This is a genomic window from Paenibacillus sp. FSL R7-0345, from assembly GCF_038595055.1.
GTDB lineage: Bacteria > Bacillota > Bacilli > Paenibacillales > Paenibacillaceae > Paenibacillus_AQ.
Genome location: NZ_CP152002.1, coordinates 6,440,172 through 6,497,842 on the forward strand (window position 1 = coordinate 6,440,172; position 57,671 = coordinate 6,497,842).

49 protein-coding genes (2 of these 49 cut by a window edge) are annotated in these 57,671 nt (G+C 49.8%); 5 read left to right on the plus strand and 44 right to left on the minus strand.

What is annotated here, in order from left to right; translation table 11 throughout:
- Together NST84_RS27965 and NST84_RS27970 are read left to right on the plus strand one after the other, a co-directional pair.
- Positions 1-993, plus strand: the 3' portion of a protein-coding gene (locus NST84_RS27965) for a histidine kinase (RefSeq protein ID WP_342566538.1). The gene continues 174 nt to the left of window position 1, outside the view; only the last 993 of its 1,167 coding nucleotides appear in the window; the start codon falls outside the window, past its left edge; its stop codon occupies positions 991-993.
- A gap of 38 nt (positions 994-1,031) precedes the next feature.
- Positions 1,032-1,691, plus strand: a complete 660-nt coding sequence (locus NST84_RS27970) for a response regulator transcription factor (protein ID WP_342563277.1) — start codon at positions 1,032-1,034, stop codon at positions 1,689-1,691.
- Positions 1,692-2,172: 481 nt separating this feature from the next.
- On the opposite strand, the gene NST84_RS27975 is transcribed toward NST84_RS27970, so the two are convergent.
- The 5 genes from NST84_RS27975 to ftsE all read right to left on the minus strand — a co-directional run bounded on the left by NST84_RS27975 (position 2,173) and on the right by ftsE (position 8,195).
- Entirely contained in the window at positions 2,173-3,528 is a 1,356-nt protein-coding gene (locus tag NST84_RS27975) for a PDZ domain-containing protein (RefSeq protein WP_342566539.1), read from the minus strand.
- Positions 3,529-3,629: 101 nt separating this feature from the next.
- The gene (locus tag NST84_RS27980) at positions 3,630-5,099 is read right to left on the minus strand and encodes a S41 family peptidase (RefSeq protein ID WP_342563278.1); all 1,470 of its coding nucleotides are present in this window, start codon (positions 5,097-5,099) and stop codon (positions 3,630-3,632) included.
- Between the two features lie 136 nt (positions 5,100-5,235).
- Positions 5,236-6,543, minus strand: a complete 1,308-nt coding sequence (locus NST84_RS27985; protein ID WP_342563279.1) for a peptidoglycan DD-metalloendopeptidase family protein — start codon at positions 6,541-6,543, stop codon at positions 5,236-5,238.
- Positions 6,544-6,604: 61 nt separating this feature from the next.
- Positions 6,605-7,519, minus strand: a complete 915-nt coding sequence (ftsX, locus tag NST84_RS27990) for a permease-like cell division protein FtsX (RefSeq protein WP_342563280.1) — start codon at positions 7,517-7,519, stop codon at positions 6,605-6,607.
- Positions 7,509-8,195 (minus strand): cell division ATP-binding protein FtsE, encoded by a 687-nt coding sequence (ftsE, locus tag NST84_RS27995; protein ID WP_342566540.1) that lies wholly within the window; start codon positions 8,193-8,195, stop codon positions 7,509-7,511. Before ftsE ends, ftsX begins: the two co-directional genes overlap by 11 nt.
- Positions 8,196-8,542: 347 nt before the next feature.
- Between ftsE and NST84_RS28000 the strand changes: the two genes are divergently transcribed.
- Entirely contained in the window at positions 8,543-9,973 is a 1,431-nt protein-coding gene (locus NST84_RS28000; RefSeq protein WP_342563281.1) for a VanW family protein, read from the plus strand.
- A 258-nt stretch (positions 9,974-10,231) separates the two neighbouring features.
- Here the strand turns inward: NST84_RS28000 and NST84_RS28005 are convergent, their stop codons facing one another.
- The 8 genes from NST84_RS28005 to NST84_RS28040 form a co-directional block, all read right to left on the minus strand.
- Complete coding sequence (locus tag NST84_RS28005) at positions 10,232-10,834, minus strand: DL-endopeptidase inhibitor IseA family protein (protein WP_342563282.1); 603 nt, start codon at positions 10,832-10,834, stop codon at positions 10,232-10,234.
- A 212-nt stretch (positions 10,835-11,046) separates the two neighbouring features.
- On the minus strand, positions 11,047-11,646 hold the full coding sequence (gene pilO / locus NST84_RS28010) for a type 4a pilus biogenesis protein PilO (RefSeq protein ID WP_342563283.1): 600 nt from the start codon (positions 11,644-11,646) through the stop codon (positions 11,047-11,049).
- Complete coding sequence (gene pilM, locus NST84_RS28015; RefSeq protein WP_342563284.1) at positions 11,633-13,279, minus strand: pilus assembly protein PilM; 1,647 nt, start codon at positions 13,277-13,279, stop codon at positions 11,633-11,635. The genes pilO and pilM overlap by 14 nt, the downstream gene beginning before the upstream one ends.
- Before the next feature lie 15 nt (positions 13,280-13,294).
- A complete protein-coding gene (locus tag NST84_RS28020) occupies positions 13,295-14,044 on the minus strand; it encodes a prepilin peptidase (RefSeq protein WP_342563285.1) in 750 nt (249 codons plus the stop codon).
- Between the two features lie 74 nt (positions 14,045-14,118).
- The gene (locus NST84_RS28025) at positions 14,119-14,631 is read right to left on the minus strand and encodes a type II secretion system protein (RefSeq protein ID WP_342563286.1); all 513 of its coding nucleotides are present in this window, start codon (positions 14,629-14,631) and stop codon (positions 14,119-14,121) included.
- A 185-nt stretch (positions 14,632-14,816) separates the two neighbouring features.
- The gene (locus tag NST84_RS28030; protein WP_342563287.1) at positions 14,817-16,022 is read right to left on the minus strand and encodes a type II secretion system F family protein; all 1,206 of its coding nucleotides are present in this window, start codon (positions 16,020-16,022) and stop codon (positions 14,817-14,819) included.
- Positions 16,022-17,071 carry a type IV pilus twitching motility protein PilT gene (locus NST84_RS28035; protein WP_342563288.1) on the minus strand — a complete coding sequence of 350 codons (1,050 nt, stop codon included), beginning with the start codon at positions 17,069-17,071 and terminating at the stop codon, positions 16,022-16,024. The genes NST84_RS28030 and NST84_RS28035 overlap by 1 nt, the downstream gene beginning before the upstream one ends.
- A gap of 19 nt (positions 17,072-17,090) precedes the next feature.
- Positions 17,091-18,755 (minus strand): ATPase, T2SS/T4P/T4SS family, encoded by a 1,665-nt coding sequence (locus NST84_RS28040; RefSeq protein WP_342563289.1) that lies wholly within the window; start codon positions 18,753-18,755, stop codon positions 17,091-17,093.
- Between the two features lie 309 nt (positions 18,756-19,064).
- Here NST84_RS28040 and NST84_RS28045 point away from each other — a divergent pair, with 309 nt between their 5' ends.
- Complete coding sequence (locus NST84_RS28045; protein ID WP_342563290.1) at positions 19,065-23,849, plus strand: DUF5057 domain-containing protein; 4,785 nt, start codon at positions 19,065-19,067, stop codon at positions 23,847-23,849.
- A gap of 84 nt (positions 23,850-23,933) precedes the next feature.
- Here NST84_RS28045 and NST84_RS28050 read toward each other — a convergent pair whose 3' ends face one another.
- Genes NST84_RS28050 through NST84_RS28060 form a run of 3 tightly spaced genes read right to left on the minus strand, consistent with a single transcriptional unit; the run spans position 23,934 to position 26,877 of the window.
- Positions 23,934-25,733 carry a hypothetical protein gene (locus NST84_RS28050; protein WP_342563291.1) on the minus strand — a complete coding sequence of 600 codons (1,800 nt, stop codon included), beginning with the start codon at positions 25,731-25,733 and terminating at the stop codon, positions 23,934-23,936.
- Positions 25,734-25,745: 12 nt separating this feature from the next.
- Entirely contained in the window at positions 25,746-26,327 is a 582-nt protein-coding gene (locus NST84_RS28055) for a prepilin-type N-terminal cleavage/methylation domain-containing protein (RefSeq protein WP_342563292.1), read from the minus strand.
- Positions 26,311-26,877 (minus strand): prepilin-type N-terminal cleavage/methylation domain-containing protein, encoded by a 567-nt coding sequence (locus NST84_RS28060; RefSeq protein ID WP_342566541.1) that lies wholly within the window; start codon positions 26,875-26,877, stop codon positions 26,311-26,313. The genes NST84_RS28055 and NST84_RS28060 overlap by 17 nt, the downstream gene beginning before the upstream one ends.
- Positions 26,878-27,076: 199 nt before the next feature.
- On the opposite strand from NST84_RS28060, the gene NST84_RS28065 reads away from it, so the two are divergent.
- Positions 27,077-27,862 (plus strand): alpha/beta hydrolase family protein, encoded by a 786-nt coding sequence (locus NST84_RS28065; RefSeq protein WP_342563293.1) that lies wholly within the window; start codon positions 27,077-27,079, stop codon positions 27,860-27,862.
- Positions 27,863-28,016: 154 nt separating this feature from the next.
- Here the strand turns inward: NST84_RS28065 and argH are convergent, their stop codons facing one another.
- The 28 genes from argH to NST84_RS28205 form a co-directional block, all read right to left on the minus strand.
- A complete protein-coding gene (gene argH / locus NST84_RS28070) occupies positions 28,017-29,432 on the minus strand; it encodes an argininosuccinate lyase (protein ID WP_342563294.1) in 1,416 nt (471 codons plus the stop codon).
- A 216-nt stretch (positions 29,433-29,648) separates the two neighbouring features.
- A complete protein-coding gene (locus NST84_RS28075; RefSeq protein ID WP_342563295.1) occupies positions 29,649-30,884 on the minus strand; it encodes an argininosuccinate synthase in 1,236 nt (411 codons plus the stop codon).
- A 306-nt stretch (positions 30,885-31,190) separates the two neighbouring features.
- The gene (gene argF, locus NST84_RS28080; protein ID WP_342563296.1) at positions 31,191-32,144 is read right to left on the minus strand and encodes an ornithine carbamoyltransferase; all 954 of its coding nucleotides are present in this window, start codon (positions 32,142-32,144) and stop codon (positions 31,191-31,193) included.
- Positions 32,141-33,427, minus strand: a complete 1,287-nt coding sequence (locus NST84_RS28085; protein WP_342563297.1) for an aspartate aminotransferase family protein — start codon at positions 33,425-33,427, stop codon at positions 32,141-32,143. Before NST84_RS28085 ends, argF begins: the two co-directional genes overlap by 4 nt.
- 103 nt (positions 33,428-33,530) lie before the next feature.
- On the minus strand, positions 33,531-34,334 hold the full coding sequence (gene argB, locus NST84_RS28090) for an acetylglutamate kinase (RefSeq protein WP_342563298.1): 804 nt from the start codon (positions 34,332-34,334) through the stop codon (positions 33,531-33,533).
- Between the two features lie 40 nt (positions 34,335-34,374).
- Positions 34,375-35,607 (minus strand): bifunctional ornithine acetyltransferase/N-acetylglutamate synthase, encoded by a 1,233-nt coding sequence (gene argJ, locus NST84_RS28095; protein ID WP_342563299.1) that lies wholly within the window; start codon positions 35,605-35,607, stop codon positions 34,375-34,377.
- A 21-nt stretch (positions 35,608-35,628) separates the two neighbouring features.
- Entirely contained in the window at positions 35,629-36,678 is a 1,050-nt protein-coding gene (argC, locus tag NST84_RS28100; protein WP_342563300.1) for an N-acetyl-gamma-glutamyl-phosphate reductase, read from the minus strand.
- Positions 36,679-36,836: 158 nt separating this feature from the next.
- Complete coding sequence (locus tag NST84_RS28105; RefSeq protein ID WP_342563301.1) at positions 36,837-37,721, minus strand: YitT family protein; 885 nt, start codon at positions 37,719-37,721, stop codon at positions 36,837-36,839.
- 52 nt (positions 37,722-37,773) lie between these two features.
- Positions 37,774-38,887, minus strand: a protein-coding gene (prfB, locus tag NST84_RS28110; RefSeq protein WP_342563302.1) for a peptide chain release factor 2 whose coding sequence is annotated in 2 segments (ribosomal slippage) — positions 37,774-38,814 and positions 38,816-38,887 — 1,113 coding nt in all. Because the reading frame shifts where the segments join, the coding sequence is not laid out codon by codon here.
- A 458-nt stretch (positions 38,888-39,345) separates the two neighbouring features.
- Positions 39,346-41,853, minus strand: coding sequence for a preprotein translocase subunit SecA (secA, locus tag NST84_RS28115; protein ID WP_342563303.1), 2,508 nt, complete (start codon positions 41,851-41,853; stop codon positions 39,346-39,348).
- A 296-nt stretch (positions 41,854-42,149) separates the two neighbouring features.
- Entirely contained in the window at positions 42,150-42,701 is a 552-nt protein-coding gene (raiA, locus tag NST84_RS28120; protein ID WP_342563304.1) for a ribosome-associated translation inhibitor RaiA, read from the minus strand.
- Positions 42,702-42,959: 258 nt separating this feature from the next.
- Positions 42,960-44,387, minus strand: a complete 1,428-nt coding sequence (locus tag NST84_RS28125) for an S-layer homology domain-containing protein (protein ID WP_342563305.1) — start codon at positions 44,385-44,387, stop codon at positions 42,960-42,962.
- Between the two features lie 510 nt (positions 44,388-44,897).
- Complete coding sequence (locus tag NST84_RS28130; protein ID WP_019915069.1) at positions 44,898-45,095, minus strand: cold shock domain-containing protein; 198 nt, start codon at positions 45,093-45,095, stop codon at positions 44,898-44,900.
- A gap of 222 nt (positions 45,096-45,317) precedes the next feature.
- Complete coding sequence (locus NST84_RS28135; RefSeq protein ID WP_342563306.1) at positions 45,318-45,653, minus strand: hypothetical protein; 336 nt, start codon at positions 45,651-45,653, stop codon at positions 45,318-45,320.
- Positions 45,646-46,038, minus strand: a complete 393-nt coding sequence (gene fliS / locus NST84_RS28140) for a flagellar export chaperone FliS (RefSeq protein ID WP_342563307.1) — start codon at positions 46,036-46,038, stop codon at positions 45,646-45,648. The genes NST84_RS28135 and fliS overlap by 8 nt, the downstream gene beginning before the upstream one ends.
- Positions 46,039-46,073: 35 nt before the next feature.
- On the minus strand, positions 46,074-47,555 hold the full coding sequence (gene fliD, locus NST84_RS28145) for a flagellar filament capping protein FliD (protein WP_342563308.1): 1,482 nt from the start codon (positions 47,553-47,555) through the stop codon (positions 46,074-46,076).
- A 24-nt stretch (positions 47,556-47,579) separates the two neighbouring features.
- On the minus strand, positions 47,580-47,969 hold the full coding sequence (locus NST84_RS28150; RefSeq protein WP_342563309.1) for a flagellar protein FlaG: 390 nt from the start codon (positions 47,967-47,969) through the stop codon (positions 47,580-47,582).
- A 155-nt stretch (positions 47,970-48,124) separates the two neighbouring features.
- Positions 48,125-50,224, minus strand: coding sequence for a flagellin (locus NST84_RS28155; RefSeq protein WP_342563310.1), 2,100 nt, complete (start codon positions 50,222-50,224; stop codon positions 48,125-48,127).
- Positions 50,225-50,368: 144 nt separating this feature from the next.
- Entirely contained in the window at positions 50,369-50,602 is a 234-nt protein-coding gene (gene csrA / locus NST84_RS28160) for a carbon storage regulator CsrA (RefSeq protein ID WP_342563311.1), read from the minus strand.
- Between the two features lie 2 nt (positions 50,603-50,604).
- The gene (locus NST84_RS28165; RefSeq protein ID WP_342563312.1) at positions 50,605-51,051 is read right to left on the minus strand and encodes a flagellar assembly protein FliW; all 447 of its coding nucleotides are present in this window, start codon (positions 51,049-51,051) and stop codon (positions 50,605-50,607) included.
- 85 nt (positions 51,052-51,136) lie between these two features.
- Positions 51,137-51,700 carry a DUF6470 family protein gene (locus NST84_RS28170; protein ID WP_342563313.1) on the minus strand — a complete coding sequence of 188 codons (564 nt, stop codon included), beginning with the start codon at positions 51,698-51,700 and terminating at the stop codon, positions 51,137-51,139.
- Positions 51,701-51,713: 13 nt separating this feature from the next.
- Complete coding sequence (gene flgL / locus NST84_RS28175; protein WP_342563314.1) at positions 51,714-52,664, minus strand: flagellar hook-associated protein FlgL; 951 nt, start codon at positions 52,662-52,664, stop codon at positions 51,714-51,716.
- An 18-nt stretch (positions 52,665-52,682) separates the two neighbouring features.
- Positions 52,683-54,284 (minus strand): flagellar hook-associated protein FlgK, encoded by a 1,602-nt coding sequence (gene flgK, locus NST84_RS28180; protein WP_342563315.1) that lies wholly within the window; start codon positions 54,282-54,284, stop codon positions 52,683-52,685.
- A gap of 54 nt (positions 54,285-54,338) precedes the next feature.
- Positions 54,339-54,839, minus strand: coding sequence for a flagellar protein FlgN (locus NST84_RS28185; protein WP_342563316.1), 501 nt, complete (start codon positions 54,837-54,839; stop codon positions 54,339-54,341).
- A 12-nt stretch (positions 54,840-54,851) separates the two neighbouring features.
- Positions 54,852-55,139, minus strand: coding sequence for a flagellar biosynthesis anti-sigma factor FlgM (gene flgM / locus NST84_RS28190; protein WP_342563317.1), 288 nt, complete (start codon positions 55,137-55,139; stop codon positions 54,852-54,854).
- A gap of 106 nt (positions 55,140-55,245) precedes the next feature.
- Positions 55,246-55,656, minus strand: coding sequence for a TIGR03826 family flagellar region protein (locus NST84_RS28195; RefSeq protein WP_342563318.1), 411 nt, complete (start codon positions 55,654-55,656; stop codon positions 55,246-55,248).
- Between the two features lie 253 nt (positions 55,657-55,909).
- Complete coding sequence (locus NST84_RS28200; protein WP_342563319.1) at positions 55,910-56,470, minus strand: ComF family protein; 561 nt, start codon at positions 56,468-56,470, stop codon at positions 55,910-55,912.
- 257 nt (positions 56,471-56,727) lie between these two features.
- Positions 56,728-57,671, minus strand: partial view of a helicase-related protein gene (locus NST84_RS28205; RefSeq protein WP_342563320.1) — the 3' portion only. 1,099 nt of this gene lie beyond the right edge of the window; the window shows 944 of its 2,043 coding nt (coding positions 1,100-2,043); the start codon falls outside the window, past its right edge; it ends in the stop codon at positions 56,728-56,730.

Sequence of the window (57,671 nt, forward strand, 5' to 3'; positions counted from 1 at the left end):
CTGGCTGCTATTCTTGAACTGCTATACAGTGCCTGGATGTGCCGGGAGTACGGGCTGATGATGATTTTTCCGGCGATCTCTGCGCTGCTCTGCTATTCCCGGCTGCTGCCCGGCTCAATGTCTATCCTGCTGGCCGGACTGCACCTGGGCGCTTTAAATGTTGCCTTCAGCGGGTCAGCCCTTCAGGAGCGGATCTACATGAATCTCACCTTCCTGCTGGCCGCCGGGCTGAACGAGCTGCTATGGCGGACCGGGCGCGGCCGGGAAGATACCCTGTTCCTGTATGACGAGCTGCGTAAAAAGCATTTTGAGCTGGATGAAGCCCGCAACCGGCTGCTGCAGTTCGCCTCCCAGGTGGAGAACGCGGCACAGGCAGAGGAACGTGTGCGGATCTCACGGCAGCTGCATGATGATATCGGCCACCGCCTGATCCGTGTCAAAATGATGGTTGAAGCCGCTATCCATACCCTGCCGGTCTCGCCTGAAGCAGGCCTGGACATGATGGGCCAGATCCGCGACCAGCTGGCCGCCAGTATGGACAATATGCGGACTGCCCTGCGGCAGGTTAACTACGCTCCACAGCTCGAGGGAGCCTACGCCCTGGACCGGCTGCTGGAGGAGACCGGGCGTGATACCGGTATAGAGACCTCTTATCAGGTAGAGGGATATGCTTATCCGCTCTATCCGAGCATACAGGTGGTGCTCTACAAAAATGCCCGGGAGGCATTAACCAATGCCCTGCGGCACGGAAAAGCGACCTCTGTCTGGATCTCTGTAAACTACAGTGAGCGTGAGGTTATTATGGAGGTCGGCAACAACGGCCTGCTGCCCGAAGACGATCAGCTGCGCAGGCTGCAGACGGGCGGCGGCATGGGGCTGAAAGGAATGAGCGAGCGCACCAGCCTTGTTGGCGGAACACTGGAGATGCGTGCGGCAGCGCCCTTTACGGTGGTAACCAAGCTGCCTGTTTACAGGCAGGGTGATTTTAAGTGAGTACATTAACTTAGTTCAATAAGAGAGGAGCTCTCTATATGATTAAAGTTGTAATTGTTGACGATGATCCTTTTATCCGTGAGAGCCTGAAGGTGCTGGTCGGCCTGGATGCGGAGATTGAGGTAGCCGGCTGTGCCGGTGACGGCCGTGAGGCGCTGACGCTGCTGCAGGAGCTGCCCGATGCCGCTGACGTTGTCCTGATGGATATCCGGATGCCCGGCTGCGACGGAGTCGAGGGGACCCGCCGGATTAAGGCGGCTTTTCCGCAGGTATCTGTCCTGATGCTGACCACCTTTGACGATGACGAATATATAATTGAAGCACTGCGGGGCGGAGCCAGCGGGTATCTGCTGAAGAATATTCCGCCTGACCGGATTATTCAGGGGATCAAAACCGTACATCAGGGCAATATGCTGATCCACCCCGACATTGCCCGCAAAATGGCGGGATTTCTCCAGCCTGCTCCAGCCAGGCCGGATGCCGGGGAGATTCCCCCTTTGGATTCCTGCGGTCTGACTAAGGCCGAGCACGGCATCGTCGCCTCCATTGCCGAAGGGCTCACCAATAAAGAGATCGCTGCCAAGCTGTTCCTGAGCGAGGGCACCGTCAAAAACTACATCACCGACATCCTCAGCAAGCTTGGCCTGCGTGACCGCACGCAGATTGCGATTTTTTATTTGAAGAGCTCGCGGGGGTAGCAGTGTAATAACGATTGCTGATACAATCCCCACCATATGAAGGCCTGACAGTCACCGCCATTACCAATGCTATAGCTGTACTCATCGGAGCAGGGAGTAAAAGGAAGGTGCGGCTGTAACTTATGACCAAACACACGGAGCCCCGCCTCCCCCGGCGCTAACGGACCCAGATGCCCTTATTTCCACCTTTATCCAACATCTGTCATGCTAACGGACACCATCGCCTTTATTTACCTGAATTCTTGGTGTAAATGGCTGTTTATTAAGAAATAAGAGCAGTACAGTCCGTTAAAATGGTAAAGTTGCTCCACAGGGCAAAATAACGTCACTCAGGTCCGTTAACTCACCAGTCTCCCGCTATCTACGTGCGAGTACACTATAATAAATAAGGCCAGCTCCCCGCGGTTACAGCGGGAGGCTGGCCTTTTGTTCTATACGAATGGTGGCTGACTGAATACAGCCGATCTGGAATGCCGCCTGATCAGGCATCCAGTGTCTCTGTCTTAACGGGTTCGGCCGGCTGCGGCTTCACACTACTGCTGGCCGGCTGGTTCACTTCGGCTCCGGTCCGTTTCAGACCGGCCGGCGTGATTCCCCTGCGGCGGGTACGGGTGCCCGTCTTCATGCCGATGATGCCAAAGATGCTGGTCGGCTTCGCTGCCGCTGTGACTGCTTCATCCGGTTCCGGCACGAGGATCATGCCAAGCTGGTGATGGTCGCCGTCATAGATCGGGCGCTGCATATATTTGCTCTCCCCGTCACGGTTCTGCACCTCCAGCTTGCAGTATGCCGGGTTCATGCGCAGTGCGTCATGCAGCTGTGCGGCCTCCGTCAACAGAACCCCGTTGACCTTAAGCAGCACTTCGCCCGGCAGGATGCCCATTTCCTCAGCCGGGCTGTCCGGCAGGACGGCCAGCACCTTGCGGCCGACCGGCGGATGCACGAAGCTGGGGCTGGTACTGCGCTCCTCCAGAGCGCTGTACCAGTTCAGGCCTTCGTGCAGGAGAAGCGCGAGCAGCGCCGCAACCAGCGTCAGCGGGCTCCAGGCCGACGCCAGCAGGCTGACGCCCAGGAGGATAACGCTGTACGCCAGCAGCCGGCCTGAGGTGCGGGCGGCCTTGCGCGCCGGCAGCAGGCTCAGGGTCATCTCGCTGAAGCCGATGATGACCGGCAGCGACACCAGCCCAAGCCCGCCGCCCAGCAGCGGCTGCCAGGGCAGATCACCGGTTCCCGCTCCGGAGGGAACCAGCAGGAACAGCGGCAGCGGCCAGAAGGCCTCCAGCTGGTAGCCGCCGATGACCTTGCCGCGCTTGCCTTCCAGGAAGAGCGGCGCCGCCAGGCGCGCGCCCTGCCAGCGCGCAAGCAGTGCTTCGGCCAGATGGAGCATCCCGGCCAGTACGAGCAGCGCCGGGATGTCCATCTCCCGCAGCGCGGTAACCAGCCGCCCTACCGTTCCGTCCTGCAATGCGTCCGGGAAGAAGGAGAAAATGAACTGTATAATACCTAGCAAACCAATAGAGTAGGCAAAGCACAGAAAGCGCACGCGGAAGAGCAGCAGAACCAGGCTGACAATCCAGATACAGATTACAGCATCAGGAGGCAGCGAAATTCCCAGGGCAACAGCCGCCACGGAAACGAGCAGCCCCATCACCAGTCCGCTCCACACCGTCCGCCACGTTTCCAGCCCCCAGCTATGCTGCTTTACATGAATCAGCTTGCGCTCCTGCGCCACCTGCCTGCGGTAATAAAGGACAATAAACAGAAGGGCGATGTAATAATACGGTTGAATCAGCAGATGTATGACCGCTGTGCCCAAGCTTGTAAGCAGTTCTAGCATATCATTCAAACTGTCGTCACACTCCTTATACTCGCTTTATGTATTTTCTTAAAATAATAGGTATGCAGCTTATAAAAAAAAGAAGGCTGAATTCAGCCTTCTTACTTGTTCGACGCGGCTTTCTGGATTTCCTTCCGCACCTCTTCGATTCCCCGGTTGCGCTGGTTGTCATTGGCCGGGTCCTGAATGACCTTGATCAGAGCCAGCTCCAAAGCTTCGGCAGTTTTGGCGTCGATGGCGCCGGTTGCCTGCAGCTTGGATGTACTCTGGAATTTCTTCACTGCCTCTTTCGTCGCAGCGTCAAAATATCCGTCCTTCCGGCCCGGCTTATAGCCAAGGCCATCCAGCATCGTCTGCGCGCTTTTCACATCAGAGCTGTTCATATTGTATTGCAGCGTTACACTCTTGTTAATCGGTGCCACCGAGAAATAATCCGGCTGGGCTACTGCGATATCCGGCTCAATGCCTTTGCCGTGAATCCAGGTGCCGTCCGGGGTCAGCCACTTGGCAATCGTAATCTTCAGCAGGCTGCCGTCGCCCAGCTCTCTTTCGAAGCTGGTCTGCACCGTCCCCTTGCCGAAGGAATGTTCACCAATCAGCTTGGCTCCCGCAGATTGCTGCAGCGCTCCTGCCAGAATCTCCGAAGCGCTGGCGCTTCCCTTGTTCATCAGCACTACAACCGGATAGTCCTTGCTCGAGCCTTTAGAGGTACTGACTTCACGAGTTTTATCCTTACTTTCCACCTGGACAATAGTCTTGCCCGCAGGCACAAACTGCTCTGCCATCTCGATAACCCGCTGCAGCACACCGCCCGGATCATTGCGCACATCAATGACAAGCCCCTTCATGCCCTGCTTCTCCAGATTGTTCAGCTCTTCCTTAAACCGCTCAGCGGTATTCATCGAGAACTGGGTCACTTCAATGACGCCGACTCCGTCCTTCTCCATAGTGGCATAGACGGTCTCCAGCTTCACATCATCGCGGGTAATAACAAATTCCAGCGGCTCCGCCGAACCAGTACGCTGTACCTTAAGCGTTGCCTTACTGCCTTTGGGCCCGCGGATCTTGGCAACAGCGTCATTCAGTTCCAGCCCTTCCAGCGTTTCGCCGTTTACGGACAGAATGACGTCCTTGGCCTGAATCCCGGCCTTTTCGGCCGGAGCTCCCTTAATCGGGGACACAACGACAACCTTGCCGTTATCCGAGGATACCTCTGCGCCAATGCCGGAGAAGGAGCCTTCAATGCTCTCTTCAAACTTCTCTGCTGTTTCCTTGCCCATATAATTGGAATAAGGGTCGCCCAGTGCTTCCATCATACCGTTGACAGCACCGTCGATCAGCTTGTTCCGGTCCACCGTATCGTAGTAGTTATCTTCAATCAGGTTCAGCGCGGTGCCCAGCTTCTGGGATTCCTTATCCTGCAGGCCGCCACCTGTCTGCAAAACAGCTGTAACCCCTTCTCCCGCAGCTTGTCCGACAACCTGCATATAACCTGTCACGCCCAGGGTTAGAAGACTGCCGCAGAGCAGCGCAGCGACGATCATAAAGACCGCCGTGCTTTTCTTTAACATGATGTTCCCACCGTCCCTTCTGTCCATTCTCTCAAGCCCGCACCCGTCCGGCAAGGACGGTATCTCTTCCAGTATATGCCGCAGTGCGGATTAATATTTATTTCGCAGATCAAACTTATGATTTTTCAGGGTTAATCTACAGATAAGGCATCGGATCAACAGTCTTGCCGTCTACCCGAACTTCAAAGTGCAGATGCGGTCCGGTGGAGCGTCCAGTGGAGCCGGATTCGGCAATTACTTCACCTCTGGAAACCTTGTCTCCAGGAGAAACCTTGAGGCCGCCCTCACGGATGTGGCCGTAAAGCGTCCATACACCGCCGCCGTGGTCAATAATGACGCAGTAGCCGTAGCCGCTCCACCATTCGGCCACCAGGACAGTACCCGAGTCCGCAGCATGAATGCTCGTTCCCTGCGGAACTGCAAAGTCTACGCCGGTATGCATTTTGCCGACCTCACCCGTTACCGGATGCGTCCGCTTTCCGTAACCCGAAGAGATCCGCGCCGAACCTACAGGCAGCAGGAACGGCCCGTCGCCGCCGGAATACTCCGAGGAGGAGCTTACACTGCTTACACCGCTGGAAGCCTTGGCCTTCGCTTTAGCTGCTGCTGCTTTGCGCGCCGCTTCCGCTTTGGCTGCTGCCGCTTTCGCTGCCGCCGCTCTGCGTGCCGCTTCCTCCGCTTTCAGCTTGTTCTTCTGTGTTTCGAGTGCGGAACGGTCACTGGCCAATTGCACCAGCTTGGCTTCCTGCTCCTCGGAAATTTCACCGGAAACAAGAATTTCTTCATCATAATAAGCAATAAGCTCCTGCTTCTCCGCTTCCTTCTCTTTAAGAATGCTGCGCTGATCCTCCAGATCGGTATACAGCTGCTTGGCATTGGCATACTGCCCTTCCAGCTCGATCTTCTTAGCCACCACGGTCTCTTTATCCAGCTTGTGCTGCTCCAGCAGATCCTGGTCCTGGTCTACGATCATTTTAAGCGAATCGGCCCGGTCCAGAAAATCCGAAAAGCTGGTCGAAGACAGCAGCACGTCAAGATAGGAAACTGCCCCATCTGTATACATCAGGCGGACACGGGATTCCAGCAGCTTTTCACGCGAAGCAATCCGTTCCTCAGCATCACTCAGCTCGGTTGCCGTTACATTCAGCGACTCCTCGGTGCTGGCGATTTTGCCGGAAATGGCCGTCATTTCACCCTTCACCTGCGCAATCTGACCCAAGACATAGTCGAGATTCTGCGTCGTTTTGTTCTTATAGTGCTGTGCCTCCTGATTACGGGAAGCCGCCTTCTCCTGTGCGGCCTTAGCGGCCTGCACCTCTTGCTGCAGCTTCTTCAGCTGCTGATCTATTTCAGCGACAGTTGTCTTTTTGGCATATCCGTCAGAGGATCCTAAAAAAGTGACAGCCAGCAGGGCTACGGCTAATCCGGCAGCAATCTTCTTCAACTTGCACTCCCCATCCTTTTACTCCGAAATTTATAATGTCATTCTCTTGTCAGAAACAGCTCTACACCTTCAAAAACTTGCGGATCGATACGGTACTTCCCCAAATTCCGATCAGCATACCCAGACCTATCAGCAGTCCGCTCATCAGAACCCAGATTTCATTGAACGGAATCAGCTGCAGGCCCAGCATCGGATCTCCCTGGACGGAGCGGGTCAGACTGCTGTAACCGAGAAACAGAATCCCAGAGGTCACCAGCGAGCCGATCAGCCCGATCAAAGCCCCTTCAATAAAAAACGGCCAGCGGATAAAAGCATTCGTCGCCCCCACCAGCTTCATAATGCCGATTTCCTTGCGGCGGGCGAGAATCGTTACACGAATCGTATTGGAGATCAGGAACATGGACATCAAGGCCAGTCCTGCCACAAAAATAAAGCCTATATTGCGCACAGCACGCGTAATCTTAAACAGTGTCTCCACTGAGCCTTTACCGTAGTTCACTTTATATATCGGCTGTTCAGTATGAGTTTTGTTTAGTGCTTCTATCTTATCTGCTACAAACGGGACTGTGGTCGGTTCGATAACTTCAACCAGCAGCTTGTCCGGCAGCGGATTATTATCTTCGTCAAAGCCATCAAGCAGCTCAGCTGCATCCGGTCCCATATCCTCACGGAACTCAATCAGCCCCTGCTCCTTGGATACGAACTCCACCTTGCTTACTTCCGGCATGCTCCCGATTTCGTTCTGCAGGGTTTCCCGCATCTTCTGATCGGTATTAAGCGTCAGATGCACATTGATCTGCACCTGGCTGTCCGCCTTGTCGGCGATGGAATTCACATTAAGTACAAGCAGTATAAAGACACCGAGCACGAATAGGGAGACGACGATAGACGTGATGGAAGCCACCGACATCCAGCCGTTGCGGAATACGTTTTTGAAGCCTTCCCGCATGTGGCGCAAGAAGGTTTTAAAACTCATAACCGTATTCCCCTCTCACCTGGTCTCTGACAATGTTGCCATGCTCGATCGCCAGCACCCGTTTGCGCATCTTATTAACAATATCCCTGTTGTGGGTAGCCATTACAATCGTTGTGCCGCGGAAATTGATTTCGTCAAGCAGCTGCATGATGCCCCAGGAGGTCTCCGGGTCCAGGTTACCGGTAGGCTCGTCCGCAATAATAACCGACGGATTGTTGACAATTGCCCGGGCAATTGCAATCCGCTGCTGCTCTCCGCCTGAGAGCTGGGAAGGTTCGCGGTTCGCTTTGCTGCGCAGTCCTACGAGATCAAGCACTTCGTTGACACGCTTCTTAATGATTTTCTTGGGGGCCTCAATAACCTCCATCGCAAAAGCAACATTCTCGTAAGCTGTCAGCTTCGGCAGCAGCCGGAAGTCCTGGAACACTACGCCGATATTGCGCCTTACATAAGGAATTTTACGCGGCTTCAGCTTGCCTATATTGAACCCGCCTACTGAAATCTGGCCTTTCGTCGGTGTTTCTTCTCTATAAATTAATTTCATAAAGGTTGATTTTCCTGCGCCGGACGGTCCGACGACATACACGAATTCATTGCGGTCAATCTTGACGGATATTCCCTGAAGAGCGTTAGTCCCGTTGGGATACGTTTTCCACACATCCTGCATTTCGATCAAAGTTATCACTTCCCGATTTTGTCGTATTCTGCCGGCCGTTCGTCAGGTTCGACACCAGACCGCAGAAGCTTCCATAAACTGCCCTAACCACAAGCTTATCTATTGTAACAAATCTGTAACCAGTTTAGTACCCCGAAAGTTTTTCTGAACCCGGTCATATACATAAAACAAGCCCACGAATAGCGGGTTGCCGTTACTTTGTAATACATTCGAGCATCGCTTAACAAATTCCTGCCAGCCGCTGCAGCTTCATCTATATATCGGCCGGAATGCATAATCCGTAAGCTTTTATTTCCGGCCTGCGCTGCTGCCCTGCGCAAATCCGCCGCCCCGAAGGAGACCTTCTGATGAAAAAAATCCACCTCGCCCTCATTGCGGCCATCACGCTGCTGCTGACCGGATCCCTGCTAGCCGGCGGGCTTCATGTATATGGAGGCCAGCAGACCCTGCCCAAGAACACCCGGCTGGCCGGCTGGGAGATCGGCGGCATGGACATAGCCGAAGTCCGCAGCGTACTGGCAGTCCGGCTGAAGGCCCTTGAATCCCTTCCCCTGGTTCTCAAGGCAGGCGCTAATACAGAGATGACCGTTACCCTGCAGCAGGCTGGTGTGACTTATGAAGCTGAGGACTTCCTTCAGGGTTTGAAGGCATTGGCTGAAGGAAGAATGCTTGAGCGGGCCAAAACCCGGCACCATTTCGCAGAAAGCTGGGAGCTGGGCATCCATCTGGAAATAGACCAGCTACAGTCAAGCTTAAGTCCGGCCTGGGAAAACGAATCCTTCGGCATTCCGGCTGATGCCACCCGGCGCATTACTGACGATGACCGGGTAGTCTATACCGAAGAAACTACGTCCTATGAAGTGGACTGGCACGGGCTTGAGCTTGCTCTGCAGGCGGCTCTGCCGGTAAAGCTCATTAGTCCGGACACTTTGCAGGGCAAGAGCCTTAGTCTTGAAGTGCCATTGACTGTTAAAGAGCCGGCAATAACCTTAAAGGCGCTTCAGGATCAGGGAATTGAACGTAAAATCACGCAGTTCAGCACTTCCCTGGGTTTAAGCGGACCCGGCCGTACCTTTAACGTGGAAGCTGCCGCCAAAGCGGTGAACGGCACGATCCTGCCGCCGGGAGCTATATTCGATTACGGCAAGGCCATTGAAAAAGCCCAGCGGGACTCCGGTCTCCGGGAAGCGCCGGTTATTGTAAACGGAAAGCTGCAGCCCGGGACGGGCGGAGGGATCTGCCAGGTATCCAGCACCCTTTATAATGCTGCGCTCAGAGCCGGTCTTGAGATTGTGGAACGGCGTAACCATTCTCTGCCGGTCAATTATCTGCCAAAGGGCCAGGATGCTACGTTTGCCCAGGGTTATATTAACTTCCGGTTCCGCAACAATACCGGCAAATACCTGATCATCAAAGCGGCCGTTCAGGGCCGTACCTTGACCGTGAAGCTGTTTGGAACGTTCCCGAAAAACGTCTACTATACCGTACAGTCCAAGACTGTGGAAATTCTGCAGCCTGCGGCGAGATACGTTAGTGATTCCTCGCTGCCCCGCGGAGGCACCCGCGTGATTCAGAGCGGTAAGGTCGGGTATGTAGTAGAAACCTATATTACACGTTATGTTGACGGTACAGCAGCGGAGACAACAAAGCTCTCCCGGGATGTCTATCCGGCACAGAAACAGGTGATCGCCATCAACCGGGGAGGAATGAGCAAAGCAGTCCAGCCTGAGCCTGCCAGGAAACCGCTTGTTGAGGACGGCGTACGCAGCAACGAATGACATATACCCGCTCTTCCGCTGCAAAAGACGGTCAGAATCAGCTCTGACCGTCTTTTTTACATTGCCATTACCTGGAACAGCATTTAAGTTTACGCCTGAGCGTTACGCTGGAGGGAGACTAGCAGCAGAAAGGATGAATCCTTATGGGCTGCAGCCATGAACCGGGCGGATACCCACAAAGCGGACTGCATCATCGTAACCCGTGAAGGCAAGTATGCAGGCGTCATTCACACCTCTGACCTGACCGGTTAACTTTTACTAGAATAAAGTGTCCGGCGACATATCAATTCTCCAGTAGCCGTTTACTTTTTTCAGCTTGACCACAACATCGGCGTTATCCCCCTGCCCGTCCTGCTGCGGCACACTGAGCTCAAATACAGCAGTTGTTGCTGTTTTGGAGACCATAACGGCTGTAGCTTTATCGTACTGCAGCTGGTTGCCCAAGTCCTCGTTAATCTGCGCCATTCTGCCGTTCACTTCAATGAACTGAGTCTGTGCATAAAAGGCAGCCGCATTGTGCGTGTATGCTCTTTTTATGTAATTCATCAGCTGCTGCTTCGTACCGAGATCACTGGAAAGGTAGCGGTACTCCGTTCCGTTGTACATAAAAGTTTCCATGCCATGGGTATTGCCGCCCGCATTGGAATAGGTGTACAGCTTCTTGGCATGCACAACCAGCGGAATAACACTTTTGACCGTCAGATTGTTGATCGTCGCAGGACCTTCTTTGCCTGGCAAAGAGGCTGCTACTGTTTTGATAGCTGTGCTTCCTGCAGCCGGCGAAGCCGCCAGCGCCCCGCTTCCCGCCGAAACCAGACCCAGAGATAATGCCAGTGTACCGATCATCCATTTTTTGTTCATCGTAATTTCCTCCTTTTATTCTGCTTCATTAAGTAGAGTGCAGGGTATCTTCTTTGCAATGTTCATTACTTTATACCTTACGGCAGCCTGTAAGCTAAAATACCCAATCCTTCCAATAATGAAAACGGATTTAATGTATGAGGGGTACAAAAAACTCCGCTTTCCCTGAACAGGAAAACGGAGCAGATATTAAATCATATAAAGTTCCGCGGTTATTCGGTTGAATCTACTTGATAATATGCTGTAAAAGCCACATTGGCCGTCAGGATACTACCCGGCTTCTGCGCGGTTGGAAACTCATAAGGCTGCTGAAAAGCAAAGGAATCGACCGTAATCAATCTTGGCATTTTATTCAGCTGCTTCAGCCATTCGTGAATCTCAATATATCCGCCTTCCACAACAGCTGTCATCTTGATCTCCTGCAGCCCGGCTGCAGAGGTGGCCGGTACTCCCGCCCAAGTGCTAGCTGTACTTGTACCGGTCAACGAGAATCCGATATCCTTTAGCCTGGCATGTGAGCTGCTGCCGATTGCCTTCAGGTCATTGATCAGTGCCTCATTACCGTCCCCAAGCGGAATAGCCGCCAGTAAGGTCTCTTCATCTGAAGTCAGGTTGTCTCCGGCGGTCTGGAGTTCATTGATCTTGTTCTCCAGCACGGATCTTTCCCGTTCCAGCAGGGAGAGCTCGCTGTTCTGCATAGCTATATCGCTGCTTACCGGACGAATCGCCAGCATATAAAAAGCCAGCAGAATCAGAAACAGGATGAGCATACCCATTACAATCGGTGAGCGGTACTTGTTAATTTGCTCCACTGATATCCGCTCCCCCTTCCGTAGTATTCTGCACATCAGCTGCTGGCGTCTCTGTAACTTCAGGAGCCATATTTACCCGGTATACTGCTGTGTATTTGATCAGATTAGATACACCGCCAGCGGCTGTTCCGGTACTTGCCCCGCCCTCGGTTAACTTCTCAATGACCGCTTCGCGTGCGAACGGCATGCCCCGCAGGGAAGTCAGATACGCCCCGCTGTGCGACATATCTGTAAAGTTCACGGTTAGCAGCAGCTCTCCACGGAAGGAAAAGCTGATCTCCCGGATCGCAGCGGCATAAGGCAGCTTCGACTTAAGTTCATTAAGCACAGCCGCTGCATTTACCCGGCTTGCAGATAAAGCTTCAATCATCGCTGCCCGGTCAAAGCTTCCGCTTCCGGCTCCGCCATTGTTCAGGCTGGCCAGTTCAAGCTGCAGCGCGGCATTCTGCTCCTGTACGCTCTGAATTTGTATACTTTGTTCATTATATTCCCCGTGTACAGAGGCGTATAAAATCCCAGTTCCGACTGCGCCAAGCACCCAGACGGCAGCGAGCGTGACTGCAAAATAAGGAAAGGCAATCGTCTCGCGGTCTTCACGCGGCAGCAGATTAATATTACGCAGCTTAGGATCGCGCAGTGCAGCGCCAGCAGCTACCCGATAATCGTTCAAGCTGCTGTCCGGCTTCAGGCCTGCCGAGAACTGGTCAACGGCAATTGGGGCAATCGCCAGCTCAGGCAGCGCCGACTGCAATTCCTGCTGCAGCTGTCTGCGCATATCAGGCGCACCTGTAATCAGCAGCTCTGTAATCCGCGTGGAGCCGTCATGCAAGCTGTACTGGTAAAAGCTCAGCATCCGCGAGATTTCCGCCGTAATCTCCACGATCTGCTCAGCAGACAAGTGTTCCTGTGACGCTGAAGTAGCCGCGGCTTCCGCTTCAGCCGGAAACGGCTGTTCTTTGTTTAAGTCAAACGGGAGAGTCTGCGGCTGCGGCTGGCCCAGATCCACCAGATTAATCGTCCGCATGAACACCGGATTGCCGCTGCGGAACATATAAATATCAAGCAGCGACTGCTCGAGATGAATCAGCATCGTCTCATTAAAAGAGTGCCCGTAGCCGGCAACAATACTGCGTGCGAGCGCAGTTGCCGACACCTCGACGCTTTTGATTTTCAGGCCGGCATCTTCAAGCACATCTACATAGTCCTGCACAACTTTACGCGGCGCTGCAAAAATAATCAGCTGGCTTTCGTTCTCATCCTGCCCGGTAATCACATAATCGTATACCGGATTCTCGAAGGGCAGATGCAGCCCGGTTTCGACCTCCAGCTTCACCAGCTGGTCAATCTGCTTGTCCACAGTACTCGGAATCGTCATTTTGCGGATAATCATCTGTGAAGGCGGGATCGACAGGTTGACTGTACTGCCCCGCAGACCCTTGGTCTTTACCCATTGTTTTAACCGGTCCAGCAGCGCCTCACTGTCGGCCACCTGGTTCTCGACGATCATGCCCGGCAGCAGCGGCATAAATCTTTTTTTGTGGACTGGCTTGGCTTGATTATTCTTGAAGCTGATATAGCGGATACCCGTCTGCTCAATGGAGACACCGGCCGCTTTGTTACCTATTCCAAACATGCTATAAAGTTCCTCCTAACGGATGAGCGCGAGATAACCGCTGATAAGTTGTGAACCGTAAGCGAATGCAATCAGTGATCCGGCCGCCAGCCACGGTCCAAACGGAACGGGTTGTCTGCGCTTCACCTTCCCCAGCAGCAGCAGCGTCCCTCCGGCAATCGTTCCCAGTGCACAAGCTATCATAAACGCCAAAATAACATTAGGAAAGCCGACCACCCAGCCCAGCAGTGCGAACAGCTTCACATCCCCCATGCCCATCCCCCCCAGCAGGGCCAGCACCAGCACAATAACGCCGCCGGCAGCGCCTCCCAGCAGATGGGACCATAGCGGCCCTTCCGGAAAAAAAACGACCAGTAACAGGAGCAGCGGCAGAAAAAACAGCAGCACCTTGTTCGGGATCAGCATATACTTCAGATCAGCCACGGTTACAATTACCGCCAGGCTGACGAGCACAAAGCCGGTGATCCCTTGACCGGTCAATCCAAACTGCAGGTAAATCCATAAGAACAGGAGACCGGTTGCCGCCTCACCCAGCATATACAGTGGTGATACCTTTGCCCCGCAATGCCTGCACTTGCCGCCAGCCAGAATGTAGCTTACCACCGGCAGCAGATCCCGCGCCGTCAGCCGCTTCCCGCAGCTGGTACAATGCGACGGCGGCCGCACCAGCGACTCCCCCGCCGGCACCCGCAGCGCCACTACATTATAAAAGGACCCTAGAATGAGGCCCAGAAGCGTGATGTATACTGCGATAACAATGGTCATTGGGTTTGGGTTCCTATTCTGTGGATTTTAAAAAAGGAATCGGGAATTCCGATTCCTTGAGTATAAATAAATTATTACGGAGTAGCAGAAAGCTCACTCTTCATAATTTGCGCAACCGTAAAACTCACAGTTTTATTTGCTGTAATGAGAGTAACAGCTGGAACTGCGGCTACACTTCCAGCTGCTGCTGTATCAGCTAATTTATCACCAACATAATGTACATTTCCACCAACTATTTTTTCTTTGTTACTAGGTAATACCATATCATCCTCTATATACCCGTTGCCCCATAGTCCTGTTGCTGCTGCTGTACTAGTAGCTTTTAATCCAATAACTGGAATGGTTAGATCTCCAGCTTTACCATTTAACTCAGTTGTTATATAGAGGCGCGAAGCTTCATAAACTTGTCTTGCTGTGGCTAGATCTGATTTATCACCCGTTTTATTAATTAAGCCAGTAATCAGTGGGATTGCTATCACCGCAATTATGCCCAAAATAACAACAACTGCCAATAACTCAATCAGCGTAAACCCCTTTTCCTCTTTACCCGCCTTGCTCAGCTTCTTACGAATCGCCTGTGTCAACATGACTTTTCCTCCTCATAATGGTTGATATTGAATAAGACCTATACTAAGAAATTTGTATAATCTCGTGTTGTCGTGTAACTGTCGTCTCATTGTACTCGTCCTATTCCAGTCCAGCAGGTTCTGAAGTTTGCTCCGGTTCGCCTGCCTGGCGTCACCCCTCTCAATCTATCCAAAGAGCACATGGCTCACATGTTGCTATACAGACTGAACATCGGCAGCATAATTGCTGCCACAATCACGCCTACTACTCCAGCCAAGAAAGCTATCAGCAAAGGTTCCAGCAAGGACTTCAGCCGGTCCACCGTATTCTCTACGTCCATCTCGTAAAAGTCCGCTACTTTGGAGAGCATCTGGTCGAGTGCCCCCGTTTCTTCCCCAATTGCAATCATCTGGGTAACCAGCGGCGGGAATACCCATGCTTTCTTCAGCGGCTCCGAGAGCGGCTTCCCCTGTCTTAATGAGTCAGCAGCACTGCGGATATATCCGCCGATCACCTTGTTCCCGGCGACCTCCTCCACAATCGACAAAGCTTGGAGAATAGGCACAGAACTGGCATAGAGCGACGAAAAGGTCCGCGTAAACTGTGCGATTGACCCCTTTTGATTCAATTTGCCGAATACAGGAATTTTGAGTTTGGCATAATCGAGCGCATAGGCACCCTTCTCAGTCCGCTTGGCGATCATAAAACCGGCCACCAGCAGAATGATAACAACCAGCCAGATATACCATTGTCTCTGAATGCTTTTGCTGAGCGCTAATACCATCTTAGTTATAGCAGGCAGCTCGGCATTCATAGATTCGAACATGCTGACAAACTGGGGCACAATGGCCCACAGCAGATAGACAACCGCAGCTACAGCCATCACAGCAACAGTGACCGGATAGGTTAGTGCCGATTTAATCTTTTCCGTAGTCGTATGCTGCTTCTCAAAATAAACCGCCAGCCGCTCCAGTGTCCCCTCCAGATCACCGGATTCTTCCCCTGCCCGGATCATGCTGATGAATAGCGGCGGAAAAATCTTCTTATGATCCTGAATCGCCTGTGACAAGGCCACCCCGCGCAGCAGGCTGGAGTTCACATCCTGAAGTGCTTTGCTAAGCGGCTTGCTCTCTGTCTGCTCTGCCAGAATCCGTGTAGCATCTACAATGGATACTCCGGCACGCATTAAGGTAGCGAACTGCCGGCAATAGATAATAAAGTGAATGGTCTTCACCGGATTGCCGATATAAATCTCCATCGACAGGATGGAGGATTTCTGTTCAACCAGCGAGAACACAGTTAGCCCCCGCTTGCGCAGCTCCTCCATTGCCGAGCCCTTATCTGAGGCTGTCAGCTTGCCTTTGAGCTGCTTGCCTGCGTTGGTCCGGACCTGATACTCGAATTGGGGCATCAGCCGCTCACCTCCGTGAGATAACCTCTGGCCGCTTCAGGCTGAATCAGCCCCAGCTGCAATTGCTCACGTATATTCATCTCAAGCGTATGCATACCGAGCGCCCGGCTCGTCTGCATCACATTTTTAAGCTGGTGGGTCTTTTCGGTCCGGATCATGTTAGCCACTGCCGGTGTATTAATTAGCAGCTCGGTAGAACACAATCGGCCTTTACCGCCGGCCCGCGGAAACAAACGCTGCGAAAGAACCGCCAACAGTACCGATGCCAGCTGTGAACGGATCTGGCCCTGCTGATGGCCCGGAAACGTATCAATAATCCGGTCAATCGTCTGTGGCGCATCCGTTGTATGCAGTGTAGCCATAACCAGGTGACCTGTTTCTGCCGCCGTAACTGCCGCGGAGATTGTCTCCAGATCGCGCATTTCCCCTACCAGAATGACATCAGGGTCCTGCCGGAGCACTGCCCTTAAACCGCTGGCGAAGCTGCCGGTATCGCTGCCTACTTCACGCTGATCTATCAGACATGTTCCATGGCTGTGCAGAAACTCAATCGGATCTTCCAGTGTAACGATATGTTTGCTGGCTGTCCGGTTAATGTAATTCAGCATGGCGGCAAGTGTTGACGACTTACCACTACCAGTAGGGCCTGTTACCAGAATCAGTCCTTGGGGCTTCATTGCCAGGCTGGACAGCACTCCGGGAAGTGACAACTGCTCCAGGTTTGGGATCTGAGCAGGTATAGATCTCGCAGCAATACTGACCTGACCACGCTGCCGGTACACGTTCACACGGTATCTTACTCCGTCATCCAGCGGATAAGAGAAGTCGAACTCCCCTTTATTGCGGAACTCTACGCTTCTCTCGCTGCCAAGCAGCGTATCGGCCATATAGGCCGCTGCTTCGGAGCTGACTTTTTCACCTTCCAGCGGCTGCAGCTTTCCGTCTATACGCATGACCGGAGGAGAACCTACCGAAATGTGCAGGTCTGAAGCCTTGGAAGCATAGGCCATATATAGCAATTGAATAATATCCCATGAAAAGGCTGGCACTCTTGTCTCCCCCTAAACTCTAATGCGAAACCGTCTCGCGCATAACCTCCTGAAGGGTGGTTATTCCTTTGGAGACCTTGAGGAATCCATCCTCCATCAGCTGAACCATCCCCTGAGCTTTACCTGCCGCCCGGAGTTCCTCAATGGATGCGGAATCGGTAATCATCTGGCGCAGACGGTCATTAATGGTTAGTACCTCATGAATCGCAATCCGGCCCCTGAAGCCGGTATTATTACAGCTGCCGCAGCCTCTGCCGCGGTAGATCACCCGGTCAGGCAGGCCGTACCGGCGCAGCATGATCGACTCCTGCTCGGTTGGTGCATGCTCTTCCCGGCAATCGGGGCAGATTTTGCGGACCAGCCGCTGTGCTACTACTCCTAGCAGCGAGGAGGCGATCAGATAGGGCTCAACGCCCATATCACGCAGCCGCAGAATTGTACTGACAGCATCATTCGTATGCAGTGTGGATAATACCAGATGGCCTGTAAGAGATGCCCTCACGGCAATCTCTGCAGTATCGGTATCACGGATTTCCCCCACCATGACAATGTTCGGGTCCTGCCGCAAAATCGAGCGCAGGCCGGCGGCAAAGGTTAGCCCGATCGCCGGATTGACATGCACTTGATTGACCCCTTCCAGCTGATACTCCACCGGATCTTCGATTGTTATAATATTGGCACTTTCGGTGTTTAACTGATTAAGTGCTGCATACAAGGTAGTTGATTTACCGCTCCCCGTAGGTCCTGTAATCAGGATAATGCCATAAGGCTTGCTGATCATGTCCTGAAAAGCTCCGGCATTCCAGTCACTGAATCCCAGACTGTCAACAGTCTTCACACCGGTGCTCAGATCGAGCAGACGGAGTACAATCTTCTCGCCGTGCATAGTGGGCAGCGAGGATACACGGATGTCGACCATTTTGTAATCAAACTGCATCTTGATCCGGCCGTCCTGCGGCAGCCGCCGCTCAGCGATATTAAGCTTGGCCATAATCTTGAGTCTGGCTGTGATGAACCCCTGCATCTGCTTGGGGATAATCCGCTCTGTACGCAACGTTCCGTCAATCCGGTAACGGATGGACAGGTTATTTTCACCCGGGTCCACATGAATATCCGACGCTCTCAGCGACACAGCCTGCTGAATCATCTGGTTCACAAGCCGTACAATCGGAGAATCTTCATCTGTAATCTCGGTTTCTTCAATTTCTTCCTGTGTCGGCAGCTCTACCATCATCTGGCTCATTGAGTCCCGCATGCCGTAGTGTCGTGCAATCGCCCGGGTCAGCTCATCCCGGCTGGAAATCGCAGGCTCGATACGGAAGCCGGTGCTCATGCGCAAATCCTCAATCGCAAAATAATCGAGCGGATCGGCCATCGCCACCATCAGCTTGCTGCCCTCTTTCATGAATGGAAGCACCTGATAACGCTTAGCCATACTTTCAGGAATAATCTGCGTAATAGCCGGATCGATCTGGTATTTGAACAGGCTGACATGGGGAATGCCCAGCTGGAATTCAAGAACCTCGATGAGCTGCTGCTCGGTAATATAGCCCTGGGTAATCAGCAGATCGCCCAATTTACGCTTGGATTTACGCTGATCCACCAGCGCTTCTTCAAGCTGTTCCTGAGAGATAATGCCGTTCTCGACCAGCAAATCTCCCAGTCTTTTTTTCACGATAGCCATACCCTTTTCACTCCAGAGCGCTTAAATTTTGTCATACGGAGCCGCTTCAGAACCCTTCTGCAGTCCTGCTTATTTTAACCTATGAATATTGTAAGAATATTTCAAATTTTATAGTTATATAGACTCACTTTTCTGCAAAATACGCACATCTTTTAATTGCCTATCTACTAAATATGTCCTAGAATGATATATAGCATAGATTGGAACTTTTTACAACGAAAATGCCCTCCACATAAACCTAATATATGACATAATACAATTGCTTTTGACAGGAAGCATAAATTATATATCGGCCAGGGAGAGATGATGATGAAGCGTATGAAGAAGAAAAGGTTGTTTTTTGTTTCAGGCTTGGCCCTGCTGATGCTGCTTATACTTCCTGTATGGAGTCTGCTATCCAAGATTGACGCAGATCAGACTGTTTATCCGATCCGGATCCTCGAAGTAACACAAGACGGAATTAGCCAGCTCACCTCCCTTACATCCGGTATTCCTGATCTCACGGTTGTTACCATGAGCATGAAGAAATTTGTTGCTCTCCGCGATGATTTGGACGGACAGTATGATGCTTTATATATTGGCAAGGGCACTTACAGCCCTGCTACTCTTGGAAATATCAAGGATAAGTCTGTAGATGAACGGGCTAAAGCCATGGATACCAGCTCCATTCAGAATGACATCACTAATCTTAGAGCGGGTGACATTACTAATCTCTTTATTAATAAGGGGTTATATGTTATTTTCAATGACCAGATTTTCATCGACAAGGCAGCTCAGCCGGCAAGCTCAAGAGGTATTCTTTACGATACATTTAACTCTCTTCGCACCAGTAACTCCAAAACCAATGTATTCTTCTGGAACGACGCCAAGCTTACCGAATTTTTTACAGATCTGAATAGCAGCGATTCCAGATATCTCGCCGGGCTTAAACAACGTCCGCAGCTGCAGATTACCAACAGCAATGAGATCAGTAACTATAACCCTGCCGCCACAAACGGGAAGGTCTACAAGCCTGGAGACAAGCTATCATTTAACTTTAATATTAGCAATGCTGCTAATCTGGCGAATAATCCGCTGACGGTTAAACTTTATATTAATCTTGATAAATCAATCGCTATGGGAGAGCAGCAGGTAGTAGCTTCCGCTAAAGTAAACCGCAGTAACGGAACACTGGAATACACGCTTCCCCGGACCTTCTCCGGCCTTTTGTATTGGAAGCTGGAAATCAGTGATCCTGCCAGTACGCAGCAGTTAAAGGATTTCGAACAGGGGAGTATCCGTTACCGCGGGGAGAAAACCATTGTTAAGGTGCTTCAGATTACACCCGGCTCAGATCAAAGCAATCTGACAAATGCAGTCAATATGCAGAGCGCTTATCTGAACCAAGAAGATTACGAGCTAAAAATCACTACCATGACAATGGATAAATTCAATGCATATACCAAGGATACTTTTGCAGCTACAGGCCAGTATGGCCTTAACGGTGTCTACGATATGCTGCTGTTCGGATTCCGTGATGAATATTACAAGTATGCGACCCTGACTGCCCACTCTATAACTGCCGTCAAGGATTTCATTCAGGTCTCCAAACAGAGCGCCATGTTCACTCATGATACGGTGATCAATATATACGGGAGCAATACCTGGGTCAGCAATTTCAAGGATATTACCGGGCAAAAGGACCCCGTTGTAAATTTTGGCCATAATGCATTGAATATGTCAACAAAGGTCAAACCGGTAAATGACGGCCTGCTGATGCAGTATCCTTTTTACCTCAGTAAACAGGATGCCACCGGTGCCCAGGTCAACATTGCAGAACCAAAAGTAGCTCCTACACATAATCAGTATTTCACACTTGACCTGGAGGACCGTGAAGTCATTCCTTGGTACAATATTTTAAGTGAATCGGACAACTCATTAGGCGGCACCTCTAACAACACTTATAAGCGCACGCCTGACGACAGCTGGAACCATTATTACACCTACTCCAAAGGAAATGTGACTTACTCGGGTACCGGCCATCTTTTCGGCTCGGGGCTTTCCAGTAAGCTCGCTGTCTTCCCTGATTGGGAGCAGAAATTGTTTGTCAACACGATGTATAGAGCATTTATGGGTGCCAACCATGCTCCGCAGATCACTGTATACACTCCGGTGCCTGAGTCGGTTATTCCGTCCTACCAGGACAAATTGACTGTCAGCTATTCCGTGGCCGATCTGGATTTTAAAGACCGCAAACTGAATACTGGCATCAAGTTTATGGTAAACGATAAGGAATTAACCGATATGACCGTTACCGATCAGCAGATTTTCTCAGAAGAAGTCGTGACCAAGACCTTCAGAAATCCGCTGCCGGAAGGCGGAAACGTACAGATTGTAATTACGGCAAAAGATGCGCAGGGCGCAATGGTATCAACGACGATCCCTGTTACAATCCGCAAAGCGGATGCTTCAATGTCCATTAGCCGCAACCAGTCGGCAACAACAATTGAAAAAGGAAAGCCGGTTACGATTGACTACAGCATTTCGCCAAATGCCATCAAGTATAACCTGGTTCAGACAGACTATCAGGGCATGCAGTCGCTGGTCATTTCCAGCTTGAAGTATGTTGAGCATTTCCCGGCCAATCTGGAATTTACCGGTACCCTGCCAGATTATCTTGTTAAAACTGGATCTTTACAGGAAGGATACACGATAACAGGCACTTTCCCGGATATTAACTATAATTTAACTACCGACACCAATGGAGAGAAGTACTATAAGCCGGTTAACCCTACAGATTCTTCGGTTCCATTGGTTTACAAATTCACATTAACTGCAGTACCGCAGGAAAAGAAATCATATATTATGGATAATTCTAAAATAACCTTTAATGAAATCCATGCGCCTGCTCCACCGGCGGCTACAGCTACACCGATAGTTACAGCTGCGCCAACACCGACACCAACGCCAACACCGGCTCCTACACCGACGCCGGTTGTATTCCCCGGATCATCTGAGCCGATTACATCGCTCGGAATAGCCAAGGACTACTCCATTTATATGCTGGAAGATATCGACTACTCGCCGACCTCTTTTCAGAATAAAGGGCGGACAGCGGCCGGGGGGTCTATAACAGCTCAGGGGTTAACCTTAGGCGGTGGGCTGCCAGCCAATCAGACTGGAGCCGTACTAATAGCCGGTAAGAATATAGATTGGGGCAATTGGGGAGGATCAATAAACGGCAAGGCTTATTATGGCGGCACTGTTAAGGCTCCTGACTATCTTCTTAAAAATACCGAACAGAACAGCTCATTCCCTTTTGCAAAAGTTAATGAAAGCTTAATCAAGCTCTCAGACTATCTGGCGACGCTGCCGGGAACTAAAGTAGATGCTGTTATTGCTAATGACCGAAATGATTTCACAGTTAAAGGATCTGATCCAAAGCTTAATGTATTCTATGTCACCCTTAAGGATAATTCCAAGCACATCAGTGCTGTAAAAGTTGATGCTCCTGCAGATTCAACTGTAATTATCAACGTTGTTGGCACTTCAGCCAAGTTCGGGAATGGTTCTATTACACTGGTAAATGTTAAGTCTAACAATGTTTTATTCAACTTTTACCAGGCAACATCCGTACTTTCAGAAAGCTATGCGATTAAGGAATCCATTCTGGCACCTAATGCGAGCATTCAATTAACCGGCACTTATGAAGGGACTATTATCGGCAAAAAGTTGTCACCAGTAGGGAGCAGCGGAGTAGATATCACTTATGCGTACCCGTTCACCGGCTCCTGGCCGGCAATGCCATCAACAGAGGCTACAACAGCTCCTACGGCTACGGCGGCAGCAACAGCTGCTCCTACGATAGCACCGACAGTTGCCCCAACTATTGCTCCTACGGGGACAGCTTTACCGCTTATACCGGTAACGATGAACTTTTCCAGAATTGATCTGGAGGCCATTGTGAAGGTCAGTTCCATCAATTTGTCCGGCGGTACAATCCTAGTTAACAACACGCTAAAACTGCTGCCTGAAGTTTTACCTGCTGATGCTAATAACAAAGATGTGGACTGGAGAATTGTAGAAGGCAGCAGCATTATCCGAATTGACAGCACCGGGCTGGTTACCGGACTTACAGCCGGAACCGCAAAAGTCGTGGCGGTTGCCAGAGACGGTAGTAATGTTATCAGCAATACTGCCACCATTATTGTTGAGAATCCGCTTCCCGTACGGAGTGTGACGATCTCAGCAACTGATGGACAGGTTAGTCAGCCAATTAGTTTAACTGCAACATACAATAGCACCCAGACTGAAACTGATATTAAGTATTCCTGGGAAGTTAAAGATTCTAACGGAAAGGTATTGCAGAACCTGATCAGCGGTGCTAATCAGAATCCGGCAACCTTTACAGCAACTCAAGCAGGAAGCTATACCGTTACCGTAACAGTCACCAGCAGTAATAATCCTTTGCCAGGAACTCCGGCTAGTCGGGTAATTAACATTACGAATCCTTTGACAGACTTTACAATCAACGGCAAGGATAGTGTAATGGTTGGCGAATCTATCAGTCTGACGCTCAGCGATTTCAAGCCCAATAATGCGGACAACTATCAGATAACTTGGGATCTGCCTGGTAACGGTGAAAACTATGCGCAATTAACCAGGGCAGAAGGCGACACCGATAAAACTAAATATACGCTCAAGGGTATCGCAGCAACAGATTCGCTCACTGTAACTTTCATAGCCGGCACAGTGACTAAAACCAAAGTAATCAAGATCCTGCAGCTTAATTCCATGGCCTTTGCCCAAGATAAGTATGAGCTTACCGTTGGTAATCCTCCGCTGGATCTTAACCAAGAACTCTGGTTTATGCCGCGTGACATTTCAATTGCTGATGTAAGGGATAAACTGACATGGGAAATCACTTATCCCGGAATAGCTTCGTTTGGAGATCCAGTTACAATAAACAATCAGGGAATTATCTTTGCCAAGCAAAAGGGAAGCACGCTGGTAACAGTAACCTATGACAGCAATCCTAATGACCCTAATAATCCGGTAATCAAGGCGAGCACACTTATCAAAGTAAAACCGCTCACTAACGATGACCGCTACTGACCAGTCCCGAATGTAAAATAAGAAGAGCCCATTACCGCAGGTAATTCCTGTCGGCAACGGGCTCTCTTTTGTTATGAAAGCTTATTAATTATTAATCAGCTGCAGCGGGCCTACATGCACATTTACACTTGTCACTCTGGGCAGACTGGACTGCTGATTTGCATAGATATCATATTTATAATCAATTACAAAACGCCTCAAATCCACTGTCTGATCGATTAGCAGCTTGCCGCTTACTGCCGGTTCATCAACCTTGCCAATTACTGCATTCACCGTTAAATCTCCTTTGGCAAAGAAACCGCCCTTCAGCCGGAACATCGAACCCACACCATAGAGCTCCCCGCTGGAATCCGTGTAGAAAAAGGCCTCCATAGTATCTGTAGCTGAAGGTTCGCTGACAGCAAATGCGTTCAGACGGTTTACCAGCACACTGCCTTTCGAGATCAACACCAGTTCTTTAGTTGTGCCATTTTGCTGTATCCCTTTAATATTGGCATCCTCGATGACCGTCTCGCCAAGAACGAACATGGTTGAATCAAACCTGACGTCTCCCTTGATCTTCACATCGCCTGTAACCAGAATATTGGCACGGACATCCAAAAAGTCATTGAGATTGTAGTTGTTCAGCTCCAGATTACCAGTAACGATGAACCAGCGTGGTGCGGTTCCACTTTTTGGGTCGGTTTGGCCGTTTGTAGACTGTGGATAAAACAGCCTCTTGTATTCCACTCCGTCTACCAGCAGATTTCCGTTAAACACTACAGTAGAATCCAGCTTTTCCAATTTTCCCAACTCATTTTTATACTGGTTATAATCAGCATTATACTGATCAATTTGTGCTTGTGTCGATTCGTCCGGATTAATTTTGGTAGGAGCTATCGGCATACCATTAATATGTGTGACTCCAGTGCGGCTATTCAGCATGCCATTTAATGTTGATATCCCAGAATTATAGGCAACGCGAAGATCATCCCGCAGGTTCTTTTGTGCAGTCTCATTTTGACCTGTCAGCAAACCCTGTGACAGCTTGTCCAGGAACGACTCTTCCACATTAATCTGGACGAACTTTTTTTGCTCTTTAATTTTGATTTTGTCTGGCGTAATATGCAGAATTTCAGCTAAAACCTGATTCCTGTTATTTTCGTCCTGTGGGAGATGTTCAGCCGCTGTCCGGTTTTTCTCGTATTCAATACTGTTCATGGATTGTACATGTACTTCACCTAAGGCATTGGTATCACTGCCCATAGCCACTGTAGGGAATTCGTTAATTGTATGATCATCATAGAACTGATTTTTGTAAATATACTCCGGGGTGTTGGTTACTACCAGCCTTTGTCCGGCATATATATTACCCTGCAGCAGTGGTGCCCCGTTTAGAGTCAATGTCTGTTCCGAACCAAACGCATATTTAAGGAAGTCAGGATAGCTGTCAATGATAATCTGCTGCTGTAGCTTCCGCTTAACTCCGTTTACCATAGCTGAGGAGCTTATATTGATCGTATATTGAATAGACTGCTTCTCAATCTTTTTACCTAAAAAATCAATTCCCTCAACAGTACCACTACTGGTGGATTCCAGTTCAGTGCTCACCTTCAGACTGGATTTATTATTGTCCAGATTTCTTAAAATCGTTTCAAGCTGCTCCGGATCAAGATTCTCAAGCTGTAATCCTGTCAATTGGGACTGGATATAGGCTGTAGCCTCACTAAGACCTTTTTGGGCAAGGTGCAGTGACTGTACATCATTTTCTCTCGTTTCACTACGCGTTGCCCCGCCAATTGTCGCACTAAGAACCCCCAGGCCAAGTATTGTAAGCAGCAGCACAAGAAACATAACCAGCACCAGAGCAGAACCGTTCTCATCCTTTTTTATCCGAATCCCCATAGTCTAACGCTCCTAAAATCCAAATTTGCTCTCCAAATCGAGTCTGCGGCTATTATCCCCATGCTTTACCTCCAGAGAAAGATTAATGTTAATCAACCCGCTCTCACAGGGCTGTAGGGAATTGGCACTGCACTGTAAAGTAACACTTGATGGGGGGACTAGCTCAGACGTAATAGAGGTACGGACATCCTCTCCGCTTGTAGCAGGGGTTACAGCATTATCCGGGGTACCGGCAGGAACTTCTTTTATCAAAAGCTCGCCATCCGAAATTCCGATCTTCACCTTCTCTGTCCCTCCGCTTACGTTATCCCTCTGCAGATAGATTGCCGTATCCATCACACCGTTATTGGAGCTTGTACTGGAATAGATTGTGGTAGGAGCAAACGTATAAATTTCCGTAATGATTGCCGACATCAGCAGGTCACTTTCATCCCGCAGTGTATTTTCCATTGTCACTCTCTCGTAGCTCTGAATACCGAACATCATCACACCATAGATCAGTCCGGCTACCAGCGAAAATAAAGACAGGGCGGCGATTAGCTCTATAAGTGTTAATCCCTCTTCCCTGCGCAGGCGGTCAGCGAATCGTTTCATCGGTAATGTATCCCTCCACAACGGTCTGTCTGACATTTGCTCCGCCTTTGCCGGAATCCTTAACTCTAACCCGTACAGGCAGCAGATACTTTGCAGTAGCTGACTCAACCGGATCACTGGAGGTACTCATTTGCGAATGTAGAACATCTTGATATTCAATGTCTATGTGATAAGCAATTCCGTTGATTGTAGGATTCAGCACATTGGCCAAGGTCTGCAGATCCGACACTGCACTGCTATAGTCGCTGCAACTCACTGCAGTAGATGTTACGGGTACGCAGCCTGAAGCATTAATACTTGAATGTCCCGGTATTGCAAGATTTCCTCCCTCAGCCTTCTTTCCTTGAAAATAGAGGCTTAACGACTGATAGTCCTGCTTCTCCATATAAAACAGCGCATTTCGCGCCAAGTTTACCATGATCGTCTTGTTCTGGTTTGATTTAGAATAAGATAATGCATTACTGAAGTAGGAGGTCAGCACCAGTGACACAATCGACAGGATCACTATTGCCGCCAGCACTTCAATTAAGGTGAAGCCCTTTTCTCTCATCTCTTTCAATCTATGCTTGTCTTTCCGAGGCATTCTGCTCACTCCCGAAGGTTATCTATTAGTCCGCAATACCTAAATCCATTATATTCTTTCCCCTCTTACCCCAGCAATCCTGTCTGACATAATAATTCCAACGATTTCTACTCTATATATCGGCTATACGCTGTGCTATTATTTGTGCTAAAAGGAGGAAATGAATATGGCTCTGATCGAATGCAGATTTTATTCGGATGTGCTTGGCCTCAGTACTTCAATGACGGTGATTCTGCCTCAGCAGACTACGACGCAAATCGGACTCAACAATGTGAAAAGAGGGGATCTTCACCCGACGCTCTATCTGCTGCACGGCTTGTCGGATGATGATTCGATCTGGCTGCGCCGGACCTCGATTGAACGTTATGTAGCTGAGCTGGGCATCGCTGTGGTTATGCCGCAGGTGCACAGGAGCTTTTATACGGATATGGCAGACGGGGGCCGGTACTGGACCTTCATTAGTGAGGAGCTGCCGGCGCTCGCCCGTTCGTTCTTCCCGCTGTCAGCTAAACGTGAGGATAATTTCGTAGCAGGACTCTCCATGGGCGGCTATGGGGCGATGAAGCTGGGACTGCGCAAGCCGGAGGCTTTTGCCGCTGCTGCCAGTTTGTCGGGGGCGCTTGATATGGCGCATCATTTCATGAATCCGGAGGATTCCGCCAAAAGATCAGTAGAATACGAGAGAATATTCGGTGATACGGATATCGCCGGCACGCCAAATGATCTGCTGTGGCTGCTTCAGCAAGCAGACAAATCAAAAGGCCCCAAACCGCTTCTCTATCAATGCTGCGGCACGGAAGATTTCCTCTATGAAGATAATCAGGTGTTCCGCGCTGCCTGCGCCAAGACTTCGCTGTCACTGACTTACGATGAGGGCCCGGGAGAGCATGAGTGGGGGTATTGGGATGCCAAAATCCAGGATATCCTGAAGTGGCTGCCGCTAAAGAAATAGCAGGGCCGGTTGCTACAGATAAATAAGGGATGTACCCGAATAATTTGTTAGCGTATACAAAAATGTATGAAGCACACGAAAAAAGACTGCCCTTCCCGCATACGATTACCGCGGTGAGGGCAGTCTTTTGTTATCCTGTCTGAGTCAGACAGGTTTATTCAGCGCTACCTGCGTACTGCGCTACCCACTTACCCGCTTCAAGCAGGGAAGCTTCAGCACGTTCGATTGCCGCCTTGACTTGAACAGTCGCTGTACCGCCGTAGACGTTACGGGCGTTTACTACAGCCTCAGGCTGCAAAACAGCGTAGATCTGATCGTCGAACAGCGGAGAGAACTGCTTGAACTCATCCAGGGTCAGATCGAGCAGGAATTTGCCTTCGTTGATGCAGTAGAGCACGGTTTTGCCGATGACTTCATGCGCCTGGCGGAAAGGCAGACCTTTGCCTACCAGGAAGTCCGCAATATCCGTCGCGTTGGAGAAGTCTGTGTTAACGGCTTCACGCATCCGGCCCTTGTTCACCTTCATGGTGGAGATCATCGGTGCGAACAATTGCAATGCTCCTGTCAGCGTAGCTACTGTGTCGAACATGCCTTCTTTGTCTTCCTGCATATCCTTGTTGTAGGCCAGTGGCAGTGATTTGAGGACAGTCAGCAGGCCGATCAGGTTGCCGTAGACGCGGCCTGTTTTGCCGCGTACCAGCTCAGGTACGTCAGGGTTTTTCTTCTGCGGCATGATGCTGCTGCCTGTGCAGAACGCATCATCCAGCTCCACGAAGCTGAACTCGGTGCTGCTCCACAGCACTAACTCTTCGCTGAGCCGGGACAGGTGGGTCATGATCAGCGCTGCGTTAGCCAGGAACTCGACGATAAAGTCGCGGTCGCTGACAGCGTCCAGACTGTTCTCATACACACTGTCAAAGCCAAGCTGCTCAGCTACAAAATGACGGTCGATCGGGAACGTCGTTCCAGCCAGGGCTCCAGCGCCCAGCGGCAGTACGTTGATCCGCTTGTAGCTGTCTGTCAGGCGCTCCGCATCGCGGCGGAACATTGAAACGTAAGCCAGCAGATGATGCGCGAACAGGATCGGCTGAGCACGCTGCAGGTGCGTGTAACCCGGCACAATGGTGTCCACGTTGTCTTTGGCCTGTTCAATCAGCGCTTCCTGCAGTTCATGCAGAAGTCCTACGAACTCGACTACCCGGTTGCGGAGATACAGATGCATATCTGTCGCTACCTGGTCGTTACGGCTGCGTCCTGTATGCAGCTTACCGCCCACTGGACCTACTTCCTCGATCAGGTTCTTTTCAATGTTCATGTGGATGTCCTCATCCGCTACAGAGAACTCAATCTCGCCTGCACGGACCTTTTCCAGCACCTTATTCAGGCCGGCTTTGATTGTCTCAACATCCTCCTGCGGCAAAATACCGCATTTGCCCAGCATCGTGACATGGGCCAGACTGCCCTGCACATCTTCCTCGGCCAGTGCCTTATCGAAACCGATGGATGCTGTATACTCCTCCACCAGCTTGTTTGTCCCTTTAGTAAACCGGCCGCCCCAAAGCTTGCTCACCTTTATGTCCTCCTCTGCAGGACGCTAGAAGAGCCGCTCCTGTCCTGTCGGAGGAACGGCCTTCTGGTGTCCGCTTATGTTATGTTCTGCTATGAAACCGCTGAGCGGTTAAGTAGAAACGGCTACACCGTCCTAAACCGGACGTTATCCGTTTCTGCGAGAAATATAAAGATGATTTATAGCGTAAAACTGATAAATCCTTATATTTTAAGTATTCTACTTGTTAGACTCCGCTACGCCGGAGGAAACCTTCAGCCGCAGTGCGTTCAGGCGGATAAAGCCTGTTGCATCGCCCTGGTCATAGGCCTGAGTCGGATCGGCTTCCATTGTCGCAATATCCGGGTTGTACAGGCTGACTGGCGATTTCACGCCGGCGCCGATGATGTTGCCTTTGTACAGCTTCACGCGTACTGTACCTGTTACGTTCTTCTGGCTCTCGTCCACCAGTGCCTGCAGCGCGAGGCGCTCAGGAGCGAACCAGAATCCGTTGTACACCAGGGTGCTGTAACGGGTGATCAGGCTGTCACGCAGGTTCATTACTTCGCGGTCCATCGTGATAGACTCCATTTTGCGGTGAGCGGTGAACAGGATGGTTCCGCCCGGTGTCTCGTACACGCCGCGGCTCTTCATGCCGACAAAACGGTTCTCAACCATGTCTACGCGGCCGATCCCGTGCTTACCGCCCAGCTCATTCAACTTCTCCATAACCTGCAGCGGAGTCAGGGCTTCACCGTTCAGGGCTACGCAGTTCCCTTTCAGGAAGTCCAGCTCAAGGTATTCTGCCTCGTCCGGTGCGTCCTCAGGGGCATTGCTGAGCAGAAACATTCCTTTGTTCTCGGGAGCACTTGGATCAAACCAAGGATCTTCCAGTACGCCGCTCTCATAGCTGATATGCAGCAGGTTACGGTCCATGGAATACGGCTTCGCAGCCGATGCCTGTACCGGAATACCATTCGCTTCAGCATAAGCGATCATTTCCGCCCGGCCCGGGAACTGGTTGCGGAACTCTTCCAGCCGCCAAGGTGCAATCACCTTGATGCTTGGCGACAGTGCCGCCGCATTCAGCTCGAAGCGGACCTGGTCATTGCCTTTGCCGGTTGCGCCGTGGGCAATGGCTGTAGCGCCTTCTGCGATCGCAATGTCCACCATACGCTTAGCGATCAGCGGACGGGCAATACTTGTGCCGAGCAGATATTGGCCTTCATACAAAGCGCCCGACTGGAACATCGGGTAGATAAAGTCATTCGCGAACTCGTCACGCAGATCGTCAATGTAGACCTTCGATGCGCCGGTAGCCAGCGCTTTTTCCTCAAGGCCGTCCAGCTCTTCCTTCTGGCCGATATCGGCGGTAAAGGCGATAATCTCTGCATCATAGGTTTCTTTCAGCCATTTCAGAATGACTGAGGTATCCAGCCCGCCGGAATAGGCGAGTACAATTTTTTCTTTAGGCATGGGGGTGCAACTTCCTTTCGGTTGGGGGTATAGGATGGTTACCGAAATCTGCTTATAGAGCTCCGGTGCCCGGACGCAATCTGCGTGAATGTTTGGACTTCCGGTCGCTGTTGTCTTCAGATTTCCTGATTCGAACCGCTATAAGCGGTAGAAATCCGAAGACAAAGGCGAACGCTATCGCTCCTACAGTTCCAAACTTCACTCCGTTGCTTAGCACCGGAATCTAACGCATAATTCAAAAACCATCCTATATAGTTTTTTATATAGTATAAGACCTTTAAGGCCTTTGCAGGTTCAAATCTGCAATTAGCCCATCAAAGCAGCCATAAGCGCCTTCTGCGCATGCAGGCGGTTCTCAGCCTGGTCGAAGATGACCGAGTTCGGTCCGTCGATTACGCTCGTGCTGACCTCTTCCTCACGGTGGGCCGGCAGGCAGTGCAGGAACAGGTAGTCGCTCTTTGCGCCTTTAACGAGCTCCTCGTTGACCTGGTAGTCCTTGAATGCCGCTTCACGTGCCAGCTGTTCGGCTTCGAAGCCCATGCTCGCCCATACGTCAGTGTAGATAACGTCTGCGTCCTGTACGGCTTCCTGCGGGCTGTTGGTGATGACGATGTTAGCGCCTGTCTCTTTGGCGATCTCACGCGCCTCAGCAACGACAGCCGGGTCAGGCCCGTAGCCTTCCGGTCCGGCAACCGAGACATGTACGCCAAGCTTGGCGCCGCCAATCAGCAGGGAATGCGCCATGTTATTGCCGTCGCCTATGTAAGCCAGCTTGAGGCCCTTCAGCTTGCCCTTATGCTCGTAGACGGTCTGATAGTCAGCCAGCACCTGACAAGGGTGCGCCAGATCGCTCAGGCCGTTGATCACAGGGACAGAGGCGTAGCGGGCCAGATCTTCCACCTTATCATGGCCGAAGGTGCGGATCATAATCCCGTCGAGATAACGGGACATTACCTGAGCCGTATCGCCTACGGTTTCGCCGCGGCCGAGCTGGATGTCATTTTTGCTCAGGAACAGTGCATGACCGCCAAGCTGATACATGCCTACCTCGAAGGACACGCGTGTGCGGGTCGAGGATTTTTCAAAAATAAGTCCGATTGTCTTGCCCTTCAGCGGCTGGTAAACCTCGCCGTTTTTTTGCTTCTTCTTCAGCTCGATAGCCAGATCAATCAGGTACGTGATTTCTTCCGGGCTGTAATCGTTCAGCTCCAGCAGATCACGGCCTTTGAGCTGCTGTGCGATAGTTAGCTTATCGCTCATGAATGTACCTCCCCGTCTGCTTGGTTAGCATAAGTATGAATCAGCGGGACAAGAATGTCCACCGCCTGGTTGATCTCATCACGGCCCACATATAAATTAGGCAGCAGGCGGATCACATTCGGTCCGGCCTGCACGAACAGCAGCCCCTGCTTCTGTCCCGCCAGTACAATATCGCCTACAGCATCTGTACATTCGATTCCGATCAAGAGGCCTTTACCGCGCACTTCTTTCACAAAAGGCGTATCTGCCAGCTTCTCTCTGAGCAAGCCGCGCAGGTATTCGCCCATCTCCTCAGCGCGCTGCGGCAGCTCGTCTTCGAGCATCGTCTCAATAGTAGCTTCCATCACCGCTGCCGCCAGCGGCGTACCGCCGAAGGTGCTGGCATGGCTGCCCGGGCTGAACGCATCGCGCAGATATCCTTTGCCCAGCATAACGCCTGCCGGGAATCCGCTTGCTACGCCTTTGGCCAGCGTGAAAATATCCGGCTCAATACCGTAGTGCTGATGCGCAAACAGCTTGCCTGTACGGCCCATGCCGGTCTGCACTTCATCCACGATCAGCAGCAGGCCATGCTCGTTGCACAGCTCAACTACAGCATCGAGGAATTCCTGCTGTACCTCCAGCACGCCGCCTTCGGCCAGGATCATCTCCAGCATGATGGCTGCAGTATTGTCCGTAATGGCCGCCTTCAGCGCCGTCAGATCATGCAGAGGCACCGTCTTGAAGCCCTCCGGGAGCGGCAGGAAGCCCTCTTTTACCTTCTGCTGTCCGGTGGCTGTCAGCGTCGCCAGAGTACGACCATGGAAGGACTGCTCAAACGTAATGATCTCGTAGCGTCCCGTGCCCTTCACTTTCTGATGATAACGGCGGGCCAGCTTGATTGCAGCCTCATTCGCCTCCGCACCGCTGTTGCAAAAGAACACCTGATCAGCACAGCTATTACCCGTAAGTAACGCTGCTACCCGGTCCTGTCCCGGAATATGGAACAGATTCGACACATGCCACAGCGTATCAATCTGCTCCTTCAGCTTTGCGCCAACCTTCTCCGGAGCGTGCCCCAGACTGGTTACCGCCAGCCCGCACATGAAATCAAGATACTTGTTACCCTGGTCGTCCCAGACCCAGCTGCCTTTGCCCTTAACCAGACTCAGATCATATCTGGCGTAGGACGGGAATACCGCACTCAGCTTGGCAGGAGCAGCCTCCTGAACCTCCGTTTCCCCTGAACGGGTATCCGCAGCCCCTGTTAAAGAATCTTTTTCCGCCTGTGTAAGCTCACTCATTCTTAGTCACTCTCCCACCATGCTGCTTCCGGTAAACCGGCAGCGCTATATTTTGATAACACCTGACTTCCGGCTCGGCTTGTGTCCACTCTATCTTACCAAACTACGAACGGATAATTCTCGTCCCCAGCTTCTCCCCGCCCAGCACGCGGCTCAGCACCTGAGGCTCTTTGCCGTCTACGATAACGACTTCGGACACGCTGCCCTGAATACAGTCCATCGCGGCGCGCACTTTAGGGATCATACCGCCGTAAATTTCACCGCTGGCAATCAGCTCTTCAATCTGCGTCACTGTGACTGATGGAAGTACAACCTTTTCACCATCCATTGTGCGCATAATGCCCGGAACGTCAGTGACCACAATCATCGAAGGCGATTCGACAAAAGAGGCCACCGCTCCCGCCGCCGTATCCGCATTAATATTGTAACGCTGCCCCGCAGCATCCACGCCGATCGGTGCGATAACCGGAATGTAGCCGAGTGCGAGAATTCCTTTTACGATCTCCGCCTTAACCTCAATCACCTCGCCGACCTGCCCTACCTCATCGCTGTTGGCTACAGGCCGTGCCAGAATCAGATTGCCGTCAACGCCGGACAAACCAAGCGCCTGCCCGCCGCTGCCCTGGATTCTGCGGACAATCGCCTTGTTGATGCTTCCGGCCAGCGTCATCTCTACAACATCCAGCACTTCCTCTGTCGTCACCCGCAGACCATTTACAAAGCTGCTCTCAATCCCCAGCTTCGCCAGATTATCCGAAATCGCCGGCCCTCCGCCGTGTACAATTACAGGCTTAACCCCGCTGCCCTGCAGCGCCCGCAGATCCTCAAAAAAAGAATCCGGCAGCGCAGCCAGCGTACTCCCGCCGCATTTCATCACAAACAGCTTTTCTATATTTAGCTCGCTCATCGATTCTGTACCCTCCCTATGGTCTTATACCAGCCGCCCGTCAGGTACGGTACGCAGCATTAATACGTACATAATCATAAGTGAGGTCACAGCCCCAGGCTGTAGCTTTACCTTCGCCGTCAGCAAGCTTTACGGTAATCAGTACGGTATCAGTCTTTTGCAGATAGTGCAGAGCCTGCTCCTCATCAAAAGCTACAGGCCGCGACTGGCGCAGCACCGCAATCTCCCCAAGCGAAATATCAACCTTTTCGGGCGATACCGGTACTCCGGCACGTCCAACAGCAGCAATAATCCGCCCCCAGTTGGCATCCGCCCCAAAAATCGCCGACTTCACCAGGCTGGAGCCCACTACCGTCTTCGCAATCGCAGCTGCCGCCTCATCATGCACCGCACCGCTGATCTGTACCTCAATCAGTTTGGTCGCACCTTCACCGTCCCGGGCAATCGCCTTGGCCAGATGCTGGCACACATAGGTAAACGCCGCAGCAAAAGCATCCCAGTCCGCGTGCAGACGCGTCAGCTTCTCATTTCCGGCCAGACCGCTGGCCATCGTCACGAGCATATCATTCGTGCTTGTATCTCCATCAACAGTTATCATATTAAAAGTAGTATTAGTAGCTGTGCGCAGCAGGCTTTGCAGATCTTCCCCGTCAATCAGGGCATCCGTCGTCATGAAGCCAAGCATAGTGGCCATATTCGGATGAATCATCCCCGAGCCCTTGGCTGCACCAGCAATTGTTACCTCTATTCCGCCGACTGATACTGTGACGCAGCATTCTTTTTTCACCAGATCGGTTGTCAAAATAGCCTGGCTGAACTCCTCCGCTCCGGAGGCGCCTCCATCCAGCTTCTCCTGAATTCCGGTAATCCCGCTGCGCACACAGTCCATCTTCAGTAATTCGCCGATAACGCCTGTTGAGGCAACGGCAACATCCAGCTCATTGACACCAAGCGCTTTGGCCGCAGCAGCACGCATCTCGTAAGCATCTTTTTCACCCTGCTCGCCTGTGCAGGCATTGGCATTCCCGCTGTTTACGATGACTGCCTGCAGGGTACCGTCCGCCAGACTTTCCCGGGTTACTTTAAGCGGCGCAGCCTGGAATACATTCGTTGTATACACAGCCGCGGCTGTTGCCGGAACCTCGCAGAGAATGACTCCAAGATCGTTACGGGTTGTTTTTTTGAGGCCGCAGTGCAGTCCAGCAGAGGTAAAACCTTTTGGTGCGGTAATGCTTCCGCCCTCCACGACAGTATATAGCTGAGTTATGCTCATTGTATGTTTGACCGCTGCGCTTTACGGATACACTGGTGTGTAACCTAGGCCGCGGGTTTCCTCCCATCCCATCATCAAATTCAGGTTCTGAATCGCCTGCCCTGCTGCGCCTTTAACGATGTTGTCAATGACAGACACAATCGTTACCCGTCCTGTACGGGCATCTGCCGAGAAGCCGATATCGCAATAATTCGAGCCGCTGACCTCTTTGGTTGCGGGAAGCACTCCTGCCTCGCGGATACGCACAAAAGATCTGCCTGCATAATACTTACGGTATAATTCCACAAAATCCTGCTCGCTATAAGCCCCGTTCATTCCTGCATACATCGTACTCATAATTCCACGGGTCATCGGTACCATATGGGTCGTGAACGTCACCGTTACTTTTTCACCTGAGATATCTGTAAGCACCTGTTCAATCTCCGGAATATGCTGATGCTTGTTGACTTTATAGGCTTTGAGATTCTCATTGACCTCGGCATAATGAACGCCCAGATTCACTCCGCGTCCCGCTCCCGAAATACCTGACTTCGCATCAATAATAATGCTCTCCGGCTTGATCCAGCCTGCCTCCACCGCAGGAATCAGTCCCAGCAGCGTAGCGGTCGGATAACAGCCCGGATTGGATATAAAATCCACCCCGGCAGCGCGTTCACCATATACCTCGCATAATCCGTAGAATGCCTGCTCAAGGTAAGCCGCCGGCGGAGCCGTGTGTTTATACCATTGCTCATACTCTGCGCCATCCTTCAGCCGGAAGTCACCGGACAGATCGACGACCTTCAGACCCGCTTCCAGCAGCTGCGGCACCAGCTTGGCGCTGACCCCGGAGGGAGTCGCCGTGAAAACTACATCTGCCCTGCCCGCAATCTCAGCCGGATCTACTCCGTCCAGCTTCCGCTCTACAATTCCCGTCAAATGCGGAAAACCGAGCTCGATCGGCTCTCCGGCGCTTGATGAGGAGATTACGGAAGTAATCTCAATATCCGGGTGGTTCTGCAAAAGCCTGATCAGCTCCACACCACCATATCCTGTAGACCCCACTATCGCCGCTCTCAGCTTGCCTGCCACTGTCATCCCCGCTTTCTAACTGTTTCTATTCATGCATACCGTCCTGCAAATATGTATTATTATACGACTGAATTAATATAAATACAACATGTAACGTTAAGTTTATTGGGAGGACCGTTATATAAGAAAGAGAAGCGCAGACTTCTCCATTGGAGCCTCTACGCTTCTCTTTTAAATCCTTCACCGAGTACCTCGTGGGCCTCTGTTATAATCACGAACGCGCCCGGATCGACGGAGCGGACAATCGCTTTTAGCCGGGTGATCTCATTCTGGCCGACAACCGCCATCAGCACAATCCGGTTATCACCGGTATAGCCGCCTTGCGCATTCAGCTTGGTCAGTCCGCGGTCCAGATCATTTAGAATTGCCTGGGATATCGCCTCTGTATGATCCGAAATGATATAAGCCACCTTGGTCACACTAAAGCCCATTTCCAGGGCATTAATCACTCTCCCGGTTACGAACAGGCCAATCAGTGCATACATTGCCTGTTCCATGCCCAGCACAAACGCAGCCAGTGTAATAACCGTGCCGTCCAGCAGCACAACAGACAGCGAAAAGCTGAAGCCGGTAATCTTTTGAATAATCTGCGCTGCAATCGTCAGCCCGCCCGTTGATCCGCGTCCGCGGAACACCAGACCCAGCCCAAGTCCTACTGCGATCCCTCCATAAATAGAAGCCAGCAGCGGATTCGTCGTCGGGACCGGGCCATCTTTGGTCAGGTAGATAAACAGCGGCAGCACAAAGCTCCCCAGCAGGGAGCGCATACCATATTGCTTGCCGAGGAAAATAATCCCCAGGATGAACAGTGGAATGTTCAGCGCCCACTGGGTAAAAGCAGGCTCTGCGCCAAACCAGGCTTCAGCAAGCACCGATAAGCCGGATACTCCACCAGAGGCTATCCGGTTCGGCAGGAAAAAAAGATTAAACCCGAGACCGGTAATCAAGGAACCGATCAGGATTAACGCTATATCTACTGTATGGCGCAGCGGCCCGTTCAGCGGAATCAGCGGCGGTTTGTTGCGTGAATTGACTTTTTGCATGCTCTAGCTTCTCCTTACTACACTCCGAGGACGCGTAGAAATCCAGTTATGCTTATTCAACTTCAGTCTTGATCTGGCTTCGCAGATAGCCGTCAATGAACAGGTTAATATCGCCGTCCATTACCGCTCCCACGTTCCCGGTTTCCACGGAAGTACGGTGATCCTTCACCATGCTGTAAGGGTGGAATACATACGAGCGAATCTGGCTGCCCCAGGCAATATCAGACTGCTCACCGCGGATCTCATCCAGTTGCTTCTGCTGCTCCTGCAGCTTCTGCTCATATAGCTTGGAGCGCAGCATCTTCATCGCCTGCTCCCGGTTCTTGATCTGTGAGCGTTCATTCTGACAGGTTACCACCACGCCTGTAGGAATATGCGTAATCCGCACTGCAGAGTCCGTAGTATTGATGTGCTGACCGCCCGCGCCGCTGGCCCGGTAGGTATCAATCTTCAGATCCTCTGTACGGATCTCCACTTCAACATCATCCGAAATTTCCGGAACCACATCGCAGGAAACAAACGAGGTGTGCCGTCTGCCGGAAGAGTCGAACGGCGAGATACGCACCAGCCGGTGTACCCCCTTCTCCGTCTTCAGATAGCCGTAGGCATTAAAGCCCTTGATCAGCAGCGTTACGCTCTTGATCCCCGCTTCATCGCCCGGCAGGTAGTCCAGTACTTCAACCTTGAAGCCGTTTTTCTCGGCCCAGCGTGTATACATACGCAGCAGCATCTGTCCCCAGTCCTGGGACTCCGTTCCGCCGGCGCCCGGATGAAGCTCCAGAATCGCATTCAGCTTATCATACGGCTGGTTCAGCAGCAGCTGCAGCTCGAACTCATCGACCTTGCCGGCGACTGTGCGGATTGTCCCGGCTACTTCTGCTGCCAGCTCCTCATCGCCTTCCTCATCGGCCAGCTCCGCCATCATTGAGGCATCATCATATTCCTGCTGCAGCTTCTCGAACTGGTCTACTACCGATTTGACCGCGTTCATCTCACCAATGACCGCCTGAGCCTGCTCATTGTCATTCCAGAAGTCGGGCGCAGCCATCTTCTCTTCAAAGTTCGCAATGACTTCCAATTTGAGGTCTAAGTCAAAGAGACCCCCTAAGGTTGGTTAATTTCTTGCCTATTTCACGCAGGTCCTGCTTTACGCTAGGATCAATCATGGGATCACTACACCTTTCAAAATAAAATATTGCGCGGGGCCGCTGATTGGAGGTTTTGTGGATCTGCTCAACAATGCTGCTCCTTAGAGCTGGCACTGCAAAACCTCTAACCCGGTTAATACGCAGATCCGAGGAATGCTTGGACTTCCGGCCGCTGTTGTCTTCAGATTTCTTGATTTGAACCGCTGTTCGCGGTAGAAATCTGAAGACAGCCTATGCTTCCTTAGCGAGCTTTTCTGCGAAAAGCTTTCAGGCGGACGCTAACGCTCCTACAGTTCCAAACTTCCCCTCCACCGCTTCCGCCTTGGTTTTAGATTTTTCGTGAACGCAGCTCATCCTCTGCAGTTGCATCGCCCGATCCGCAAAACTCCAAAAAAGCGGCCGGGCCGCAAACGGGGGAATCCCCCGGGCCCAGCCGCTTTTATTAACATTATAAGCCTGAAGCGTTCGGGATATCCTTACGCGTTCTGGCCGTGGCAGTTCTTGTATTTCTTGCCGCTGCCGCATGGGCAAGGGTCGTTACGGCCGATGGCGGCTTCAACGTGCACAGGACGCTTTTCAGCCGGCTCAGCGTTGGTCGAGATTTTGTCTTCCTCGACTACAGACTGGCGTTCCTGGTTGGCTTCGATGTGCGCCTTCATAATATACGTAGCGACTTCCTCCTGGATGGCGGCAGTCATGGCGTTGAACATCTCAAAGCCTTCAAATTGATACTCACGCAGCGGGTCAGTACCGCCGTACGCACGGAGGTGAATCCCTTGACGGAGCTGATCCATCGCATCAATATGATCCATCCATTTGCTGTCTACAGAACGGAGCACGATAACTTTTTCGAATTCACGAACCAGCTCAGCGCCAAGGCGCTCTTCACGCGCATCGTATTTCTGCATAACACGGTCAAAGATGAAATCAACGATTTCTTCCACTTCTTTACCCCAGAGGTCATCACGTGTAAGGGCGCCTTCATCAAGCAGCTTGCTGTTAACGTAGTCGGCAATCTCTTGCAGCTCCCAGTTTTCCGGAATATCATCCACACAGTGAGCGCGGACTACACGGTCAATGACCGGCTTAATCATTTCCGTTACGACATCCTTGATGTTGTCGGATTCGAGAATTTCGCGGCGCTGTTTATAAATAATTTCACGCTGCTGGTTCATGACATCATCATATTGCAGAACGACTTTACGGATATCAAAGTTATTGCCTTCAACCCGTTTCTGGGCTGATTCGACAGCACGGGTAATCATCCGGCTCTCAATCGGCTGATCCTCTTCAAATCCCAGACGGTCCATCATGTTCAGAACGTTGTCGGCGCCAAAGCGCTTCATGAGCTCATCACCGAGTGACAGATAGAACTGAGTCGAACCCGGGTCACCCTGGCGTCCGGCACGTCCGCGCAACTGGTTATCAATCCGGCGGGATTCATGACGCTCTGTACCAATGATATGCAGACCGCCAACATCTCTAACGCCATCACCAAGCGTGATATCTGTACCGCGTCCAGCCATGTTCGTGGCAATCGTTACGGTTCCCGGCTGACCGGCTTGTGAAATAATCTCCGCTTCCGATTCATGATGCTTGGCATTCAGCACCTGGTGCTTGATGCCCTTACGCTTCAGCATGTCAGATACACGTTCAGAGTTCTCGATCGACACCGTACCTACCAGCACCGGCTGGTTCTTTTTGTGGCGTTCTACGATTTCTGCTACTACCGCATTAAATTTACCGTTCTCACTCTTATAGACAACGTCAGGCATATCCTCACGCTGGTTCGGTTTGTTCGTCGGTACCTGCAGCACTTCCAGGCCGTAAATCTTCTTGAATTCTTCTTCTTCCGTCTTCGCAGTACCTGTCATACCGCCCAGTTTGCGGTACATCCGGAAGTAGTTCTGGAAGGTGATTGTAGCCAGCGTCATGCTCTCGTTCTGCACCTGGATTTCTTCCTTAGCCTCAATCGCCTGATGCAGCCCGTCGCTGTAACGGCGGCCAGCCATCAGACGTCCGGTGAACTCATCGACGATAACAACCTCATCACCGTTCACCACATAATCGACGTCACGGCGCATAATGACATTTGCCTTAAGCGCCTGCACGATATGATGGTTCAGCGTTACGTGGCTGTGGTCATACAGGTTCTCAACGCCAAAAGCGCGTTCAGCCGTAGCCACGCCTTTCTCAGTCAAAGCTACCGACTTCACTTTAATATCAACAGTGTAATCTTCTTCAGCCGTCAGCTTTTTAACAAAACGGTCTGCTGCATAGTACAGCTCTGTCGATTTCTCGGCTTGTCCGGAAATAATCAGCGGAGTACGCGCTTCGTCGATCAGAATGGAGTCCACTTCATCAATAATACAGAAATATAGCGGGCGTTGTACCATTTGCTCTTTATAGAGCACCATGTTGTCACGCAGATAGTCAAAACCAAATTCATTATTAGTACCATACGTAATATCGCAGGCATAAGCTTGTTGTTTATCAGCATGGTCCATACCGTTCAGGTTAACCCCGACCGTCATGCCCAGGAAGTTATAGATTTGTGCCATTTGCGCACTGTCGCGCTGAGCCAGATAATCGTTTACCGTTACAACATGCACACCCTTGCTGAGCAATGCATTCAGATAAACCGGCAGAGTACCCACCAGGGTCTTACCTTCACCTGTCTTCATCTCGGAGATCCGGCCTTCATGCAGCGCCATACCTCCAACCAGCTGTACGTCAAAATGCCGCATGCCCAGCGTCCGTTTGGAAGCTTCGCGTACGGTTGCAAATGCCTCTGGAAGAATCTCCTCCAAAGTCTCGCCCTTTTCAATCCGGGCCCGGAATTCTTCTGTCTTCGACTTAAGCGCCTCATCCGAGAGTGCTACGAATTCAGGTTCCAGTCCGTTAATAATTTCGACCGTCTTCATGAGACGTTTGACATCGCGTTCGTTGGTGTCGCCGAATATTTTCTTTACAAGTCCTAGCATGGTTAACCCCTTTCATGCAACACAGATGGTGGAACCGAGCCCATCCTTAATAAAAAATTGAAAGGGCCATATATTATTTCGATTCCGCTGCTTCATAAATTGTAACAGTTTGTAAGACAAGCCGCAATACGAGCAGCCGCAACCTTATTTTACAAAATAGCAGAAGCGCTGAATTGTCACTCTTTCTATACGAATAAGAGCCCTATTCGCTTCAAGCGAATAGGGACTCGGCTGATTTTTGTAATTAATACTGCCTGCAATGACCATTCGGCATATGGCGTTCCCGGTGAACCAGATTAATCCTGTTCGATCAGGCCGTACTTGCCGTCATTGCGTTTGTAAACAACGCTTACTTCAGAAGTCTCAATGTTGGAGAATACGAAGAAATTATGTCCAACCATATTCATCTGCAGAATAGCTTCCTCCACATCCATCGGCTTCAAGGTGAAGCGTTTGTTCCGCACAACTTCCAGATCATCGTAATCCTGTTCCTCGACAGCCACGGCACTTGCCGGTTCTTCCACGAAGATGGTCTTCAGGCTGCCTTCCTGACGGAACTTACGGTTGAGCTTGGTTTTGTGCTTGCGGATCTGACGTTCCAGCTTGTCCACAACAGCATCAATAGATGCATACATATCGTCGCTGCGGTCTTCTGCACGAAGCGTTACACCAGCTAATGGAATTGTGACTTCCACCGTGTGGATGCCGCGCACTACGCTAAGCGTCACATATCCTTCTGAGGTAGGGGGTGCATCGAAATACTTCTCAAGTCTGCTGAGCTTCTTATCAACATATTCTCTCAAAGCATCTGTCACTTCAATTTGTTGACCTCGAATGCTGAATTGCATAGGGCACTCCTCCTTTGTTTACGTTCCCATTATACCAAATTGTCAGCGCTAAGTAAAAAGCAATTCATTACAGACTTTACATTTACCTTACATAACTTATAGCAAGGCATACTTACAAATAAACAAAGTCCGGACGGGGCAATCAGCCTGCCCACATCCGGACCCTGTTCAGCCGCTTATATTATTCCTGAAATGAACGAAATTATAATAGCAAACAGCTTAAGAACGCCTGTTTACGAACACTATTTGCTTTAAGGGCTATTTTGTATGAATCCGCAATATTTCTATCGGTGACAAAGATGTCCCGCTGCCTGCAATGACATATACTTTATAGGCAGTATTAGCCGTAAGACCACTTAGTGCCAGTGTCTCTCTTACTCCCGGCACCGGTGTAACTCCGCCGCTCCAAGGTGCAGCAAGCTGTGCTCCGGAGCTGTTTTGCCCTGCTAATATCTGTGCTGCAGTAGGCTGGGTAGCATCGGCCGGAAGCACCACGTACCGTACTGGTGTAGCGGTACCACCCGTCTGACCATAGGTCACATAAACATCGGCTGTCACTGTCCCCATAGAACCCGGGCTGAGCTCAGTAATAACTCCTCCACTGGCAGAAGCTGTAGCTAACCGTAATGTATATACGCCTGACCAGTTCCCTGCAGTATCAGCAACCGCAATGTAGGTCGTGTATTCTGTGGCTGGCTGCAATCCATAAACCGAGAAGGATACAGTGCTGCCGGCGGTAGCAGCCGTCTTACCGGCGTTCACACCTGCCGATCCGGCAGCGGTCAGACCATCACGCACCTGCAGGTTTGTCGGAAGGAGTGCAGTGCTGCTGTAAGGAGCGACAACATAATAAACAGCGCCTGTTACTGACGGAGTCAAATACACATCAGCAGTAACAGATCCTACCTGTCCGTACGTTATATTGCTAACGGTTGGTGCGGTGCTTCCACCTCCGCCGCCTCCACCTCCGCCGCTACCTCCGCCAGTTGAGCCGGCAGGAGTTGCTGTCGGCGTTGGAGAAGCCGTTGCAGATGGCGTAGCTGTCGGGGTTGGAGTAGGCGTGACTGTGCTGCCTGTACCAGGCTTATTCGCAGCTGAGTTACCAATGATCCCTACGGCTTCAGCTCTGGTCAGTGCCTTTTTCGGCCCGAAGGTTCCATCCGGATAACCGTTAATAATGCTCTTGGCGGCCGCTGCTGCAACCGCTCCTTTGGCCCATGAGGCAATTTGCGCGCTATCCTTGAACGTCAGCGTTGTGCTGTTTGTGTTCAAGCTCAGCAGCTTTGCGGTAATTACCGCAGCTTCCTGACGGGTAATCGGACTGGTAGCACGGAAAGTATTATTTTCATATCCGCCAATATATCCGGCTCTCACAGCCTTGGCTACTTCGCTGTAAGCCCAATTTGAGCTCTTGAGATCTGTAAAGGTAATTGCTGCCGTGTCCGTAAATCCAAATAAACGGTTTACCAGCGCAACATATTCACCACGGGTAATCGCATTATTCGGCTTTACCGTCCCGTCAGCATAGCCCTGGAGGTAGCCTTTATCGAGCCAGTCCTGCAGTTGACTCTGCGCCCAGTGCCCCTGAATATCCTTAGCCGTTGCTGCAGATACACTTCCAAGAGCGCCGAACAACATGCTGATTCCGAGTATGCCAGTCATTAAACCACGCCACATTTTCTTCATTCTGCTATCCATCCTCCTAAAAGTTTTTTATGCGTACACCTCCATGGTTACTTACCATAACCGCACAAACTCATTTCCGGAAGCGTACGCTTACATTTGTTGGCCTCCGCACACATAACGCATTAAATACAGCACCTGCTTCAGAAGCATTCTGTTGTTCTCTCACTTAGGCAGTATGATGAAATTCATTCGTTCACACTTTGTGTATAACTTCTTCTTCACCGCCGGTGGGCATTGGCTGCGGGAGTATCGTTTTCACACCCTTCTCTAACCATACGCCTAAGCACGAATAGTCTGCATCGAGGCAAGATCGTAGGCCCAACGTCTGTTATTACCCAAATTTTGCATGACTCTAACAATAAACTGGAAATTGATGTTAGCTATCGATTTTCAGAGACAAATTAGCGCTTACAAAACAAAAAAAGACCCCGGGAGAATCCCAGGGTCTCTGCTAGCGTTGTCTAAATTGCTAACCATCTACCATATATGTAGGTCGGCTTCGCCGGATGATTATAATTTGATGACGTTAGCTGCTTGTGGTCCGCGTGCGCCTTCAACGATGTCAAACTCTACGGATTGACCTTCATCCAAAGTCTTGAAACCATCAGTTTGGATTGCGGAGAAGTGTACGAATACGTCGCCACCATCGGCAGTTTCGATGAAGCCATAGCCTTTTTCTGCGTTAAACCATTTAACTTTACCTTCCATTGATTAAACATTCCCTTCGTCATCAGATGAACGTGAGTCTTGCCCACAACTCGACTATACCACCGCAGCTTCTTCATTGTCAATTGGAAAAGTAAATGTTTACTTTCAATAATTTACCACCCATTAATTTAAAATAAAGTTGCTTCAAATGTGATCATTTCATCAAAAAGGAGCAGACGCTATATAATACCCGTCTGCTCCTGAGATGAAACATCAAGAGTGTTATTTTTTGCGGTCCATTAGGATACTGTCGGGGGTGTAGGCGGCCTCGTAGGCGTTACGTTGGGTTTTGGCTTGGTTGCGTTTCTGCAGCCAGTCCCGGGCCTCTAACCGGTGGGCGTTCATTCGGGCTACAATAGCAGGGTCGTGTTCCAGAATCCGACCTAATACTGCTTTTTGCGCAGAAGTCAATTGACATTTTTCGACCTTATTTGCTATTAAATCTACAAATTTCTGCCGTTCATGTACGAAATGCTCCAGCTCCTCATGAGGGGCATCTATTGGTCTTGAAAGAATCTCCAATGTTAGCTCCTCTAGCCCCTGTAGCAGCTTATCCATGCTGTTGCGCTTGACCTGCAGACATTTTCGCAGCTTGTGCAAAGGTCTGGCGAAGCTCCAAGAGGTATCCGATGGCTTCTTCACCGGCCGTCTTGGATTTATTAATATTAGTTTCCGATAATAAATGATCAATGTATTCATACATGGATTTCAGTCCTGCGGAGACTTCATAAGATGCATCTAAAGTATTTGTTAACTCCTTGACGATTGCCCGGGCTTTGCCTACATTTATACTTAACCCGCTATAATCTGCGGTTTCTATTCCTTCCAAAGCAGCTCGACCAAAACGAATGGCTCCATCATACAACATCAGCAGCAATTGTGATGGGCTGGATGTAGATACGGCCGATTGACGGTATTTCTCATAAGGAGATGTTATTATCATTATTAGCTTACTCCTTCATCTTTATTAATTTTTGGTTACGAGGTGAACAAGCTACTTAAGCTGGATGACTGGCTGTTATACTGTGACATCGCTGTTTCCATCGCTGTAAACTTTTTGTAGTAGTTGTTTTCTATATCAGTGAGTCTATCCGTCAGATTAGCAATCTGTGTATTGAAGTCTTTTAATCGTTTACCCATTGTACTCTCAGTCTTAAATGTAACTGTCAAGTCCGTAGAATATTTAGAAGTCCCTGCTTTCAATACCAGTTTATCTAAAGTACCATTGATTTCACTTGATAACTTGTCGAACAATCCCCCTTGAGTTGCTGTGCCTTGAAAAATAGCAGCTGTGCCCTGCGGATTATTCTCAAAAGCTTGCTTTAGCTTCGTTTCATCCAGGATGAGCTTACCATTCTCATAGTATAGCCCTGTTGTTACCCCAACATTACTGAGGGCACCAAGTTGCTCCATAACTGCTGCACGCATAGATGAGATTGTTGACTTAAGAACATCATCATTTTTAAGTAAACCACTCTTTGCTTTCTTTTCCCACAGTTCAATGTCATTTTCCTTCATGGCTTGCTTCTGTTCATCAGTTAGGGGCGTAAAGTCTTTGTAACGCTCCTCGTTTACTTTAGTAGTTAGAGTATTGATTAAATCATTATAGTCCTGAATAAAACTCTTCACCGTTTCAACAGCCTTTGATGTGTCTGTCTCAGTATTAATAGTAGCTGTTGTATTCTCAGCCAGAAGTGTTACATTAATACCATTGATTTTGAAGGTATTGCTGGCGAAAGAAATTTCTTCGGAACTATTGTTTATCTTCACCTTAGCAGCTTGATAGCCCGTTTCATTCACAGTACCCGAGCCAAATAGAGCTAAAAACGTATCATTTGTCCCTCTAGCAACTTTACCTTGTTCACTATAAGTCTTGGAAGCTATAGTCAATTTCCCAGTCACTTCATCGAACTTTGCTGTTACATTGCCTTTCTCCGACTTATTAATTTTCGCCAGCGCATCATTTATAGTAATGCTAGCATCAAATTCGAGCGTGTCACCGTTTAAAGTAATTCTATACTTACCATCTGCAGGAGCTGTGATATTATTAGCCTTTTGAAGATCAGAAAGCTTAGAACTGGCAGTTAGCCGCGTGCTTGAACCGGCTAAATTCATTCCTGCTGTTTCCACGGTAGCCGGTTTTGCAAGTTTGATAATTTCAATAGTCATTGGTATACCGTTAGCCTCAGATGTTGCCTCAGCCTTTAGTGCAGACGTATTACCTGTAACAACAGCCTTTTGAGTAATCATAGAAGCAGAATTATCATATTTAGCCAACAGCTTATTATTACGAAAATCAACAAGCTTGCTGTTTATCTCCCGGTAGCTGTCTCTTTGCCATTCCAAAATCGTTTTATTCTGATTCAGCTTGGTCAGAGGTTGTCTTCTTGCAGCCATCATTTCCTTTACAATACCCTCAACATCTAACCCCGAGGACATCCCGCTTACCCTAATCGCCATGCTTGCACTCCCTTCAATAACAGCTTATACTTTTTCATCCACCAGGATCCCGGCAATATGCATCATATTTGCTACAATATCCAGTGTTTTTTCAGAAGGAATTTCTCTGATTAGTTCCCCAGTTTCTTTGTTCAGCACCTTCACCATAATTGCCTTAGTTTCTTTGTGAACACTAACTTCAAAGCTTTTCTCAGGGCCTTCCAAAGCCTTCAGTGCTTTATCCAAAGCTTTAATTACCTGTTCTTCGCCTACCGAAAAGGCAACACCCTGAACAGCTAACCGCTTCATCTGGTCACCGCTTCTGATCGGATCAACGGATGCAGCCCCAGATAACTTCCCCGCTTGTGAAGCTGAATTTGAGGTGCGTCCACTGTTACTAAACTGATTAAATGAATTAACAGGTTGAATCTCCATAAAGCACCCCCCCGGTATCACTCGTGTATAGTCTATATATCGGCCTTTTCCGTTTGCAAATTAATACAACTGTCAATATATATTTATTCATTATGGATGAATGCTCAACACAAAAAGGGCTCTGGATTGACCAGAGCCCTTTCTTGCTATAAATCTTAACGAAGCAATTGCAGTACGCCTTGCGGCTGTTGGTTAGCTTGAGCAAGCATAGCTTGAGCAGCCTGAGCAAGGATGGAGTTCTTAGTCTGGGACATCATTTCCTTAGCCATGTCTACATCGCGAACACGGGATTCAGCGGCAGTCAGGTTTTCGGAAGAAGTGCTCAGGTTATTGATAGTGTGCTCCAGACGGTTCTGGTTAGCGCCCAGTTTACTTCTTTCGCTGGATACCATTTCAATAGCATTGTTAATTACAGTGATTGCATTATTTGCAGTATCTTTATTGGAAACGTCGATAACATATTCATCAGCAGTTCCATTCTTTACTTTGCTTGCACTGCTATAATTTACATCTACTACCGATCCATCTGTTAGTGTTGCTGTTTGATTCGCAGAGTTGGACGATGATGTGATACCAAGAGCGGCAGATCTCATATCTCCAATCGCTAACGAAAGGTTCTGACCTGCATTAGCTCCGATATGGAAATTTACGGATGCATCTTTACCGTTTTCTCCTTTTGCAAGTGCTGTATCGAAACCAATATCTTTCAAGCCATCATTACTTGCAACGTTAGAGAACTTGATAGTACTTTGTTCGCCTTCAGTTCCGCTTGTAATTTGGAAACGTACCCGGTCAGTATCAGCTACTTGGAGCGCTTTAACTTCTACAGGTTTTGCAGAAGCACCGCCCAAAGCTGTGATTTGATCATTAATGGCCTTCTGGATTTGGGAGGCCAGCTGATCCTTATCCGTATAATCACCAGCTGCGATTTCAGCAGTATAATTCTTTCCGTCAATTTGAACATCGAACTTATTATTTGCATTCTTCCCTAATTCAACGGAAGAACCTTCCGAGATCAGTCCTGTAAATGCTGCTGCGGAACCACCAAAGGAAGCCACACCATTACCAGCTCCTGTCAAGGTTGTAGCAACTGTAATGTTCTTATTTGCACCAGCTTCTGCACTAAAGGTAACTTTAGCAGCGTCTGCGCCTAGAGCAGTATCAGCAGCGGTTTCAAGTGCTGCCGCAAGGTCAGCAGCAGTGTTATAGGTACCATCAGCTACAGTAGCAGTTACTGTTTTTGCCACACCGCCATCAACATAGTTGATTTTCAATTGATTATTAGCAGCCTCGCCGTATTCTTTAAGATCTGCAGCGCTGGACAAAGCATTAGTACCATTACCACCAATAAGATCAATACGGCTATTTGCTCCCTTATTGAGAACATCATCTTTAATTACCAGCTTTCCGCCCTCGAATCCAACGGAGAAGTCATGGTTGGTCAAAGCAGCGCCAGTCTCAACTGCACTACCATCTTTAGCACGGTTAAAAGCAGCTTCCAACGCCGTTTCAAACGCCGCTGCAAATGCAGTGTCATCTGCAGTGGCACCTACTGTAAATGAACGAACACTACCGTTGATAGAAAGTGTAAATTCGTTGGAGCCTGGCAATGACGTAGCAGCAGAGTAAGTAGTATCCGTGCCGCCAGAACTAGTAAGCTTCCCAAACGTATACTCAGCTACAGTTCCTTGGTGGATCTTTGTGGATCCATCAAGAACTGCACCAGTTGCTGTACCTTCGGTTGCAGCTGTTCTAACTTCGAAAGCGTCGGTTCCGATGCCAATTGCAGCAATAGACGAAGCATTTTTAGTTGCAGCTACTGTTTCGGTTTTGTCCTTCGAACCATTGATCAGCTTCTGAGTATTGAACTCAGTAGTGTTACTGATACGGTTGATTTCATCAGCCAACTGGTTCACTTCGTCCTGAATGCTCTTGCGGTCGCTATCTGTATTCGTACCGTTTGCGGATTGAACGGAAAGTTCACGCATACGTTGAAGAATGGAGTGAGTTTCATTCAAAGCACCTTCAGCAGTCTGAATCATAGAGATAGCATCCTGCGAGTTACGGGCAGCCTGATCCAAACCGCGGATCTGACCGCGCATTTTTTCGGAAATTGCCAGACCTGCTGCGTCGTCGCCTGCACGGTTAATACGAAGACCGGAAGACAGCTTCTCGATGTTCTTGCTCTGGTTAGCAGTGTTAGTGCTCAGTTGGCGGTGCGTATTCTGCGCCGTGATATTGTGATTGATAATCATTGTGTATTTCCTCCCTGAAATTGGTTTGTCCACATCCATGTGGTAAGCACTGCCGTTAAGGTCGGCCGCCCTGCCGATCAGTGCCTAATATATATATCGTCTTCTCGCTATTATTGTTAATAGTTAATTTGCAAATTTTGAAATTTATTTTTGCGGCCGCATGCGTTCAATTAATGCATTTAGATTCACAACGTTTGTTGCCGTCGACTCTTTATTGGCTTCCTTGATAGACAAATATACTTCCTGCCTGAAAATATCCACATGCCTAGGGGCTGAAATCCCTACCTTAACACTATCTCCTTCTACCGCCAAAATTGTAATTTCAATATTGTCTTGTATGATAATGGATTCGCCTTTTTTGCGGGTTAACACGAGCATAATTATTCACCGCCTTTTTGAGCTTCGTCACGGACTTCTCTCCACAACTGCTGCCGGACCTGATATTGTGATTTCACTAGAACAATTTGCTTACCGGTACGATTAAGAGGATTCAGCACAATTGGAGCAAGCAGATTAATCGTTGATTGCTCTAACTGCTCCCTAACCGTTACAATAGCGCGGACCAGAAAAGCATCCTTAATCTCCAGCTCCTCGGCATCCTTATCAGGGAATTCGAATTCATACTCCGGATAAAACAGAAAGGGATCAGTAAGCAGAAAGGAAAGACTGTCTGTCTTAAGGGATTGCAGATATGAAAATTTCCCTCCCTCCACTTCAATAACTGCAAACTCTGTTTCCTCCTCAAAACCGGGAATTCCTTTTGGAAAAAAATATATTTGATCCTCGCTTATATCAAGTGTTCCCATAGTCGCTGTTTCTTTAATCATACTTTCCAGCACCTTTCCATTTAACTTATCTAACAAAAAAAGCTATAGATGGTCGTTATCAACCTATTCTATAGCCCTATTTTTTTTACATTTGTACATTTAATTCCGGAGGGGTAAAGCTTAGAGATGGTTTCTGTCTGAGATACACCTCAACACTTGCAGGACTGTAGGTGAATTCCGGTTTGTTAGCCTTTGCCTCTATGTGTACCTCTGCCTTCCGGTATTCTATTTGCGGTGGAACTGGCTTGACCTCAATACGAACATTATCAACAGAAGCAGGCCCTCTTATCTCCGGAAAAGGAACCTTCTGCCAATCTCCCCCATATACCTCTGCTATGGTGTTGCCTGGCTTATGAAAGTTAGCCATACGTTCACCTTGCTCCATCCGCTTCGCAATCCCCTGCAGCCATAGCTGTTCAACGCCTGAATAAATGCGTTCACTCATCTCACGGTAGGTGCCACCTGTATAGGCTGCACGTGCTGCAGACTGATCAATCGTCACTTCCGGATCAAATTGCTGAATCTTTAATTCTCCGGGTGTAGTCGTAATTTGCAGGTCAGCTTTAGGCTGAGTAATCGAAAGCTTCCCTGCTGTAGTATCCAAACCAATCAGGGCCGGAGTCTGGCGGATTTGAACAATAGGCTGCATCAGCTATCCTCCTCTATCTGATAAAATCGACAAGGGTGGATTGAATGATTTTGGCGCCTACTGACAATGAAGCATTATAAATATTCTCTTGGATCTTTGATTGCATGAGCATTTCAGCATAATCACCATCTTCTGTTTTGGATTGAAGATCGGTAAGGTTAACCTCCAGGTCACCCAGACGGTTCTCCATCAATTCTATACGGTTAACCTTTGCTCCGATATTAGCTTGTACAGCCAGCATTTTATTGATTCTATCATCGAGATTGGAAAGCTCAGAAGAAATAGCTGCAGTGTCTCCGGAAACAAGTGCAGCAGAAATCCTGTCAATGACGGCAAAAATATTGTCTTTATCCGCTTCTACTGTACCATCCTCTTTAACCGTTGATGATCCAAAAACCTCGTTTCCGGTAACATTAATAGGCAGTTGTACACTGTCTCCTACGGAATAATTTACAAGTCCATGATCTGTTACAACAAGGGATGCTCCCGAATAATCGAGGTAACCATCTTCTCCTGTAGAGAAATCAAAAGGTTTAATATCATAGTTTTGTCCGTTGAAAATGAATTTCCCGTTAAATTGGCTGTTTCCTATATCAACCAGCTGCTCTTTAAGCTGCATTACTTCTTCGTTAATACTGTTAAGTGCTTCCTGGGGGTTAGAGCCGTTGGCCCCTTTAACGGATAACTCTCTCAAGCGCTGAACTACCTCTCCCGCCTGAGTCATTACAGTATCATTAAATTCCAGCCAGGACAGCGCACTGGTCACATTCTCCTGATATTGCTCATTGGAAGACAGCTCTGCACGGTAACGAAGGGAATAGGTAATTCCTACCGGATCGTCAGACGGCTTATTGATTTTGCGGCCTGTTGCCAGCTGCAGCTGCGTATCATTCATCGTACGCGCATTACGGTTCAGGTTAAGGAGCAACTGTGAGTTCATCATATTGGAAGTAACTCTTAACATGCTTTAACCCCTCCTTTCTTATCTGCCTACAGTACCGGTAGAGTTAATTAATTTATCGAGCATTTCATCATAAGTGGTCATAAATCGCGCAGCAGCGCTGTAAGCATGCTGGAACACCAGCATATTGGACATTTCTTCATCAAGTGACACTCCACTGACGGATTGCCTGCGGGCATTCACTTGCTCTACAAGTGAATTGGAATTTTCAGTCTGGCGCGTAGCTTCCTGAGCCTGCACACCAAGCTGCCCGATCAGCGTTTTGTAAAAGGCACCTGGAGTCGTTGTAATTCCTGTTGTAGGTGAAGTAAATGATCCTAATTGCTGTGTGGACAGCAGAAGTGCTAATGTATTATTTCCTTTAACAACCTTTTCGGAATCATCCTTGCCACTGGTGCGCAGTGACGTAGCCAGCAAATTGGTATCACTTGCAATCTCACTATTAAATGTAATGTTACCTGCAGTAATTTCTGTATCGCTTCCGCTGGTTGTGAATAAAGGTTTACCGGGATTAAGCGTACCGTCCATTGTATATCCTAACTGATGCAGGCCGTTAAGACCTGGAACAATTGTCTTAACATCAGAATTCAAGGTGGCTCCTCTAGGGAAAGACGAACCTGCGGCAATTGTGGACACAGCTCCGTCTGCACTGGTTATGCTGACATCATTAGTTAAAATTGTACCTTCAGGAAGAACAGAGCCCTTTGGAAGGGTAACCTGCACATCCCCTGTAGCAATCGTATTAGCAATATTATCAAGCTGTGATTTATAGTCAGCTACGTATTTTTTGCCGGACGAAATCATACCGAATACTTCTCCTGATTTCAGATCACCAGAGGAATAAGCGCTATTTAGCAAATCGCTGTTTACCGTTGCTGCAACCGTACCACCTTGAACCAGCAGAACACTCCCAAGTGAAATATTATATCCAGTTTCACTTTGCACAACGTTAATATTCGCGATCTTGGATAATTTATCTGTCAGCAAATCACGCTGGTCACGCAGATCGTTGGCTTTGTCTCCCATACTTTCGATCTTAAAAATAGATGAGTTAAGGTTAGCAATGGAAGAAATATAACCTTGTATTTCGGTTCCTTTTACTGTAACACTTGAAGCCAGGTCAGCATCCAGGTTATCCAGCTGCCTGCTCATATAATTAAGCGCATCCGTTAAGGATTGTGCGGTTTGAACGACTATTTTTCGCGCTGTGCTGTCTTCAGGATTTTTGCTTAGGTCAGACCAAGATTTCCAAAAGTTATCTAATACCGTGCTCAATCCAGTATCTGAAGGCTCTGCAAATATTGCCTCTAGCTTGTCCAGCGTATCGGACTGAATCGTCCAGGATCCGTAAGAGGAATTCTCCCCGCGGTACTGGTCATCCAAAAACGTCTCACGAATCCGGTCAATAGAACCGAATTCTACACCTGTACCAAGCTGCCCTGGTAGTGTGGAATTGTTAAGCCCGTAAGCTTCAATAGGGATGGAAGCCCTCATATTCACACGCTGACGTGTGTAACCTTCTGTATTCGCATTAGCGATATTATGTCCGGTAGTACTGAGTGCAGCAGTCTGGGTAAACAGGCTCCGTCTTGCCGTCTCGATTGAATGAAATGTAGATGTCACTGCTAATTCCTCCCTTTTAATTGCTCCGGCAAAACGGATTGAAAGAAAACTACCCTATCCGCGGGCGTCAAAAAGGCCGGGCCGGGCATTACTATAACCCTTATCGGCCGGATGATGATACGTAAATTCCTGGTTCGGTCTTCCGACAAGCAAATCCAGGGAATAGTCTATAAAGGTAAGCGACTGCTCAATCAGCTTCTGGTTCAGCTCGTTAGCTTGCTTTAATTGCTGCAACGTGCCTGAAAGCTTCTGCTGGATTTGCTGCAGCCGCGATTTGTCTTCGGGATCAAATACAAGCCGGGACAGCTCGGTCAGATTCAAGTTCAGATTGGAGCGTATGCCTACCCCTTGTAAGAAGGTAAACGCCGCCTCTGCACGCTGCTCTTCAAGCTGTCCGATCAGCTTCATCAGCTTGGACTCGCGGTTCATAATGTCAATCAGACCATCCACCTTGTTGTCCATAATCGTCTGTTTCTTGACAGCGGCCAGATCAAGCATCTGAAGATGCGTCTCGTCCAGCCGCTCAAGAAGTTCAAGTAATCTCGTCAATGCCATGGATGAATTCACCTAATTCTCGGAGGATTGCTTAAAGTAGGGGGCGAGTGAGTCTGCGAGTTTGGCTGCGTCAACTTGGTAGGTACCTGCGGATACTTGCTGTTTCAGGCTTTCAATCTTGCTTGCGCGGTCGGTATCAACTTTGCCGTTGTTCTGTGCCTGCAATAGCTTGATGGCTTCATCTGAAATCGAAACCTCATCCTTGCGTGTGCTCTTCTTAATCTGTTCCTGGCGCTGTACTTCTGCATTCCGCTGATACGGATTAATGGGGCTGATTCGTCCGGTCTCGTTAATTTTCATAACTTCCACCTTCCTTTTAATATAAAAAAACCGATAATCTTTACTAAGTTTATCGGCCTTTATTGAATCAATCTTTATAGCTGAAAACGTTTTTCTAAAGTTTTTATTACTTACGGAACTTATCAACGACCTTGTAAGCGGCTTTATTACCGCCTGTAGCCGGTTCATTAGCAGCGGCACTTTCAGCTGCTGCTCTGGTAAGATCCTTACTCAAACGAGCCCGGCAACTGTCGCACATATGCCCTTCGCGGATCAGTGTTCCACATACCTCACAGGGCAACATCATGTTCGGTGCATTCGCTATAGAAATCCGGCCTTCGCGGATAAACCGGGTAATCTCCTTAATAGAAATTTCTGTAGCATCAGACAGCTCCTGAATGTTGGTACCACGGTTTTTGCGCAGATATTCTGCACAGATAAAATATTGATTCTCAAGCTCTTTGATACATGGCTGACAAAGCTCCATAATATTCTTGACGTATAAACGGCCGCATCTTGGACAATTGTCTACATTCATTTCACCAGCGGCTCCTTTCCTTACATTTTGTGCAATGCATAATTAACTTATGCTTAGATTACATGATTGAATTAACTTCGTCTACGATTAGTATCGGCCGGATGACTTCAACTTGTGATGCCTCTTCCTGCTTTCTTCCTTTTCGATACATCAAGTTTAATCTATCTGTGATGTTATTAGCATTATATTGCATTACCTAGAAATCCGATATTACCCTTAAGTGTTACTGACAACGCAATCTGAGTAGAAAGACTTAAGAACGAGCCCACGTCAGACTATAAACTTCCGCAGTTTTTCCATAACATGCACATAAATGCTGTAAAACTTCTGCACACGCGCGAATGGTACTGCCTGTAGTGTAAATATCATCGATGATGATGATCTGCATTGGCCGATCCTCCTGCTCTGCCTTATCCAGCATCCCCGCAAACTGTATTTTCACAGACTCATTCATAATTGCGTCAAAAGCATGCTTCATAGCTGCGATGCGCTCTGCCCTGCTCTTGAAGCTCTGTTTGCCGGTATGGTGGGTACGGATAAGAAGCGGGAGCTGCGGGATTCCTCTGCGTCTGGACAATACATCCGCCAGGCGTTCAGCCTGATTAAAACCGCGCTCGATGAGACGGGATTCCGAGACCGGTACAGGGACAAGCAGATCGGCTTGCCAAGGTGCGGCCCTGCTTATCTGACGGTTACGCTGATGTTCTCCAATAAAACTTTCCAGCTGTATGTACGCACTATCCAGCATCAGACCCAGTAGAGGAGCAAGCCGTTCGTGCCCCCTGTATTTATAGCGTCCCAGCAATTCACGCATAACCGGCGTATAGGCTACTGCACTCCGGTTACAGATAATTGGATCGGATTGACCGCTCCGGCTGCAGTCGGGACAACCGACGTGGCGGCCGCATTTTGGGCAGCGGGGCTGACGGATCCACGGGATGCCAGCTTCGCAGCTCGTACAGATGCCGGGCACCCCAGCTGATGATTGGCTGTTTTTGCCGCAGATCAGACATTGGATTAATGCCGGAGCCAATAATAGGCGGAAATTAGCCATCCATTCGTTTAAGGGATTCATGGCCATTTCTCTCCTTTCAGGTAACCTTGCCTGCGGGCAATGGTATTCATCGTACGGATTTGGGCAATTGCTTTACGCTGGGAACTGGTCCACTGGGGAGAAAGAAATATAACTGAACCTGCGGGGTCTTCCTTCGAACGTCCTGCCCTGCCCGCCATCTGTACCAGCGAAGCCTCATCAAACAGGCTGCTGTCTGCATCCAAAATATACACATCGCTGCGCGGAACCGTTACTCCCCGTTCCAGAATGGTTGTGGTGACCAGGATTCTGATCTTCCGCTCCCGGAAGGACATTACTTTGGCAGACCTGAGCGGATCTTGGGAAGAGGTGCCTTCTATGCTGACTTCAGGGAAAATCCGGCGCAGCAGCAACAGTATTGGTTCGATATGAGCAATGCGTGACACAAACAGGAATACCTGTGCTTCCCGTGACAGAGATCTGCGAAGTGCCTGTATAAATGTCCTGTGCAAACCGCCTTTTCGGATACATTGGTGTACCGGACTCATTGTCAAATGCTGCGGTACCGGCAGCGGATGGCCGTGAAAGCGTACTGGCACTCTTGCATGCTGTAGCCTGCCCAAGCTGACTTGCCTTTGCAGGTTTTGCGGCGGCGTTGCTGACAGAAAGATAAAGACTCCATCCGGCTTACACGCCTGTCCGGCTGCAAAGGCAAGCATGGGATCGTTGTGGTACGGAAATGCATCGAGTTCATCAATAATTACCAGGTCAAAAGCCTGGTAGAAACGCAAAAGCTGGTGCGTAGTGGCTACGGTAATCTTTCCCGGTATCCACCGGTCCGGGCTGCCGCCATAGAGCACGGCCAGCATCTCGGCCGGAAAAGCCCGGGCCAGCCGCGGGGCCAGCTCCAGCACGACGTCGCGCCGCGGCGTCGCCACCAGTGCCCGCCCTCCGGCGGCGAGCACTGCATCCAGGAGCGGGA

Excerpts from the sequence above, each read along its gene's own strand:
- NST84_RS28195 (WP_342563318.1), bottom strand. The coding sequence starts at position 55,656 with ATGAATGTAGACAATTGTCCAAGATGCGGCCGTTTATACGTCAAGAAT.
- NST84_RS28125 (WP_342563305.1), bottom strand. The coding sequence starts at position 44,387 with ATGAAGAAAATGTGGCGTGGTTTAATGACTGGCATACTCGGAATCAGC.
- NST84_RS28170 (WP_342563313.1), bottom strand. The coding sequence starts at position 51,700 with ATGCAGCCTATTGTTCAAATCCGCCAGACTCCGGCCCTGATTGGTTTG.
- NST84_RS28075 (WP_342563295.1), bottom strand. The coding sequence starts at position 30,884 with ATGCCTAAAGAAAAAATTGTACTCGCCTATTCCGGCGGGCTGGATACC.
- NST84_RS28005 (WP_342563282.1), bottom strand. The coding sequence starts at position 10,834 with ATGAACAAAAAATGGATGATCGGTACACTGGCATTATCTCTGGGTCTG.
- NST84_RS28165 (WP_342563312.1), bottom strand. The coding sequence starts at position 51,051 with ATGATTAAAGAAACAGCGACTATGGGAACACTTGATATAAGCGAGGAT.
- ftsX (WP_342563280.1), bottom strand. The coding sequence starts at position 7,519 with ATGAGTTTTAAAACCTTCTTGCGCCACATGCGGGAAGGCTTCAAAAAC.
- NST84_RS28060 (WP_342566541.1), bottom strand. The coding sequence starts at position 26,877 with ATGAGAGAAAAGGGCTTCACCTTAATTGAAGTGCTGGCGGCAATAGTG.
- csrA (WP_342563311.1), bottom strand. The coding sequence starts at position 50,602 with ATGCTCGTGTTAACCCGCAAAAAAGGCGAATCCATTATCATACAAGAC.
- NST84_RS28000 (WP_342563281.1), top strand. The coding sequence starts at position 8,543 with ATGAAAAAAATCCACCTCGCCCTCATTGCGGCCATCACGCTGCTGCTG.
- NST84_RS28155 (WP_342563310.1), bottom strand. The coding sequence starts at position 50,224 with ATGATTATCAATCACAATATCACGGCGCAGAATACGCACCGCCAACTG.
- NST84_RS28025 (WP_342563286.1), bottom strand. The coding sequence starts at position 14,631 with ATGTTGACACAGGCGATTCGTAAGAAGCTGAGCAAGGCGGGTAAAGAG.
- argJ (WP_342563299.1), bottom strand. The coding sequence starts at position 35,607 with ATGAGCATAACTCAGCTATATACTGTCGTGGAGGGCGGAAGCATTACC.
- NST84_RS28085 (WP_342563297.1), bottom strand. The coding sequence starts at position 33,427 with ATGAGTGAGCTTACACAGGCGGAAAAAGATTCTTTAACAGGGGCTGCG.
- NST84_RS28105 (WP_342563301.1), bottom strand. The coding sequence starts at position 37,721 with ATGCAAAAAGTCAATTCACGCAACAAACCGCCGCTGATTCCGCTGAAC.
- pilM (WP_342563284.1), bottom strand. The coding sequence starts at position 13,279 with ATGTTTGGAATAGGTAACAAAGCGGCCGGTGTCTCCATTGAGCAGACG.
- NST84_RS28045 (WP_342563290.1), top strand. The coding sequence starts at position 19,065 with ATGAAGCGTATGAAGAAGAAAAGGTTGTTTTTTGTTTCAGGCTTGGCC.
- NST84_RS28040 (WP_342563289.1), bottom strand. The coding sequence starts at position 18,755 with ATGGCTATCGTGAAAAAAAGACTGGGAGATTTGCTGGTCGAGAACGGC.
- flgL (WP_342563314.1), bottom strand. The coding sequence starts at position 52,664 with ATGTTAAGAGTTACTTCCAATATGATGAACTCACAGTTGCTCCTTAAC.
- NST84_RS28200 (WP_342563319.1), bottom strand. The coding sequence starts at position 56,470 with ATGCGTGAATTGCTGGGACGCTATAAATACAGGGGGCACGAACGGCTT.
- NST84_RS28135 (WP_342563306.1), bottom strand. The coding sequence starts at position 45,653 with ATGGATAAGCTGCTACAGGGGCTAGAGGAGCTAACATTGGAGATTCTT.
- NST84_RS28150 (WP_342563309.1), bottom strand. The coding sequence starts at position 47,969 with ATGGAGATTCAACCTGTTAATTCATTTAATCAGTTTAGTAACAGTGGA.
- argF (WP_342563296.1), bottom strand. The coding sequence starts at position 32,144 with ATGAGCGATAAGCTAACTATCGCACAGCAGCTCAAAGGCCGTGATCTG.
- NST84_RS28020 (WP_342563285.1), bottom strand. The coding sequence starts at position 14,044 with ATGACCATTGTTATCGCAGTATACATCACGCTTCTGGGCCTCATTCTA.
- NST84_RS27970 (WP_342563277.1), top strand. The coding sequence starts at position 1,032 with ATGATTAAAGTTGTAATTGTTGACGATGATCCTTTTATCCGTGAGAGC.
- NST84_RS28030 (WP_342563287.1), bottom strand. The coding sequence starts at position 16,022 with ATGCCCCAATTCGAGTATCAGGTCCGGACCAACGCAGGCAAGCAGCTC.
- fliD (WP_342563308.1), bottom strand. The coding sequence starts at position 47,555 with ATGGCGATTAGGGTAAGCGGGATGTCCTCGGGGTTAGATGTTGAGGGT.
- flgM (WP_342563317.1), bottom strand. The coding sequence starts at position 55,139 with ATGAAAATTAACGAGACCGGACGAATCAGCCCCATTAATCCGTATCAG.
- NST84_RS28050 (WP_342563291.1), bottom strand. The coding sequence starts at position 25,733 with ATGGGGATTCGGATAAAAAAGGATGAGAACGGTTCTGCTCTGGTGCTG.
- fliS (WP_342563307.1), bottom strand. The coding sequence starts at position 46,038 with ATGATAATAACATCTCCTTATGAGAAATACCGTCAATCGGCCGTATCT.
- secA (WP_342563303.1), bottom strand. The coding sequence starts at position 41,853 with ATGCTAGGACTTGTAAAGAAAATATTCGGCGACACCAACGAACGCGAT.
- NST84_RS27980 (WP_342563278.1), bottom strand. The coding sequence starts at position 5,099 with ATGTTAAAGAAAAGCACGGCGGTCTTTATGATCGTCGCTGCGCTGCTC.
- NST84_RS28185 (WP_342563316.1), bottom strand. The coding sequence starts at position 54,839 with ATGGCATTGACGAGATTACTTGAACTTCTTGAGCGGCTGGACGAGACG.
- raiA (WP_342563304.1), bottom strand. The coding sequence starts at position 42,701 with ATGCAATTCAGCATTCGAGGTCAACAAATTGAAGTGACAGATGCTTTG.
- NST84_RS28065 (WP_342563293.1), top strand. The coding sequence starts at position 27,077 with ATGGCTCTGATCGAATGCAGATTTTATTCGGATGTGCTTGGCCTCAGT.
- NST84_RS28130 (WP_019915069.1), bottom strand. The coding sequence starts at position 45,095 with ATGGAAGGTAAAGTTAAATGGTTTAACGCAGAAAAAGGCTATGGCTTC.
- NST84_RS28055 (WP_342563292.1), bottom strand. The coding sequence starts at position 26,327 with ATGAAACGATTCGCTGACCGCCTGCGCAGGGAAGAGGGATTAACACTT.
- NST84_RS27975 (WP_342566539.1), bottom strand. The coding sequence starts at position 3,528 with ATGCTAGAACTGCTTACAAGCTTGGGCACAGCGGTCATACATCTGCTG.
- argB (WP_342563298.1), bottom strand. The coding sequence starts at position 34,334 with ATGAGCGAGCTAAATATAGAAAAGCTGTTTGTGATGAAATGCGGCGGG.